A 56575-nucleotide genomic window follows, 5' to 3' on the forward strand; every position below is an offset into this window, starting at 1 on the left:
CCCTCTGCGCGGGGGGGTGGGGCCCCAGGGCGGGGGCGGCGGGGGGCTCGCTCTACGGCGCGCTCACGGACCGGGGGGGGCCCCCGGGGGCCGCCCTCGCCGCCGCCGGGGCCGTTGCCGCCGCGTGCGTGAGCCTCCTGCTGGGCCAGACCGCGCCCGAAGCACCGTCCGCGCCGGACTCCGAGCCACGAGCCGGGGCCCTCGCCCCGGGTGGCCTTGCTCCGGGTGGCCCTGTCTCGGGCAGCCCTGCCTCGCGTGGCGTTCTCGCTCCAGGAGGCGCCCTGGCCGGGGTGCTGCTCGGCGCGCTGCTCCCGATCGCGCTGGCGGCGCCCATGGTGTACCTCGTCGGCAGGCAGCTTCCCGGATGAGCCCCGGTGGCCGGCGCGGCCTGCGCATCTTCCTGATCACAATGGTCGTGGCTCTGATCGTCGTCGGGGTGCTGGACCGGGTCGCCGCACGCGTGGTCGCCGACCAGATCGCGACCAGGGCCCAGAACGCCGAGAACCTGGCGCAACGGCCAGATGTGTCCCTCGGTGGCTTCCCCTTCCTCACCCAGGTCGTCGCCGGCCGGTATCGCGACGTCCAGCTCGAGGTCCGCGGCTACGAGCAGGACGGCGCACGGATCGATCGCGTCCACGCCGACCTGACAGGGGTGCGGCTCCCGCTCTCCGACGTCCTGCGCGGCGCGGTCGAGCGGGTGCCCGTCGACCGGGTCGACGCCGAGGTCGACCTGACCTTCAACGACCTGAACGCATACCTGGCCAGTCAGAACTCGCAGCTGAAGATCAGCCCGGCCGGGCAGGGGATCCAGATCGGCGGAACGGTCGATCTCCTCGGCACGGCCTACCCCGTCTCCGGTACGACCGATATCGGCGTCGCGCCGGACGCTGTCACCTTCACCCCGCGCGACCTGGCCCCCGACCTGGCGGCGATGATCCCGTCGGGCCTGCTCGACACCGTCCGCTCACTGCTCACGGTGCGGGTGCCGGTGACCGGGCTGCCGTTCAACATGAAGCTGCGGTCCGCGACAGTGGGCGCCGACCGGCTGACGTTCGCCGCTGGTGGGGAGAACGTGCTGCTCGACGCCACCGTCGCCCCGGCGGTCGCCCCCGCGGGCACATCCGGCCTCTGACCCGCGGCCCGGCGCGCACGCGCGCCTCGCGCCTCGCGCGGAGGTGGGAAGGTTTCGCCGTCCTGAGGCGCTGCACCCGCCATGACCGGCGTGTGGGTCCTGCTGGCGGCACTTGTAGCGGCGACCGGGGTCGGCCTGCTGACCAGGGCGCGGGACGGCCGGTTCCGGGTGTCCCGGGTGCGCGGTGGTCCCCGGGGCGCCGCCGCGCGCCGCGGTGACCAGCACGGAGGTGGTGAACGTGAGGGCCGTGGGGACGCGGGTCCGGCGGCGGTGACCGGTGTCGGTGCGGTGCCGGGCCCTGATCCGGGCGATCACCGCCCCGAGGCGCCTGGCGAGACGGCGCCTGGCGAGACGGCGCGGGGTGGGCGGGGTGGTCTGACGGCGGAGCTTGCGGCGCTGGGGCACGTGCCCGGCGAGGTCGCGACCCTGCTGCAGTTCTCGACGGCGTTCTGCGCCCCCTGCCGGGTGGCCCGGCGGGTGCTCGCCGACGTCGCCGCGATCGTGCCGGGGGTGCGCCATGTCGAGGTGGACGCCGAGTCGCACCTGGAGCTGGTGCGCAGGCTGGGTGTGCGCCGGACGCCGACGGTGCTCGTCCTCGACGCCGAGGGTGTCGAGGCGCGCAGGGCGAGCGGTGCGCCGCCGAGCCGGGACGCCGTCCTGGCGACCCTCGCGTCGCTCGTCGAGCCGGCGCCCGGAGACCATCGGAAGGGTACTGATGGTGATTCGGTGGGTCTGTCGGGTAACGCTTAACACAGACGTGACGTTCGCTGCTACCGTGACACGAACCATGTGCAGCACTGAGCTGGTCAAGCGCCGCGCGGTCGACCTGTGCCGCGTGAGCAGCTGCTTGTGTCGCATCTTCTGACAGCGCGTTGACGTACGTCCGCGCCCGTGCCGGCCGGGTGTGGCAGCCCCGCCCGGCTGCCCGAGCTCGTTTGCAGGTCAGGAGAACAGCACCATGGTGGATCCACGTGGGCCGCGGTTCGCCGCGGCCGTGACCACTGTTGTACTCGCCGTAACGATCGTTACCGGCAATCCGTGGCTCCTGCTCGCGCAGACCGTGGTCTTCCTGGTCGGCGCCGTGGCCGGGATCCGAAACGCCCCCTACGGGCTGGTGTTCCGTTACCTCGTCCGGCCGCGGCTCGGCCCGCCCGCCGACCTGGAGGACGAGACGCCCCCGCGGTTCGCCCAGGCCGTGGGCGCCGTGTTCGGCGTGGTGGGAACCGTCGGCCTGCTCGCCGGGCCTGCCGCGCTGGGCTACTCGGCGGCGGCCCTCGCCTTCGCCGCGGCCTTCCTGAACGCGGCGTTCGGATTCTGCCTCGGATGCCAGATCTATCTCGTCCTACGTTCCGCAACCGTGAAGGGAGCACGCACATGAGCCGTGAGAACGCGCTGGTCGACGCGACCTGGGTGGAAGCCCACAGCGGCGACCCCAAGGTCGTCCTCGTCGAGGTCGACGAGGACGTGTCGGCCTACGACAAGGGTCACATCCCCGGCGCAGTGCGGCTTGACTGGAAGTCCGAACTGCAGGACCCGGTGATCCGTGACTTCGTGAACAAGGAGCAGTTCGAGAAGCTCCTGTCGGAGAAGGGCATCGCCGACGACGACACCGTGGTGCTCTACGGCGGCAACAACAACTGGTTCGCCGCCTACGCCTACTGGTACTTCGTCCTCTACGGCCACGCCGAGGTCCGCCTGCTCGACGGCGGCCGCAAGAAGTGGGAGCTGGACGGCCGCGAGCTGACCATCGAGGTCACCCCGCGCGCGGCGACCAAGTACTCCGCCTCGGAGGCGCGTACCGACATCCGCGCGTTCCGCGACGAGGTCATCACCGCCATCGGTGACAAGAACCTGGTGGACGTCCGCTCGCCCGACGAGTTCAGCGGCCGCCTGCTCGCCCCGGCGCACCTGCCGCAGGAGCAGTCGCAGCGGGCCGGCCACGTGCCGACCGCGAAGAACATCCCGTGGGCGAGGACCGCCAACGAGGACGGCACCTTCAAGTCGAACGCCGACCTGGAGAAGCTGTACTCCGAGGCCGGTGTCGACCTGTCGAAGGACACCATCGCCTACTGCCGGATCGGGGAGCGCTCCGCGCACACCTGGTTCGCCCTGCACGAGCTGCTGGGCCTGGCGAACGTCAAGAACTACGACGGCTCGTGGACCGAGTACGGCTCCCTGGTGGGCGTGCCGATCGAGAAGGGTGCCTGATCATGTGTGGCGCTACCAGTGGTGGACCCTCGGTGGAAGGAATCGACGTGGCCAAGGAGACCGTGATCCAGGGCGTCGTGGTGAAGGACGGGTCGCCGGTCTCGACCGGCTACGCCCGGCTGCTCGACTCCGGCGGCGACTTCACCGCGGAGGTGCCGCTCTCGGCGACCGGCCAGTTCCGTTTCTTCGCCCGCCCGGGCGAGTGGACGGTCCGCGCGCTCGTCCCCGGCGGGAGCGGTGAGCGCAAGGTCGTCGCCCGGCAGGGCGAGCCGGTCGACACCCAGGTCGACGTCGCGGCCTGACCTCGTCTGACACTTCTGGGCATCCGGCTGGCAGCTGGGTGCCCGGTGGCGGCCGGGTTCCGAGGAATCGCCTCCCCGGGACCCGGCTGTTACGCGTGGGGCGCCATCCCGGGTGGGACGAGTGCGGCCCGGAGTGGTGGTCAGCTTGTGGCCTGGCGCGGGGCGGGAAACCTGTCGGCGGGCTCGGCGCCGTCCACGACGCCGAACGGGATGCTGGTGGGGACCGCGAAGACCATCGGGCCCACGGTGAAGTGACGCAGGTCGTTGTCGACGGCGAAGGTCGCCGCGGCGCTGCGGTCGGGGAACGGCGCGACCACGCGACGGACCGTGTGCCGGCCCGCTCCCTCGAACTGCACCACGGCGAAGAGCATCTCGGACTCCGGCATCATGCGATCATGAAAGCGCATCCCGGCGTTCCGGTGAACGCGCCGCGTCGTGTGCTGTCAGTGGTCTGCCGTGCGCGTGCAGAAGTAGCGCGCATTCTCGGTGCACACGCACCGCTCATGTGCAGGTGCGTATAACGCGAACGTCGGCCACACGCGGACGTCGGCGGAGCGGACGTCAGTAGACGAGCGCCTGGACGTCGTCGGCGAGCGCCTCGCTCACGAAGACGGCCGCCCCGGCGATGCGGACCCCGGGAATGACGTCGTCCGGGCCGATCGACCGGCGGGCGGCGCACTGCGTGCACAGGGTCACCCGGCCGGCGGCGAGAATCGCGTCGAGAAGATCGTTCAACGGCGCGGCCTCCGGCAGCGAGAACTCCGCGGCACGCCCCGGGAGCGCGAACCAGGCCGATTCGCCGGTGAGCCACAGGGAGACATCCACGCCGGACGCGACGGCCACCGAGGCTACGGTGAAAGCCTGGGAACAGCGTTCCGGGGCGTCGGCGCCGGCGGTCACCTTGACGAGCAGCGAACGGGTCACCCGTCCAGTGTGCCGTGCCGGGCCGCCGCGGACCGGCGGCTGGTAGCTGGTGGCTGGTGGCGGACACGCACCGGCCAGGTGCGGTACGGGGCAGGCGTTACGGAACGCGTCGGGGCACGGCCTAGGCTGTGGTCCGTGCTGCACTACTTCATGAGCGGCCTGCTGGTGGCCATGGCGATGCTGATCGCCTGGTTCTCCGGCTACGCCGTCTACAAGCTGTACGGAGGCCAGCGCTGAGCGGCCGGGCGAGAGGTGGCAGGGCGATGGGGGCGGACGCGACCGGCGACACGGCGGCACGCGGCGACAGAGTGGCACGCGGCGACACCGCGAGCGGCGGAGCCACCGGCGGCACGGCCGGGAACACCGCGACGGTTGACCTGCACCCGAGCCTGCTGCCGCTGGCGTTCCTCGTCGGGACCTGGCGCGGCGAAGGCGTCGGCGGCTACGAGGGCATGGAGTCGTTCCACTACGGCCAGGAGATCACCTTCGCGGCGGACGGGCGCCCCGCGCTCGGCTACGTCTCGCACACCTGGTGGGCCGACGAGCCGCGGGACGGCCGCGAGCCCGGCAGCCCGCTGGCCACCGAGACCGGCTTCTGGCGGGTCCAGCCACCGGCCATCGAGCCCGGCCCCGACGGGAAGGTGAACGGGAGCCCGGTCGTCGAGGTGATGCTCGCCCACCCCTTCGGCATCGCCGAGATCTACGTCGGGACGGTCACCGGAACCAGGATCGATCTCGACTCGAACGTCCTGATCAGGACGGCCACCGCCCGGGAGGTCACCCGGTCGGTCCGGCTGTACGGCCTGGTCGAGGGCGGCGACCTGGCGTACGCGATCGACATGGAGGCCGGCGGCAAGCCGCTGCAGTCCCACCTCTCCGCCCGCCTGCACCGCTCACCGTCCTGATCCGGCACCGGCCGGGTTGCCGGCCGGTCGGGGCTGTCGGCCGGCGGCTGGGGCGTCAGGTGGGGCGGGGGGCGGTGCCGGCGTCGGCGGCCAGCCTGGCGCGCCAGGCGCGTTCGCGCTCGATGGCGCCGGCGAAGCCGAGCGCGATGGCCGGGTCGAAGTTGTCGTCGGCGTAGGAGCCGACGCAGCCGAGGAGGCGGTCGACCTCCTCGGCGGTGACCGCGGTCAGCGAGACCTGGCCGGTCAGGAAGATGTCGCCGACGCGGTCGATCGAGAAGTGCACGCCGTAGGTGCGGGCGTTCCGGCTGAGCAGGAAGCCGTAGGTACCGGCGGCGTTCTCGGCGGGCGCGCGCATGAAGAACGCCTCGACGAGCAGCGTGTGGTCCTGGACCACGAGCCAGGTCATGGTGCGCAGCTTGTGCTCGCCTTCGAGCGTGACCAGGAAGGCGCCGGTGTCGGGGTGCTCGTAGGCCACACCGAGGTCGTCCAGGGCGGTACTGATCAGCTTGTCGAGCCGTTCGCGTTCCGCGCCGTCGATGGGTGCCGTCATGCGCAGGGACCTCCCCGTTCGTGGTGCCGGTCAAGCCGGGCGGGCGCGGTGACGCCGAGCCCGGCCGAACCCGCCGTCGGCGACGCTAGCCGACTCGGCGACGGAGGGTACGCCCGAGTGGCCGGTCCGCCGAGCGGGTCGGCGGTGACCGGCTCGCCGGGGCGGGTCAGACGGCGACGGCCGCTGGTGAGATCGCCGCCTGGTAGCTCGCGAGGACGCCTTTCGCGGTCGCCGTCCAGCCGAAGCTCGCGGCGCGCAGGCGGGCGCCTGTCGACAGGTGCCGGCGCCAGCGTTCCTCGGTGAGGATGCGTTCCAGGGCGTCGGCGTAGTCGGCGGGCTCCCAGCCGTGGACGAGGACTCCGGACGTCCCGTGGGCGACGGCGGTGCGCAGGCCGCCGACGGAGGCGGCCACCACGGGGGTGCCGCAGGCCTGGGCCTCGACCGCGACCAGGCCGAAGCTCTCGCTGTGGCTGGGGACGACGACCGCTGTCGCCGCGCGGTACCAGTGGGCGAGCTGCTCCTGGGGTACCGGCGGCTGGAAACGGACGATGTCGGTGATGCCGAGTTCGGCGGCGAGCTTGACCAGAGAGTCCGGGCGTTCGAGCCCGGAGCCGCTCGGGCCGCCGACGACGACGACCGCCAGCTGTCCGCGGCGGTCGGGGTCGCGGTGGATGAGTTCGGCCGCGGCGGCGAGCAGGACGTCCGGTGCCTTGAGCGGCTGGATGCGCCCGACGAAGAGGAGGAGCTGGGTGTCGGGGTCGAGGCCGACCCGCTCGCGGGCGGCCCGGGGGTCGCCGGGGCGGAAGACGTCGAGGTCGACGCCGGGGGCGACCACGTCCACCTTGCCCGGCGCCGCGCCGTAGAGCTGGGTGAGGTGGCGGCGCTCGGTGTCGGTCGACGCGATGAGCCGCGTCGCCGCCTTGATGATCTCCTGCTCGCCCTGGACGCGCGGTTCCGGCTCGGGGCGGTCGCCGTCGGCGAGGGAGGCGTTCTTGACCCGCGCCAGGGTGTGGGCCGTGTGCACCAGAGGCACGCCCCACCGGCGGGCGGCCGACAGCCCGACCTGCCCGGACAGCCAGTAGTGCGAGTGGACGACGTCGAACCAGCCCGCCGCGTGGCCGGCCTCGGTGCGCAGGACGTCCGCCGTGAAGGCGCACAGCCAGGCGGGCAGCTCCTCGCGGCCGATGTCCTCGAACGGGCCGGCGGGCACATGCCGGACGATGACCCCGGGGGCGATCTCCAGGGCGGGTGGGAGCCGGCTGCTCACGGCCCGGGTGAAGACCTCCACCTCGGTGCCGAGCACGGCCAGCTGCCGGGCGAGCTCGATGACGTAGACGTTCATCCCGCCCGCGTCGCCGGTGCCGGGCTGCTCCAGGGGCGACGTGTGCATCGACAGCATCGCGACCCGCGAGGCTGGCTTCGGCCGGGCTGGTTCGGGATGTTCCGGCGGCGCGCCTCCGACCAGATGCACCAACCACCTCCACAGGCAGATCTACCCGACGACCGGCGCCAAAGCGGTTCAACACCGGGCGGTGGCCGTCCTATGCCCGCCCGGCACACTCGGTACGAGCTTGTATGTGCCCGGACCAGGTCGTCGCCATCCGACCGACGCTGCACCACAGCGACGCTGTGCCAGTGCGACGCTGCACCACAGCGACGCTGTGCCAGTGCGACCCGGCATGACGGCGACCGTGTACAACAGCGTGCTTCGTGGTCGAGTTCTCCGATGGGGGGTGTGAGGGGTGTGACAGTCGCGCGGCGGCCGCCGAGGCTGGCGGCGGGGCGGGCGCGGGCGCTCGGACTGCCCACCCGGGGCACGACGGCGCCGAACCGGCTGCGCCGCGTCGACCGGTGGCTGACCTCGGCGGCCTGGTCGGCGTTGCGCGCCGCCGAGGACCCGCTCGTGGTCGACCTCGGGTTCGGGTCGTCGCCGGTCACCACCGTCGAGATGTACGACCGGCTGCGGCCGGTGCGGCCCCACCTGCGGGTGGTCGGGCTCGAGCTGGACCAGGAGCGGGTGGTCGCGGCGGCGTCGGCGGCCCGTCCGCCGGGGCTGGCGTTCGCGCGCGGCGGCTTCGAGCTCGCGGGCCTGCGTCCGGTGGTGGTGCGGGCGATGAACGTGCTGCGCCAGTACGACGAGGAGGCGGTCGGCGCGGCGTGGGCGGCGATGGCCGGTCGGCTGCAGGCCGGCGGGCTGCTGGTCGAGGGGACCTGCGACGAGGTCGGCCGGCGGGCGTGCTGGTTCGCGGTCCCGCCCGGCGGGGTTCCCCGGACGCTGACCCTGTCGGCGCACCTGCCGAGCCTGGCCCGCCCGTCCGATCTGGCACCTCGGCTGCCGAAGGCGCTGATCGCGCGCAACGTGCCCGGTGAGGACGTCCACGACCTGCTCGCGGCGTTCGACCTGGCCTGGGAGCGGGCGGCTCCGCGTGGTCCGTTCGGGCCACGTCAGCGCTGGATCGGCGCCGTCGAGCTGCTGCGGCGGGACGGCTGGTCGGTGCTGGACGGCCCGCGCCGGTGGCGCCTCGGCGAGCTCACCGTCGCCTGGCCACCCCGCCCGCCGCGGACGTCCTGAGGCGTTTCAGCCGGTCGTGGCGTTCTCGAGGGCTTCGGTGAAGATCCGCAGCATGGCCTGGTCGAACAGGACGAAACGGGCCTCGGTGACCGAGCTGGGGGTGGTGAGCACGGTGGTCACGGCGATGTCGGCGGCGTCGCGGGCCGGCCAGCCGTAGGCCCCCGCGCTCACCGCGGGCAGAGCGAGGGTCCGGGCCCCGATCTCGTCCGCGACGGCCAGGGAGCGTGCGTAGCACGACCGGAGCAGGTGGGACCGGTCCTCGTGGGGGGTGTGGACCGGCCCGACGGTGTGGATGACGTGCTTCGCGGCGAGCCGGCCGGCGGTGGTCGCGACGGCCTCGCCGACGGGTAGCCCGCCGGGCAGGGCGCCGGCCCGAAGACGGCGGCAGGCGGCCAGGATGGCGGGTCCGCCGGCGGCGTGGATCGCCCCGTCGACGCCGCCGCCGCCGAGCAGCGACGATTTGGCGGCGTTGACGATCGCGTCCACGGCCTGGGCGGCGATGTCGCCCTGAACTAGCCTCACCGTGACCATGCGGACACAGTACCGAGACCAGAGCGGGCCCCTCCCGGAAATGTCCGTTTGCCAGACGTCAACGGCCTGCGATGCGATGGAGGCGTGGCGGAGTTGGTCGTACTCGGGTTCGACAGCAGGCGCCAGGCCGAGCAGGTCTGGGAGCTGGGTCGGCGGCTGTCCCGACAGGGACTGGTCGACCTGGCGGACCGGGCGGTCGCGTGGCGCGAGGACAGCGGTGCGGTGCACGTGCGGCACGGGGCACGGCGGATCAGATCGGCGGCGGTGGGCGGCGCGGCGTGCGGGGCCACCGTCGGTGCCGTCTTCCTGGCCCCGGTCGTGGGCCTGGCGATCGGCGCCGGCGGTGGGGCGCTCGCCGGCCGGCTCCTGATGGCCCAGGCGATGGACACTGGCATGATCCGGCGCATCGCCGGCCATCTGCAGCCTGGCCGTGCGGCGGTGTTCGTGCTGGTCCGCGAGTCCCGGCCGGCGGCGATCGCGGCGCTGCGCGAGCACCATCCGATGGTGATCAAAACCTCGCTGCCCCGGGAACGGGAGGAGGCCCTGGCCCGCGCCCTGCGCTTTCAGCCGAGCCCGGCCTGAGGCGCCAGGGCGCGCCCCGAGCCCGGCTGAGGAGTCAGGCTCCCGATCCGGGCCGCCGAGCGGCCGAGGTGTCAGGCCCCCGGGCGGCGGGTGGGAGCGATCTTGTCGAGGACGGCGAGGTCGTCCGCTCGGGGCTGCCACTGGCCGGCCGCGGCGTTCGCCCGGACCTGCGCCGCGCTCGTCGCACCGGCGATCACGGAGGCGACCGCGGGCTGGGCGGCGAGGCCGCCGATCGCCACGTCCAGCAGCGACCGGTCCCGCTCCCTGGCGAAGGTCTCCAGGGTCTCCACCCGGTCGAACAGGTCGTCGGTGAGCTCGTCCTGGCGGCCCGCCATCCGGGTGCCGGTCGGCGGCGCCTCGTCGCGCAGGTACTTGCCGCTCAGGATGCCGTTCTCCAACGGGAAGTAGGGGATGACCCCGATCCCGTACTTGAGGGCGGCCGGCACCAGTTCGGCCTCGACGTCCCGGACAAGCAGGTTGTAGTGGTTCTGGGCCGAGATGAACCGGGTGGTGCCGGACGCCCGTGCCGTCCACTCGGCGTCGGACACCTGCCAGGCGTCCAGGTTGCACGACCCGACGTAGCGGACCTTGCCCTCCTGGACGAGCTCGCCGAGCGCCTCCAGCGTCTCCTCGACGGGGGTGAAGGCGTCCAGGTTGTGGAGCTGGTACAGGTCGATGTAGTCGGTCTGCAGCCGGCTCAGCGACCCCTCGACCGCCTTGCGGATGTAGCGGCGGGAGGCGCGTGCGTTGAAGTCCTGGCCGTACATGCCGCCCATGTCGTTGCCGACCTTGGTGGCGAGGACGACGTCGTCGCGCCGGCCCCGGAGCACGTGCCCCAGCAGGGTCTCCGAGCCGCCCTTGTTCCCGTAGGTGTCGGCGGTGTCGAAGAAGTTGATCCCGGAGTCGAGGGCGGCCTCGACGACGGCACGCGTACCGGTCAGGTCGACCCTGGACCCGAAGTTGTTGCATCCCAGCCCGACGACGGAGACCATCAGGCCCGAAGATCCCAGGGGGCGATAACGCATGCCCTTAATACAACACGCGCACCACGAACCGCCAGCAATCAGGGTCCGGGGTTCGTGGTGCGCGCAGCTGTGGTGTTGATTTTTTGTTCTGCTGTTTTCAGTTCGGTGTCGCGGCGTCGCTGACGGCGCGGCCCGTGGCGGTGGCCGCCCGGCGGGTGGAGGTGCGCGCGGCCCGCGTCTGGCTGACGGCCGTCTTCGTCTGCTTCACCGCCTCCTCCGTCGCGGGGCTGCGCCGGATGCCGGCGACGCGCTTCTCGCCCCGGCTGGCGAAGGAGTTGTAGAGCTGGGTCGCCCGACCCTGCAGGTCGGAAATCTGCGAGCCGACGGTCACCGGAAGCGAGAGGACGGCCGAGCCGACCTGGACGGGCACCCTGGCCGCCTGGGCCGGGATCTGGCTGACCCGGTCCGAGATGCGCCGGACCTCTGTCCCGTAGGCCGTGGGAAGCGTCCGGAGCTTCTCGACCGCGAGATCGGCGGCGCCGACCGACGCGTACAGGGGCTTGCGAACATCGGAGCTTGCCGTGGGTGTGTCGCTCTTCGTCTTCGTGCCGGTGCGGGCGGTAGCCATGCGATCTCCTAGCGATCTCCGCTGGTTGTGATGGTGTTGGGTCAGGTGTTTGACGGCCCCGCGGGCGGGGTCCGGGTCGTGGTGGCCTCGCCGGCACCGTCCTCCGGTGCCACCGGGGCGCTTTTCGTACTGCTGCTACGTGGGCCGCGCCGGCCGTCCCCCGCCTTGCGGGTCGCCGCGTGCCGCGTCGTGGACGTCGGCTCGCCCGCCGTGGCGGCGGTCTTGCGCCGGGTCGTCGCGGGCCTGGTCCGCCCGGCGGGCCCCGGCCCGGCCTCGCCCGGGGCTTTCCCGCCCGGGGTGGTCGCGCCATGCTCGGCGGCCGAGGCCGCGCGGTCCGTGCCCGACGGGGATGCCGCCGAGCCCGAGGCGGATGCCGCCGAGCGCGGCGCGGGTGCCGCGGAGTCGGGCTCGATGTCGATGTCGGTCAGAGCGTCGGTCGCGGTGCCGGCCTCGACGTCGGCTTCGGTGTCGCCGGACCCGGCCGCGGCCGGACCCCGCGCGCCGGGGGTCAGCCCGGCGAGCGCGTTCTCCCGGCGGAACGCGTCGTAGATGTCGACGATGACCTGCTTCTGGCGTTCGGTCAGCGTCTCGTCGGCGTGGACGGCGGCCAGCAGGTCCTCGCCGCCCTCGCGTTCCTCGAGGATGCCGGCCTGCACGTAGAGGACCTCCGCCGAGATGCGCAGGGCCTTCGCGATCTGCTGCAGGATCTCGGCCGAGGGCCGGCGCAGGCCGCGCTCGATCTGGCTGAGGTAGGGATTGCTCACCCCCGCCTGGCGGGCGAGCTGGCGCAGTGAGATCTGCGCGCCGCGCCGCTGCTCGCGGATGAAGTCGCCGACATCCCGCACATGGATAGCCGCCACGGCCGTCGTCGACCTCCACAGGAACAACCGGTCAGGAGGAGGTCGACGATACGGGCTGATGCTAGCTGTGGCAAGCGGGCAGTTAGCACAGTTGGGCCATTCGGCGCGCCGCGGTCAGCTTCCCTTCTCGGCCTGCGCCAGCCAGGCGCGCTGGGTCGCGAGGGCGTTCTCGGTCTCGGTGATCTCGCGGGCCCGGCCGGCGGCGCGGGCGCGCTCCAGCTTCGCCTCGAGCTTCGCCACCGACTCGCGCAGCTTCGTCAGGAACGGGGACTCGGCGATGTCCCGACGGTCCCAACGGGCGTCGGAAGCATCGCGCAGCTTGTCTCCGATGGCGTTGAGCTGGCGTTCCAGGCTGCCGACCGCCTCGCGGGGCACCCGGCCGATCGCGTCCCAGCGCTCCTGGATCTCGCGGTACCGGCGCAGCGACCGCTCGACGTCGACGGGATCGAGCGCGGCGGCCTCGACGAGCAGCTCCTCCTTGCGGGCCTGGTTGGCGATCTGCTCCGCGTCGCGCTCGGCGTTCACGGCGTTGCGCCGGCTGAAGAAGCCGTCCTGCGCGGCCCGGAACCGGGCCCACAGCTCGTCGTCGACGTCCTTGGCGGCCCGGCCGGCCGCCTTCCACTCGACCATCAGCGCGCGGTACCGCGCGGTCGTCGGGCCCCAGTCCGTCGAGTCCGACAGCGCGACGGCCTCGGCGATGATCGCCTCCTTGCGCTCGCGTGAGCGCGTGCGCTGGGTGTCGAGCGCGGCGAAGTGCGAGGTGCGGCGGCGGGTGAACTCGTCGCGGGCCGCCGCGATCCGCCGCCACAGCGCCGAGTCGGTCCGCTTGTCGACACCGGTGATCGCGCGGAAATCGTCGCCGATGGTCCGGAAACGCTCGCTCGTCACCTTCCACTCGGAGCTGCGGGCGAGCTGCTCGGCCTCGGTGACCAGCTCCTCCTTGGCGGTGACCGCGGCGGCGACCCGGCGGGCCCGCTCGGCGGCGAGCTCCGTGCGGCGGGTGTCCGTGGCCGCCAGGACGGCGTCGAGCCGCGCCGCCAGGGCGTCGACGTCGCCGACGACCGAGGCCTGGGCCAGCCCCTCCCGCAGCCGGCGGGCGCTGCCGGCGATGCCGCCGGGGTCGACGCCGCTCACCGTCAGCCGCCGCTCCAGCAACACCACCTCGGCGAGGAGGTCGTCGTAGCGGCGGCGGAAGTGGGCCAGGCCCTCCTCAGGGCTACCCGCGCGCCACGAGCCGACCGCACGCTCGCCGTCGGCGGTGCGCAGGTACACGGTGCCGTCGGCATCCACCCGGCCCCAGTCGTCACCGAGTTCGTCCCGCCCGCCGGAAGGTCCGTCCCCGTCATGGTGGTGGGCGGGCCCACCAGGTCCGGTGCCGTGGCGTCCGCTGTCATCGCGGTCGCCGTCGCTGCGGTCACTCATCGCGTTCCCGAAGATCGACATCAAGATGCCTGTCATTGTTGCAGGCATCCGGCCGGAAGGGGACCGCTGGCGGCTATCGAATGAAGAAGGAGGTTCGCCGAACCTGCCCGCACCGGTGCCGCCTCCGGGCGTGTCGGTGCGCGTCGGCCGCCGGGACGCCGCCGGGACGCCATCGGGGATGTCACCGGGATACGACCAGGACGCGGCCAGGACGTCGCCGGGATACGGCCAGGATGTCGCTGTCGCGGGTGCCTGGCGGTGTGGCCGCGCGGCGCGAGCGTCGTCACCACGGCGCGGCTCTGTCCGGTGTGCCATCAGGCACTGGCCGTAAAAGACGTCGGGCGTTCATCTTTTCCCGCCCCCCGGTGTGTGCGGACCGGTCGCCGTCGGGCCAAGATGCGTAACCGTGGCGCAGGGGACCAGAGCCGGGCGGGACGGCTGGCGGGCGGCCGCGCTGTTGACGCCCGCCTTTGTCGGGCTGTGCGTGTTCGTCATCGGCCCGGCGATCGTGTCGGCCTTCGTCGCCGGCACCGACAAGAACCTCACCGGCCCGGACTTCCACTGGGTGGGGACGGCGAACCTGCGCGAGGCGCTGGCGGACCCCGATCTCGGCCAGGCCGTCCGCAACACGCTGGTCTACTGCCTGTTGACGGTCATTCCGTCCGTTCTGTTCGGCCTGTTGCTGGCGCTCGCGGCCGAACGGGTGACCCGCGGCCGGGCGGCCGTCCGATTCGCGTTGTTCCTGCCGGCGAGTGCGAACATCGTGGCGATGGCTGTGGTCTTCCAGTACATCTTCGACAGCAGCCCCGACGGGCTGGCCAACACTCTCGTCGGATTCGTCGGCATCGATCCGGTGAACTGGCTCGGTGACCGCGCCACCGCTCTCCCGGTCGTCGCGCTGGTCGGCGGCTGGCGGCTGACCAGTTTCGTCTTCGTGGTCTATCTGGCCGGCCTGACCGCGATTCCGCGCTCGGTGTACGAGGCGGCCGACGTGGACGGCGTCCGCGGGCTCGCCCGGCTGCGCCACGTCACGCTGCCGCTGCTGGCCCCGACGACGGTGTTCCTGGGGGTGTTCGTCACCGTCCTGACGTTGCAGACGTTCGAGACGGTCGCGGTGCTCACCGAGGGCGGGCCCCTGGACTCCAGCACGACGATCATCTACTACATCTACAAGGTCGGTTTCACGGGTTCGTTCCGGATCGGCTACGCATCCATGATCGCCCTGTTGCTGCTGGTCGCGGTGGTGCTCGTCGGCGCGGCGGGAGCGTTGCTGGGCCGGCGCGTCCGGATGGCCAGGCAGCTCGACGGCATGGGCGCCGAGGATCCCGTCGCCGAAGGAGGCCGGTCATGACCAGCGAGGCGGCGAGCCCGCGGCACCGCGCCGGTGCCGGCCGGGCGCCCGGTTCGAAGCGTTCGGCAGGCACCGGGCGGCGCGCCGTGCCGTTCTGGTCGTCGCTGTCGGCGGCGGGCCGGTTCGGGTTCCTCGCGGTCGGTATCACCGCCGCGCTCCTCCCGTTCGTCTGGATGCTGCGCACCGCGGTCGGCCCGCCGCAGAACGCCCTGCGGCTCTCGGCGAACCCGATCCCGTCCTCGGTGGGCTTCGGGGCGTTCGAGAACGCCTGGCAGGCGGGTGATCTGGGCCCCGCGCTGCTGACCGGGATCGGCGTGAGCCTCGCCGTCCTGGCGCTGCAACTGCTCACCGGGATCCCGGCGGCGTACGCGTTCGCCTGGGTGCCCTTCCGGGGGCGCGGGCTGCTGTTCGGCGTCGTGCTGGCCACCCTGCTCGTCCCGCCGCAGGTGACCGCCGTGCCGAACTACGTCACGATCTCGGCGCTCGGGTTCGCCGACACCCGGGTGGGCCTGGTGCTGCCGTTCATGACGCAGGCCGCCGCGATCTTCCTGCTCCGTCAGTACATGTCGACGATCCCGGTGTCGGTGCTCGAGGCCGCGCGGATGGACGGCCTGGGGACGCTGCGCACCCTGCGTACCGTCGTCGTCCCGCTGAGCATGCCCGCGATCGCCACGGTCAGTGTCTTCAGCTTCCTGCTCTCGTTCAACGAGTACCTGTGGCCGCTGCTCGTCGCCCGCTCGCCCGACATCGCGACACCCCCGCTCGCGCTCGCCGGACTCGCCACCAGAACTTCCGCGTTCCCCGACTTCACCCAGCTCGCCGCGGGCTCGCTGATCATCAGTCTGCCCACCCTCGTCGTGTTCGTTGTCGCCCAGCGTCGGTTGACGGCCGGTATCACCGGAACCGGGCTCGCGGCGTGACCCGCGAGCGGCAACGGCTCCCGAACGGCAGAGGCTCCCGAGAGGAAGATCCGTGACCCGATTCCGACGCGCGGTGCCGCTCGCCGTGGTGGCGGCGCTGTTCCCGCTGGCGGCCTGTGGCGGAGGCGGCTCGACGCCGGCCAGCCCGGGGGAGGGCCTGCGCCCGACCGCGCGCACCGCGGCCGCCGGCGTGGACGACGTCGAGGGCGCGAAGGCGTCCCCGCAGTGCGCCGCCCAGGTGAAGACGCTGCGGATGTACGCCGTGGGGAACCTGAACGACGTGGCGAAGTCCGGCAAGGCGTACATGGAGAAGACGCATCCCGGCCTCACGGTCGAGATCGTCGCCACCGCGCCCAACTATGTGGCGCTGGTGCAGCAGCTCAGCGCGGACCGCTCAGCCCACCAGCAGGTCGACGTCGCGGTCGCCGGCTTCGACGTGCTGCCGGTCTTCGCCGACCAGCTCGGCGCGCAGGAACTCTCCCCGCGGCTGCTGCGGGCCTCCTACGACCAGCGGATGGTCCCGCTCGGCCAGGTCGGTGGCCGCCAGGTCGGCATCCCCCAGCAGGTCTCGACGCTGACGCTGGTCTACAACCTCGACATCCTCGAGAAGGCCGGGGTCGACCCGAAGACGCTGACCACCACGGACGGTGTGATCGCCGCGGCCGACAAGATCAAGGCGTCCGGGCAGGACGTCCAGCCGATCGACATCCCGACCGGTCAGCAGTTCGGGCAGTGGGCGCTGAACACCCTCGCCAGCTCGAAGGGCGCGCCGATCCAGGACGAGGCGGGCCGGCCGCGGCTGAACAGCCCGCAGGCGCTCGAGGCCGCCCGGTTCCTGGCGAAGGTCGGGACGTACGGGCCGCAGTCCGACGACCCGACCAACCAGGGCCTGCTGCGGTTCGGTATCCGCAAGCAGACCGCGATGACGATGGTGACGGTCGCGGCCCTCGCGGGCGGCCTGAAGTTCATCCAGGATCAGGGGGCGCAGGGCTTCCGGGCCGGCGCGGTGCCGTTCCCGACGCTGCCGGGCGGAAAGCAGGCGCCGGTCGCGGGCGGCAACGCGCTGACCGTGCTGTCCACCGACCAGTGCCAGAAGGAGATGGCGACCGAGCTGGTCGTGTCGCTGCTCGCGCCGGACGTCCTGGCGGCGAGCACCGAGGCGCTGAGCTACCTGCCCGTCGACTCCGCCGAGCTGACCCGGCTGGAGCCGTTCTACCGCCAGTACCCGCAGCTGCTGCCGTTCAACGACCTCATCCCGTCGCTGGTCGCGCCGCCGTCGTGGGGCGGCGCGCGCGGCGGGGAGCTCCCGCCGGCCCTGTCCGACCAGGTCGTGCGCATCATGACTGGGGCGGACGTCGACAAGACCCTCGCCGCGGCGCAGGCCGAGGCCGAGGCCCTGACCCGGTGACGGCGAACCCGCTGCCGGCGAGCCCGGTCACCGCCACTTCGGGGGCCCGGATCGAGGCTGTGGGCATCGGCCGGGACTTCGGCTCCGTGCACGCCCTCGCCGGGGTCGACCTGGCGATCGAGGCCGGTGAGATCGTCGCCCTGCTCGGCCCGTCCGGGTCGGGCAAGTCGACGCTGCTGCGCATCCTCGCCGGGCTGGACGCGCCGACCTCGGGTGACCTGCGTTTCGACGGCGACAGCCAGCTCGGCGTCCCGCCGCACCGGCGTGACGTCTCGATGGTCTTCCAGCACTTCGCCCTCTACCCGCACCTGTCCGCGACGGACAATCTCGTGCTGGCCCTGCGCTACGGGCGCGGGATGTCCAAGGCGGCGGCCCGGGAGCGCGCCGCCGAGACGCTGCGAATGCTCGGCATCGCCGACCTCGCCCGGCGGCGCCCCGCCCAGATGTCGGGCGGGCAGCGCCAGCGGGTGGCGATCGGGCGCGCGCTGGCCACCCGCGCCCGCGTCGTCCTGCTGGACGAGCCGATGTCCGGGCTGGACGCGAAGCTGCGGGTGGAGCTGCGAGTGGAGATCGTCGGCCTGCTGCGCCAACTGGGCACCACCGCCGTGTTCGTCACCCACGACCAGGCCGAGGCGATGGCGGTGGGCGACCGGGTGGCGGTGATGAACCGGGGCGCCGTCGAGCAGATCGGCACCCCGGACGAGATCTACGACCTGCCGGCCACCCGGTTCGTCGCGACGTTCGTCGGCAGCCCGCCGATGAACGTCTTCGAGGGCACCTGGGCGGACGGCATCCTGCGCGGACCGGGCTTCTCCGCGCCGGCACCCGCCGCCGCGGTCGCCGTCGGGGTGCGGCCCGAGCACCTGCGGCTCGGCGACTCCGCCGCGGGCGTGGGCGCGGGTGTGGGTGTGGGTGACGGGTTCCGGGTGAAGGGGCACGTCGTTGTCGCCGAGCGGCTCGGTGCGGAGCGCACCGTCTATGTGCGATCGGCGGCCGGAACGCTCGGGGTGCGGGTGGCGGCCCAGGTGCGGGTCGCGCCCGACGAGCCGGTCACGGTGACCGCGCCGGCCTCGGCACTGCTCTGTTTCGGCCCGGACGGCCGGTCGCTGCCGATCCCCCCGGCGCGCCAGCCGTCCTGACCACCACCGCTGACCTGCACCTCAGGACCTCCGGAGTGTTCCTCCGGAGGTCCTTTGTCGTTTCGCGGGTGTCCTGAGGTCCCCAAGTCCGGACCTTGGAAACTCCGGACCTTGGACCCTGGCCGGCGCCTGTCGGATGGCTGACGCTCATTCCGGGGCAAAGGCGACTGTGCTCCGGCCTGTGTCTAAGGTGGATCATCCCCGTGGCCCCGACCGGCAGCCCTCGCGTGGGTGCCGGCGGCGGGCCCGCCTCGGCCGGCCCCGGGCGCGAGTGCCCGTCCGCGAGGTGGGCGGAGCGCGGGTGGACTTGTCCGGCCCTGTGCCGCATCTGGCGCCTACGGGACGATGCGGGCATCGTCGCACGCGCTTTGGCGAGCGAACCGTGCAATCACGTCGCTGAAGTGGTCCGTGCGTTACCTCTTCGCTCACAACGCACTCTCCATCGCCCTGGGACACGAAGATGTCGCGACATAGCGTTGCTAGCTGGTCACGCAAGCGACTGTGTCAGCGACTAGAGGAGAGACGTCGATGCTGACGGACAATGCCCACGCCTGCACCCATCCCCTCGCCTTCGTCCGCGCTCAGCGTGGGTGGTCCTACCAACGCCTGGCACGCGTCGTCGCGCGTCGTGCCCGAGATCTCGGCGTCGCGAACATGGCCGCGGAGCGGCAGAAGGTCTGGCGCTGGGAGCACCGCGGGGTCGTGCCGGACCGCGTCTCCCAGCTGGCGCTCGCCGCCGAGCTCGGGGTCCCCACCGACCGGCTGGAGTCCCACCCGTGGCCGTCCTGGCTGCCGACCGGTGACGCCGTGCGCACGGAGTACCCGTGGACGGCCTCGGGCAGCGTCACCTCGCTCATGGACGTCGTCGAGGACGCGCTGACCGACCGCCGTGGCTTCCTGACCATCACCGGGCCCGGTGTCGCGTCGCTGTCGTCGGAGTGGCTCGGCCTCGAGCCGGCCCGGCTGCAGGCCGCGCTCGCCGGCGGCCAGGTGGACGAGCAGATCGTCAACCGGATCGAGCACAACATCCCCGGCCTGCGGGTGATGGACGAGCGTCTCGGCGGGGAGAGCGTGCGGCGGCTGGTGGACGCCGAACTCGGCGTGGTCGCAGACCTGCTCGCCCGCGGCTCCTACACCGAGGGGATCGGCCGGCACCTGCACCTGGTCGCGGCCGAGCTCGCCCGGTTCGCCGGCTGGGTCTCCTTCGACGCCGGCTTCCAGACCGCGGCGCAGCGGTACTGGGTGACCGCGCTGCACGCCGCGCACGCCGCGGGGGACCGGATGCTCGGCGCGAACGTCCTGAAGAACATGTCGCTGCAGTGCGTGGACTTCGCCCGGCCGCGTGAGGCGGTCGACCTGGCGGAGGCCGCGGTCGCCAGCGCGCGGCGGGCGACCGGCCGGGTCGCGGCGATGCTGCAGATGCGCCGGGCCCGCGCGCACGCCGCGCTGGGCGAGGCCAGCGCCTGCGCCCAGGCGCTGGCCTGCGCCGAGGCGGCGTTCGTCGAGGCACGCGCGGAGGACCCGGCCTGGTCGGCCTACTTCGACGACGCCGAGTACCAGGCGCAGGTCGGCAGCTGCTACATCGACCTCGGCCACCTCGTGCACGCCGATCGCTGGCTCGAGGGCTCGCTGGCCATCCACCCGCACGAGCGCACCCGGGACCGCGCGACCTACCTGTTGCGGCGGGCCGCGGTCCAGATCGACCTGGGCAACCTCGACAGCGGGTGCTCGCTGGCGAAGGAGGCCCTGCCGATGCTGGAGGCGACCCGGTCGAAGCGGAACAGCCGGCGTGCCGACGAGGTCCGGCGGCGGCTGCGCCGGCACTCGGCGGACCCGGCCGCGCGTGAGCTCGACCAGGTACTGGCTCGCACGGCCTGAGTGACCGGCGGCCCGCCGGTCATCCCGGCGGCCGCCGGACAGGCGGGCGGTGGCCGCCGGTCAGCCTCCGCCGCCGGTCAGCCTCCGGTGTGCGGGTGCAGCAGGCGCCCCGCGGGACGGGTCGGCTGCTCCGGGCCGGCCTCGGGGTCGATCGTCGCCGCCACCTGGGCGCCGTCGGGGTCGGTGACGACGAGCACTGCGTCCGCCGGAAGCGAGCGCTTCACCACGGCCAGCGCGATCGGGCCCAGCTCGTGATGCATCTCGGACGCCCCGACGAAGCCGACCGCACGACCGCCCGCGGTGACCGGGGTACCCGGAGCCGCGACGGCGCCGTCCAGGTGCAGCAGCACCATGCGCCGAGGCGGGCGACCCAGGTTGTGTACCCGGGCGACGGTCTCCTGGCCGCGGTAGCACCCCTTGTCCAGGTGCACGGCGGCCGGCAGCCACCCCACCTCGTGCGGGATGGTGCGGTGGTCGGTCTCCCGGCCCAGGCGCGGCCGGCGCGCGGCGATCCGCAGCGCCTCGAACGCGCTCAGGCCGGCCGGGGTGGCTCCGGCGCCCACCAGCTGGTCGGCGATCGTGGCGAGATCCGCGCGTGCGACCAGCAGGTCCAGCCCGTAGGGCATCCGGCGGATCAGGGGGGCCGGGCCGCCCACGGCCGCGCCGGTGGCGGCCGGGTCGGTGGCGGTCGGGTCGGTCGTGGCCGCCGCGCGGGTGACCGGGTACGGGCCGGTGGTCACGGCACCGGCCGCGGTGGGGGAGCCCGCGGCGGCAGTGCCCGCGGCAGGACCGCCGCCTGCCTCGCCGGGGACGGCGGACGGCCCGAACACGGCCCGGGCGACGTCGGCCGCGCCCGGGCCGAGCAGCGACAGGACGGCCGTCTCGGCCGTGGCGTCACCCGGCTCGACCCGGAGCATGAACCGCATCGACTCCAGGAAGGACAGCAGCCGCGGCGCGCTCCCGGGCTCGACGTCGATCCAGGTGGCGGTGCCGTCGTCGGCGAGCACCAGATGGTGCTCGATGTGGCCGTGCGGGGAGAGCACCAGTGCCTCGGTGCCTCGCCCCGGGGCCAGCTGCGACAGGTGCTGCGAGGTCAGACTGTGCAGCCAGGTGAGCCGCTCCGGACCGGTGACGCGCAGCACGCCGCGGTTGGAGCGGTCGACCAGCACCGCGGTGGTGACCGCCCGGCGCTGCTCGCGCAGCGGATCGCCGTAGTGGGCCGCGACCGTCGCGTCCGGCTCGGGGGCCGCGACCGCTCCGGGCCGCGCGAGCAGCGGAGACGGGGCCGGGGCCGGCCGGAGGGTCTGCGTGTCGGTGCTCATGCCAGGTCTAACGCCTTCCGGCCGCTGTGCACTCCGCGCACCGGCCCGCCAGTGTGAGGTGCTCCATGTCGACGGTGAAGCCCAGCTCCGCGCGCAGCTCGCCGACGATGCCCGCGAGCCGCTCGGGCGAGATCTCCAGGATGGCCCCACAGGCGCCGCAGACCAGGTGCACGTGCGGGTCGACCCCGGTGACGTGGTAGGTCGGCGCGCCGTGTGAGAGGTGCGCGTGCGAGACGAGGTCGAGCTCCTCGAGCAGGTCGAGGGTGCGGTACACGGTGGAGATGTTCACCCCGCTGGCCGTCTGCCGCACCTCGTGGACGATCGCCTCCGGGGTGGCGTGGCCCAGCCGGGCGACGGCCTCCAGCACCAGTTGGCGCTGCGGCGTCAGGCGATACCCGCGCGCCCGGAGCCGTGTGTGCCAGTCGTCGACCTTGGCCGCCATGGAGAAAGTCTAGGCCCCGCCGGGCGGATCCAGGAGGGGCGGACCACGCCGTGCTCCTCGCGGAGCGCCCGCGGGAAGCCCGCGGAAAAAACCGTTTGCGACGGCGGCCGGCCCGCGCGTAGCGTTCCCGGTACACGAGAAGGGAGGTGGTCCAGGCTTTGTATGCACATAGGACTCGTGAGGTGACTGTCCGCTAGCCGGTCTCGTGGTCCTCACCCCCTGCCGGGTGGCCCTCGGGCACCGGCACCGGCGAGTACCAGGCAGACACCCGACCCCCGGGTGCCGTCGTTAGTCCCGACGGCCCGTCCCGCCCTATGCGGGGCGGAGCACCCGGGGGTCGCTGCATTTCCGGCAACACCGTGTTTCCAGCGCCGCCACGCTCCCCAGGTCGCCACCCTCCCCAGGGCGCCGCGTTCCCGGCGGTGCGCGGGGACCAGCGGAGGACACTGGCCGAGTACCGGGCCGAGCGGGCAGGATTCACCTATGCCGACGCTCGTCCTGCTCCGCCACGGCGAGAGCACGTGGAACCGTGAGAACCTGTTCACCGGCTGGGTGGACGTCGATCTGTCCGAGAAGGGCCTCAAGGAGGCCACGCGCGGCGGGGAGCTGCTCCAGGAGGCCGGGGTCCTGCCCGATGTGGTGCACACGTCCCTGCTGACCAGGGCCATCCGCACCGCGTGGCTCGCCCTGGACGCGGCCGGCCGCACCTGGGTGCCGGTGCGCCGCAGCTGGCGCCTCAACGAGCGGCACTACGGCGGCCTGCAGGGGCTGAACAAGGCTGAGACCCTGGCGAAGTTCGGCGAGGAGCAGTTCCAGCTCTGGCGCCGTTCCTACGACACGCCACCGCCACCCATCGAGCCGGGCCAGCCGAGCGGGGTGGACGAGCGGTACGCCGGTCTTGCCTCCGATGTGATCCCGCTGACCGAGTGCCTGCAGGACGTCGTGGTCCGCATGCTGCCCTACTGGTACGACTCGATCGTCCCGGACCTGCGCGCCGGCGGGACGGTGCTCGTCACGGCGCACGGGAACTCGCTGCGGGCGCTGGTCAAGCACCTTGACGGGATCTCCGACACCGACATCGCGAACCTGAACATCCCGACCGGCATCCCGCTGCGCTACGAGCTGGACGACGATCTCAAGGTGCTGGACTCGGGCTATCTCGACCCGGCCGCGGCGGAGACCGCCGCCGCGGCCGTCGCGGCTCAGGGCAAGAAGAAGTAGTCGCCAGGCGGCGGCACAGGCAGCGGCGCGCGACGGTCGCGCGGCGCGTGGGCGGGTGGCCGCGGGCGGAGTGCGGGTGGCCGTGGGCGGAGGGCTGGCGGCCGAGCGCGGGGGCCGAGCGCGAGGGCGGGTCGTCGAAGGCGCGGGGCGGGCGGCGAGAAGCCGGGGCGGGCGGGTCGTCAGCCCGCCTTCTCGCCGGTGACCAGGTAGATCACCCGGCGGGCGACCGACACGGCGTGGTCGGCATAGCGCTCGTAGTAGCGGCCGCACAGGGTGATGTCGATGGCGGCCTCCATGCCGTGGGTCCACGGCTTCTCGATCAGCACGTGGAACAGGGCGCGGTGCAGCCCGTCCATCGCGTCGTCGTCGGCCTCCAGCTCCTTGGCGAGCTCGGCGTCCCGGCTGGCGATCACCGAGCCGGCCTTGGCGACGATGCGCTGCGCGACCTGGCCCATCTGCAACATCGTGGCGTGCAGTTCGGGCGGGACCGCCCGCCCGGGGTAGCGGCGCCGGGCGACCTTGGCCACGTGCAGGGCGAGGTCGCCCATCCGCTCCAGGTCGGCGACGATACGCAGCGTGGTCACCATCATCCGCAGGTCGGTCGCGACCGGGGCCTGCCGGGCCATCACATCGAAGGCCCGCTCCTCGATCTCGTTGCGGAGCAGGTCGACGGTCTCGTCCGCACTGATCACGTTCTCGGCGAGCTGAAGATCGGCGTCCAGGAGCGAGGTGGTGGCCCGTGCCATCGCCGAGGCGACCATGCTGGTCATCTCGATCAGCGATTGGTTGATGCTTTCCAGTTCTTCCTGGAAGACGTCCCGCACAGACGGCTCCTTACAGCTAGGCGAGGTTCGGAGCACCATTCGATCACAGTCGTTCGGTGGTCCTCGGGGGTTGACGTCAGACGATGATGCGCAGCCGTCGCCGTCGGGTGAACATCGACGATAGGCCGGATGAACACCTGGCGACCATCGGCCGTGAACCATTGCGAGCCAAGGCGCGGACGACCTGGTGGCGCCTAACATTCGGCACGTGGGGGACAGGTCGGACGATGACATGACAACCGGTCACGTCGCGTTTCGTCGGGGTTGGCCCTGCAGGGCCGGTACGGGTGCCCTCGACGGTCGGGTCGCGGCATCGTGGAGGGGACGCGGCGATGGCACGGCGGCCTGACTCGGCTGATCGGGGCGGTGCGACGGACGCCGGCCCCCGCGGCGCGGCGGCGGCCGCCACCGGCCCGCACACGCTGCCCGCCCACCTCGTCCGACAGGTGATCGCCGGCCTGCCCTCCGGGCTGGTGGTGGTGAACGCCGAGGACGTGGTCGTGCTGGTCAACTCCGCCGCCCGCCGGATGGGTGTCGTCGACGGTGACGAGCTCAGCGTGGGCGAGGTGGCGGATCTGGTGAAGGCCTGCCGGTCCGCCGCGGCCGAGCGCAACCGTCAGTTGGACCTGCCGCCGGTGCCCGAGCCACCGCTGACCAGGGCCCGTCCGGACCAGACCGCGCTGGCCGTCTGGGCATACGCACGCCCGCTCGGTGACAGCGGGTACGTCTCGGTCCTGCTCGACGACATCACCGACTCGCGGCGGGTCGAGGCCGTCCGGCGCGATTTCGTCGCCAACGTCAGCCACGAGCTCAAGACGCCCGTCGGGGCGCTGCACGTGCTCGCGGAGGCGGTCAGCGAGGCCAGCGAGGACCCGGTGGCCGTGCGCCGTTTCGCGTCGCGGATGACGCACGAGTCCACCCGGCTGGCCCGGCTGGTCCAGGAGATCATCGACCTCTCCCGGCTGCAGGGCGCCGAGCCGATGCCCGACCTGGCCCCGGTGCCGGTCTCGGTGGTGCTCGCGGAGGCCGTCGACCGGAACCGGTTCAGCGCGCAGGCGCAGGAGATCTCGGTCGCCGTCATCGGCGCCGGCGGGCTGCGGGTCCGCGGCGACGAGAACCAGCTGGTCACCGCCGTGGCGAACCTGCTGGACAACGCCATCAGCTACTCGCCGCGCGGCACACGGGTCGTGCTGGGAGTCCGCCAGGTCGGCGGAACAATAGAGATATCAGTCGCGGACGAGGGAATCGGCATCGCCGAGAAGGACCTGGAACGGGTCTTCGAGCGTTTCTACCGCGCCGACCCGGCGCGTTCCCGGGCGACCGGGGGAACTGGTCTCGGCCTGGCTATCGTGAAGCACATCGCGACCAACCACGGCGGTTCGGTGAGCGTATGGAGCGCGGAGGGCCGGGGCTCGACGTTCACGCTGCGCCTACCCTCCGGTACCGACGATCCCAAGGCGACCGGGTTCGGAGCGGGCCGCTCCGAAACAGGCCGTGCGGGGAAGTCCGGCGGGGCGGCGAAAGCCGGCCCCGCGGCGAGATCCGGTGGCACGGTCGAGCCCGGTGGCGCGGTCGAGCCTGGTGGCACGGCGCCGTCGCGGCCGAGCGGTGTCGTTCCGTTGCGGCCGCCAGTCGACGCACCCGATCTCGCCGATTCCGCGTCGCGGGGCCCGGTCCTGGCGGAAACTGTGCACGAATCAGCTGGTCGCACCCGGCCGGCGGCGGCCGCTCCGGTCGCGTCCGAGAATTCCTCCGGAACCGGCCACGGCGGCCCCGGAGCATGATCCGGAGCCGGTATTCCAACCGGCTTTTCAGCGGTGGCCCCTGTTCCCGGCACCGGCCGTAAAACGGTGTGACACCGCGCGGTGAAACATTTCGTCCCCGGAGATCCCGGCGGACGCCGGAGTACAGGGAGCGTGACGGTGACCAGGCTGCTCGTGGTCGAGGACGAGGAGTCCTTCTCCGATGCGTTGTCGTTCATGTTGGAGCGTGAGGGGTTCGAGGTCGCCGTCGTCGGTGACGGGCCCAGCGCGCTGGCCGAGTTCGACCGGCACGGTGCCGACCTGATCCTGCTCGACCTCATGCTCCCCGGCCTGTCCGGGACGGAGGTCTGCCGCACGCTGCGCGCCCGCTCGACCGTGCCTGTGATCATGCTCACCGCCCGGGACAGCGAGATCGACAAGGTGGTCGGCCTCGAGCTGGGCGCCGACGACTACGTGACGAAGCCGTTCTCGGCCCGCGAGCTCGTCGCCCGGATCCGCGCCGTCCTGCGCCGCCGGGTGGAGACCGAGGAGGTGTCCGACGCCACCCTGGAGGTCGGCCGGGTGCGGATGGACGTCGAGCGGCATGTCGTCACCGTCGACGGCAGCCAGGTCGCGCTGCCGCTCAAGGAGTTCGAGCTGCTGGAGATGTTCCTGCGCAACGCGGGCCGGGTGCTCACCCGCGGCCAGCTGATCGACCGGGTCTGGGGGTCGGACTACGTCGGCGACACCAAGACGCTCGACGTCCACGTGAAGCGCCTGCGCACCAAGATCGAGGCCGAGCCGGGGGCGCCGCGGCACCTGGTGACGGTGCGTGGCCTGGGTTACAAGTTCGAGCCCTGACCGGCTCCCGCCCCCCACTGGCCGGCTGACGTGGTCGGAAGCGGCACTAGGTTGGATGGGCGCCCGGGACGGACGGATTCCGGGGCGGGTCACGCGCGGCCTCCCGGTCACGGGGCGTCGGCGGTGGCATACACAGGGGGGTGACCAGTCCGGTGACGAGCGGTCGTAGGACGGGCCGTCGCGGGGCCATCGGTCGGATGGCGATCCGGGCGGGTGACCGGCGGTGCGGTTGAGACCGGCGCTGGCGCGCCGGGGACCGGGTGGAGGTGTCCCGGTTAACAGGGCCGGCGCCGACCAGCCCGGCGCCGACCAGCCCGGCGCCGACCAGTCCGGCGCTGTTGAGTCCGGCGCTGGTGAGCTCGGCGCTGGTGAGACCAGTGCTGTCGAGACCAGTGCTGTCGAGCCCGGGGCGGACGCGACCGGCGTGAACGAAGCAGCCGCGGACATCATCGGCCCGGGCGCGGCTGGTGCCGACTCGGCTGGTGCTGACACCGCCGGCGCCGGCACCGGCGGCCAGGCTCCGCGGAGCGGCGACGATGGTGCGCTGCGTGAGCTGGAGCGTGGCCTGCGGCCCACCGCCCCGGCCGCGGACAACCGGGTCGCGGCGCCTCCCGGTCATCCGCACGGCCCGATGCGCCTCGGTGTGATCGACATCGGGTCGAACACCGTCCACCTGCTGGTGGTGGACGCGCACCGGGGTGGCCAGCCGCAGCCGGCCGCGAGCGTGCGGGTGCCGTTGCGTCTGGTCGAACTGCTCGACGACGACGGGCGGCTGGCCGAGCGTGGTGAGCAGGCGCTGACCGACTGCATCCAGCAGCTGCGGGCGCACGCCCAGGACCTGCACGTGGTCGACCTGGTCGCCTTCGCCACGTCAGCCGTGCGGGAGGCCCCGGACGGGGACGAGGTGCTGACGCGGGTACGCGCCGACACCGGGCTGGAGGTCGCCGTCCTGCCGGGTGAGGCCGAGGCGCGGCTCACCTTCCTGGCGGTGCGCCGGTGGTTCGGCTGGAGCGCGGGACGGTTGCTCGCGCTCGACATCGGCGGCGGCTCGCTGGAGATCGGCGCGGGCATGCACGAGGACCCCGAGGTCGTCGCCTCCCTCCCGCTCGGCGCGAGCCGGCTGACCAGGGACTGGCTCAGCGAGAACGACCCGCCCAAGCGTTCGGAGCTCAACGCGCTGCGCCGCTATGTCCGGGCGCAGATCGCGCCGGTCGTCGGGTCGCTGTACCACGTGGGCGAGCCGACCCGGGCGGTGGCGACGTCCAAGACCTTCCGCTCGCTGGCCCGTGTCTCCGGCGCCGCGCCCTACGGCCGCGGGCCGTACGTGCGGCGGGTCCTGCGCCGGGAGGACCTCGTGGAGGTGGCCGCGCGGGTGTGCCGGATGTCGGCCGCCGAGCGCGCGGCGCTGGCGGGTGTCTCCGCGTCGCGGGCCAGCCAGCTGATCGCGGGCGCCGTTGTGGCGGCTGAGGCGCTGGATCTGTTCAACCTCGAGGAGGTGGAGATCTGCCCCTGGGCGCTGCGCGAGGGGGTGATCCTGCGCCGGCTCGACCTGCTGACCTCGGGACTGGACGGCCCGCGTTCACTTCCACCGGCGCGGTAGCGATGACTTGCGTCACTGTGTGGTCTCGTCGTCGGCGATTCTGAACGCGGGAGCGCCGTGGGCGCGGGGCCGGTCATCCGTCGGACACCCGCACCGCACCGCTGGTCCTGCCGTCGCGCCGCTGGTCCGGTTACCGGGCCCGGGCCTGCGGGCGGCACCGTCGGGCCTGTCCGGCGATGCGTTCCGCCTCCTGGCGGAGCAAAGGCCCGGGAGGCGGCGCGCCGGGTATGGCCTAGCCTGGATGACGGGGCCGGTTCCTCGCCGGTCCGGGACGGGTCCGGTCAAAACAGGCGTCCGGCCGTTCGGCCGCCGAGATCCTGATACGGGAGCCGAAGTGCAGCAACGCGGTGCCAGGAGGCGGCCGGTGGCGCCGGCGCCGCCGTCGGCGGGGTCCTCGCCGGCGACGCCTCCGCCAACGCCATCTCCGTCAGTGGGCGCTTCACCGGCAGCATCTTCGCCGGCGGTGCCTCCGGCGGCGGCGTCGTCGGCCGGCATGGTCGTCACCCCGCGGCTCGGGGCGCCGGCCGGCCCACCCGCCGCCGGGTCCCAGCCGGTGGGCGGTGGGCTGGTGGCACTCTCCACGGCCTCCACCTACCCGGAGTCGACGGCGACCGCCTTCGAGATGGCGGCGCGGCTCGGCTACGACGGCGTCGAGATCATGGTCTGGACGGACCCGGTCAGCCAGGACCCGCAGGCACTGCGCCGGCTCCGTGACTACCACGGCATCCCCATCCTGGCCGTGCACGCGCCGTGCCTGCTGCTGACGCAGCGGGTGTGGGGGACGGACCCGTGGGCGAAACTCGAGCGCGCGCGGGCGGTGGCGGAGACCCTCGAGGCGCCCACGGTCGTCGTTCATCCACCGTTCCGGTGGCAGCGCGACTACGCCCGCGAGTTCGTCGCCGGCATCCACCGGATGGCCGGCGAGACGGACGTCCGCTTCGCGGTGGAGAACATGTTCCCGCTGCGCGCCCGGGGCCGGGAGGTCTCGGCCTACGCCCCTGACTGGTCGCCGATCGACGACGGCTACCGGCACGTCACGCTGGATCTCTCCCACACCAGCGTCTCCCGGTCGGATGCGCTGCTGATGGCGGACGAGCTCGGTGACCGGCTCGCGCACATCCACATGGCGGACGGCACGGGGCTGGCGAAGGACGAGCACCTGGTGCCCGGCCGCGGCACGCAGCCCTGCGCCGAGCTGCTGGAGCGCCTCGCGGCGAACGGGTTCGACGGCACGGTCGTCGTCGAGATCAACACCAGGCGCGCGGAGTCGCGCGACCAGCGTGAGGCCGACCTCGCCGAGGCGCTGGCCTTCACCCGGCTCAACCTCGCCGCTCCGGCCGGAGTCGTCCCGGTTCCCTGACGAGGGCCTTACCGTCCGGTGGGGTAAGCCACTGTCAGTGGCGGAGTTGCCGCGTAGGGGCCACTATCGGGGCGTGTCCCCTGGATCACTCTTCGACCCGTTGGCCGACGCGTACGACCAGGCCCGGCCGGGCTACCCGGACCAGCTTTTCGCCGATCTGGAACTGCTCGCCGACCAGCCCGTCGCCGGCGCCGGCGTGGTCGACGTGGGCGCGGGCACGGGGATCGCCACCAGGGCCATGATCTTCCGGGGTGCCTCCGTCCTGCCTGTCGAGCTGGGCCCGGTGATGCTCGACCGGCTGCGGCGGCGGACCCCGGACCTGCCCGTCGTGCGGGGCGACGGGGAGGCGCTGCCGCTCCGGAGCGCGTCGGCGGACCTGGTCACCTACGCCCAGGCCTGGCACTGGGTGCGGGTGCCGGTGGCCGCGGCGGAGGCGGCCCGGGTGCTTCGCCCCGGCGGAGCGCTCGCCGCGTGGTGGAACGACGTCGACGCCGACGACTTCCACTGGTATCAGCGCCAGCAGGACCGCCTCGAGGCGATGAGCCCCGGCTACACCAGGGAGTACCGCAACCGGCCGTTCGCCGACGAGCTGCGTTGGACGGGGCTGTTCGCCGAGGTGGCGACGGTGACCTGCCGGTGGCACCGGGAGCTGGACATCGATCTCTACGAGACGTGGCTGCGCTCGAAGTCGTACGTCGCCGCGATCGGTGACCGGCTCGAGGACTTCCTCGCGGCCGAGCGCCGCTCTCTGCTGCGCTCGTTCCCCGACGGTCGGATCATCGAGCCGTTCCGGACGATGCTGGTCGTCGCGCGCGTCCCCTGAACCGCCAACCGATCGTGATGCCGGCGCGGATCCGCCGGTGATGTTCGCGAGGTGTCTTCGCACAGGTAGCGGCGTCGTGATGCTCCCTTGACGCCGGGCGGTCGGGCCGTTGGTGGATACCTCTCGTAATCGTCCAACTCCTTTCGGATCCTTTAGAAACGTGTCAGGAGTATGCGACTGGAAGTCTGATAAGGGGCTTCCGCTATTGTCGTGCGCGTTCGTGGGGTTCTGACCGACTCGCCCGTGTCGTCGCATGGCCGGGTGCGCCGGTCTTGATCCCGGTCGGCGGGGGTCGGGCACGGCGGGACGGCCCGCGGCCGGACGGCGGTCCAGGGGTCTGCCGGGTGCTCGCACCCGGTCGCCACGTGCGTCCCTGGCTGAAGGAGGGGACGCACGATCGTGAGAGCCGGTTCGCTTCCGATGACCGACGGCCCGCCGGGGGCGGCCAGGCGGGCGAAGCCCACCCCGCGCCCGCCGGCCGGGCCAGCCGAGACCCGGCAGCCCACCGACGCGGAGGCGACGGCGGCGGCGAAGTTCGCCTACAACCCGGCGCTCGACGGTCTGCGTGTGATCTGCATCTACATCATCCTCGCCGGCCACATGGGCGCCGTCCACGCCAGCAACGTGGCCGTCGACATGTTCTGCGTGCTCAGCGGGTTCCTGATCACGACTCTGCTGCTCGCCGAGCAGGCCCGCACGGGCACCGTCTCGATCGGGCGCTTCCTCGTCCGGCGCGCGTACAAGCTGATGCCGGTGATGTGGGTCTACCTTCTGGTCGGCCTGGCCATCACGGTCGCCTTCAAGTGGGATGACATCCCATACCGCGACGACTACATCAAGAGCGCCCTCTCGACGTTCCTCAACGTCAACAACTGGTACAAGGTCGAGAACCCGCTGGGCGGCGGGCGCTGGCTGGCCCACGTCTGGTCGTTGTCGATGGAGGAGCAGTTCTACCTGGTCTGGCCGTGGGTCTTCCTGCTCTTCGTCCGCTCCGCGCGGCTGCGCCCGTACCTGTTGACGTTTCTGATCGCCTCGATCGGCCTGATCATGGGCTGGACGTACATGATGGCCGCCAACGGGGCCCCGCGCAGCCGGGTCTACCTCGCGCCCGACACCCACATCGCCCCGCTGCTCATAGGCTGCCTCGTCGCGGTCTGGCGGGACAACCGGCTGCGCGCGCTGGCGACCCCGGTGGCCCGCGGCAGGAAGGACGGCGGCAGGAAGGGCGACGGTAAGGACGGTAAGAAGGCCGCGACCGGAGCTCACTCCGCGGCGACCGCCGCCGCCGTCGAGCGCTGGACGAGCGGACGACGACTGGCCGCCCTCGGCCTTCCCGCCGGCATCGTGCTGTTCCTGCTGGCCTTCCTCGGGCCGAACAAGGATCTCCCGGAACCGAACTGGATCGACTACGGGGCCTACGTGCCGAGCGCGGCCCTGGGCGCGCTGCTGATCATCGGTGCCGACGTCAACCGGGACGCCCGGTGGGTGCGGCTGCTCGGCTCGCCGAAGATGGCCTGGACAGGAAAGATCACCTACAGCATCTACCTGTGGCACTACCCGTTCATCTCGGCCGCCGCCGGCCAGCTCGTGCCGCGGATCGGGCTCTGGCCGTCGGTGGTCGTCGCCGCAGTCTGCACCACGATCACGGCCTACTTCTCGAACCGCTTCATCGAGAAGCCCGTCATCGCGCGCCGGCCGAAGTGGGCGGACACCCCGCGTGGCCCGGCCCGCCCCGCGGCCGGCGCGGGCCCGGCGGGCGCCCCCGCCCAGGCGCCGGCCAAGGCCGGCCCGCGGGAGCCGCGGGAGCGGGACCTGTCCGAGTTGCCGGAGCTGCCCGAGCTGGAGCCGGTGCTCGCCGGTGTCGGCACGAGCGCCGCCGACGCCGGGCGGGCGGACGGGCGCGGTGGCCGGGCCGGCGCCCCGCCCCGGCCGGGAGACTGGTCGGACGGCGACGTCGACTGGGTGGACGAGGGTTACCCGGGCCGCGGCGGCCCGGCCGGGCACGGGCACGGGCCCGGGCCGGCCCGGTCCGGCTACTCCCACGATCCGGATTCGCAGCCGATGCCGGCCGTTCCGCGCCCGAGCGGGCCCCGGGCCGGCGACGTGGTCTACGACCGCGTCGACGGGCCACCCGTGTACGAACACGGGCCGGCGGTGGGCGCTACGCACGCCGGCGGGTTCGAGCCGACCCCCATCCCGGACTGGGCGGCCTACCCGGCCCTCAACCGCGGCCCCGGATCGGCCGCGGACGCGGGCCCGGCCATGGGCGCTCCCCGGCAGGGGCCGGCGGCGTCGATGGGCGGCGACACCATGAACCTCCACCTCCCCTCGACGTTCGACCCCGGCGCGCCCCCTGCCCACGGGACCGGCCCGCGGGCCGGGCGCGACCGCCCCGGCCGCCCGGCCGATCCCGCCGATCCCGGCCGCCTGCCCGGGGTCGCCCATCCGGCCGGCCACCGGCCCGGCCCGGCACCCGGCCACGCGCCCGCGTACGGCCACAGCCCCGCCCACGGCCAGGCCCTGGGTCACGTGCCGGGCCACGGTCACGTGCCGGGGCCCAGTCATGCGCCGGCGTATGGCCCCGGCCCGGGGAACGGCCACGGCCCTGCCCACGGCCACGGCCCGGCATACGGGCGGGGGCCCGGGGAGAGCAGGGGTCCCGGGCGTGACCAGGGCCTCGACCGTCTCGACGGAGCCGGGCACGGCCCCGCCGACCACGCCGGGGACCACGTGCTCGAGCCCGTCCGGGATCCGCGCGCCGGGCGCGAGCCCGCCGAGCCCGACCCGCTTTTCGGCCCGGTCCCGGGCGCGGGGCGCGACTGGTGAGAGCGATGGGACGTCCCGAGCAGCCCGGGTCATAACCTTCATCGGCGTGGTCGCCGTCGGATGCGGTGGGCACCGGAGCGAAGGGAAGTGTTCGGTGGTGGGTTCGAGCGTTGTCGCGATCGTCGGGGCCGGCCGGCTCGGCGGCGCCCTGATGTCCGGGCTGCTGCGGGCGGGGCGGACGCCGTCCGAGGTCGTCGCGGCCGAGCGCGACCCGGGCCGGGCCGCCGAGATCACCCGGCGGTACGGCGTCGAGGTGGTGGATCCCGCCACCGCGGCGGCGAAGGCCGGTGTCGTCGTCCTGGCGACCAAGCCGCAGGACATGGGCACGGTCCTCGCCCAGCTCGCTCCGCACGTCGCGCCCGGGGCGCTGGTCGTCTCAGTGGCGGCCGGGATCACCTCGGCGTTCGTCGCCGAGCGGCTGGCACCGGGCACCCCCGTCGTGCGGGTGATGACGAACACGCCGCTGCTCGTCGGCGAGGCGATGTCCGCGGTGTGCGCCGGGCCCGGCGCCGGCGACGAGCACGTCGCCGCGGTCGAGGAGATGCTCCGCCCGGTCGGTCGCGTCGTCCGGGTGACGGAGGCCCAGCTTGACGCGGTCACGGCCCTGTCGGGCAGCGGCCCGGCCTATTTCTTCTACCTGATCGAGGCGATGATCGAGGGCGGTGTGCTGCTGGGCCTGCCGCGCGCGCTGGCGGCCGAGCTCGTCGTGCAGACCGCCGCCGGATCCGCGCGCATGCTGCGCGATCCCGGCACCGGCGACCCGGGCGACCCGGGCGACCCGGGCGACTCGGATGGCGCGGGTGGGGCCGCGGGCGAGCACCCGTCGCTGCTGCGGGAGGCGGTCACCTCGCCCGGCGGGACGACCGTGGCCGCGCTGCGGCAGCTCGACCGCGGCGGGGTACGGGCGGCCGTCCTCGACGCGGTCGAGGCGGCGTGGGCGCGTTCCCGGGAACTCGGCGCGTCCTAGCGCCGTCCCGGCACCGGCCGGGATCCGCACCGGTCGTCTTGCCGGGGGGTTCCGGCGGGTAGGCTCGCTCGGAAAAACCTCGTCAACAGATCGGTCGGGTACGTGGGTTCCGTAATCAAGAAGCGTCGCAAGCGTATGGCCAAGAAGAAGCACCGCAAGCTGCTCAAGCGGACGCGAGTCCAGCGCCGTAACAAGAAGTAGCGGCGGCGGGCCGGCGGACGCCGGGGCGGCACGGATCAAGGGGCGCGGATCCCGGACGTGCCGCCGCGTCGTCGGCGGGTCCCTTCCGGCTGCCACGGTTCCCACCGTCAGGCCACGGTTCCCGCGGTCAGGCCCACTCACGTCGGCCCGCTGCGGCCGCTGTCCCGGCCCGGACAGCCGAGTAACAGACCCGTTTCACGCTGTGTGCTCATCCATGCGGTTCTGGTGACCGTATGGCAGGCTGGTTGCACGGCCGGCAACGACGCCGTCCGGGCACAGGGGGTCACATGGGCAGCGCGTGGATCACATTCATGTCCGACTACGGAGTTGACGGCGCCTACGTCGGCGTCTGTCACGGGATCATCGCCCGGCACGCGCCGGACGCCCGGGTCCTCGACCTGTGCCACTCGATCGCGCCGCAGGACATCGGCCAGGCGGCCGTGACGCTGGTCGGCGCGGTCGGCTACCTGCCGACGGGAATCCACCTCGTGGTCGTCGAGCAGCTCGACGCCAGCGGCTACACCCGCGGTGTCGTCGCCCGCGCCGCGGACGGATCGACGTTCGTCGCCCCGGACAACGGCGTCGCCTCGCTGGGCTGGGAGGCCCTGGGTGGCGTCGAGGAGGCCTACGAGATCTCCAATCCGGACCTCTGGCTCCCGCTGCCCACCGCCGTCTTCCGCGGCCGTGACGTCTACGCGCCGGTCGTGGCGCGGCTCGCGACGGGCCTGCCTCCGGCTGACGTCGGCCCCAGGATCGACCCGGGGGAGCTGGTCGTCGTGGAGCCACGGGTGTGCCACGTGGACGACGACCACGTCCACGGCGAGGTGGTCTCGGTGGACCACTTCGGGAACCTCTCGTTGAACATGACCAGGGCCGAGCTCGAGGCCGCCGGCATCCTGCTCGGGGACAGGGTGGAGGTGCGCGCCGACGGTCGGCTGCTCACCATGCCCTTCGCGCACACCTACGGCGAGGTCCCGCCCGGCGAGATCGCGCTCTGCGAGGACGCGCTGCGCCAGGTCATGATCGCGGTGAACTGCGGGCGGGCGGCCGAGGTGCTGCGCCTGCGGCGCGGCGACGCCGTCGTCGTCGCCCAGGTCCCCCGGGACGGCGCCCGGATCCCGGTGAGCGCGGTGCGTGGGCTCGCCTGACGCCGGAGCGTGGTGCGCGAGCGGGTCTGACACGACTGGCATCCCGTGTCGTGCGTCGCCCGACCACAGTCTTGCTACTTTCCGTAGTTGTTCATGCGCTTTGATGTGACGCTACGCAGCGATGAGGGTGGTGCGCGGCGTACGATGACCCCGCGAGGCCGGCCGCTGGCCGAGTCGGTAGGTCATGCCGGGGAGGCGACCATGAGGCCACGTCGCGTGCTTGTGACAGGGGTGTCGCGTCCGCTGGGCGCCGAGGTCGCGGCCGCACTCGCCGCTGACCCCGAGATCGTCGACGTGGTCGGGGTCGACACCATCGCCCCGACGGCGGATCTCGGCCGGACCCAGTTCGTTCGGGTGGACATCCGAAACCCGCTGATCGCGAAGGTCATCTCCACCGCCGCCATCGACACCGTCCTGCATCTGAGTGTGCTCGCCACGCCGCTCGGCGCCGGCGGGCGCACGGCGATGAAGGAGATCAACGTCATCGGGACGATGCAGCTCCTCGCCGCCTGCCAGAAGACCCCCGGGGTGAAGAAACTGGTGGTGAAGTCGACGACGTCGATCTACGGCTCGTCGCCGCGCGACCCCGCGCTGTTCACCGAGGAGATGGAACCGCGCGGCCTTCCCGGCGGCGGTTACGCCAAGGATGCCGTCGAGGTCGAGGGGTACGTCCGAGGCTTCGGCCGGAGGCGCCCCGACATCGCGGTGACGGTGCTGCGCCTGGCGAACGTGCTCGGCCCGCGAGTGGACAGCCCGCTCGCGCGGTACCTCGACCTCCCGCTGGTCCCGACGGTCCTCGGCTTCGACCCGCGGATTCAGCTGCTGCACTCCGACGACGCGATGGCGGTACTCCTGAAGGCCACCCGGGAGACCCACGCCGGCACCTTCAACGTGGCCGGGGACGGCGTGCTCCTGCTCTCGCAGGCGATCCGGCGGGCCGGGCGGCCGGCGCTGCCGGTGCCCTTCCCCGCGATCGGGTCGTTGGGCAACATCGCCCGCCGGCTGCGGCTCGTCGACTTCTCCTCCGAGCAGCTCGGGTTCCTCGCGCACGGGCGCGCGGTGGACACCACCAAGCTCAAAGAGGTGTTCGGATACGTTCCTCAGTACACGACCGTCGCGACGTTCGACAGTTTCGTCCAGGACCGCGGACTGCGGTTCACCATCGACCACGAGCTGGTCTCGCGGGTGGAGCACGGCCTTCAGGGCGTGCTCGCCCGACGTCGGCTGCTCGGCACGTCCTGATGGGCGAGCGGGACACCAGCTCGCGGAGAGGGGCCGACGTGCCGATGCCACCGGATGGACGCGCCGGTCCCCCGGGGGCGGCCGGTCCGCCGCCGCCGCGACCCGAGGGGACCAGGCGCTCGCCCAACGGGACGAGCGCGCGCGCGACCGGCGCCGCGAGTCGGACGGTCCGGCCTGGTTCCGGACGATCCGGTTCCAGCCGGGCCGGCACCGGCAGCCAGCGCGAGCCCGGAACGCGGGCGGGCCTCGACGGCCTCGATGACCTGGCCGCCCTCCCCGGCCGGGAAGGTGCCGGTGCTCTGAACGGCTCGAGCGGCCCGAACGGCGCCGACCGTCCAGGCGGTGCTGACGCCGCCGGCCGTTCTCGCGGTGCCGACGGTGCCGACCGTTCACGTGATGCGGGCGGTCCGGGCGGCCCGGCCGGTGCCGGCACCGGCACCGGCACCGGCCCTGGCGGCAAGGCGGGCCCTGGTAGCGGCGCGGATCCTGGTGGCGAGGCGGTCGGGCCACCGGCCGAGCCGGCCGCGGACGCCGGTGAGCTGGAGCGGGTGCTCGCCGAGCTGCTCGCCTTCCTGCGGCGCCGCATCACCGGGGACTACACGGTGGACGAGCACGGCTTCGACCCCGACCTGACCGAGCACATCGTGGCGCCGCTGCTGCGCCCGATCTACCGGAGCTACTTCCGGGTCGAGACCCGGGGCCTGGAGAACATCCCGGACAAGGGCGGGGCGCTCGTCGTCTCGAACCACTCGGGGACGGTACCCCTCGACGCGCTGATGACCGCCCTGGCGATTCTCGACCACCACCCGGCCCACCGTCACCTGCGGATGCTGGCCGCGGACCTGGTGTTCGCCCTGCCGTTCCTCGCGCCGTTGGCCCGCAAGACCGGCAACACCCTCGCCTGCCAGGCGGACGCCGAGCGTCTGCTGGGAGCGGGGCATCTGGTCGGGGTGTGGCCGGAGGGCTTCAAGGGCATCGGCAAGCCGTTCAGCGACCGCTACAAGCTCCAGCGGTTCGGCCGCGGCGGGTTCGTCTCCGCGGCGCTGCGTACCGGGGTGCCGATCGTCCCGTGCACGGTCGTGGGCGCCGAGGAGATCTACCCGATGGTCGGCAACGCCAGGACACTGGCGCGGCTGCTGGGGCTGCCCTACCTCCCGATCACGCCGACCTTCCCCTGGCTGGGGCTGCTGGGGCTCGTCCCGCTGCCGAGCAAGTGGATCATCGAGTTCGGTGAGCCGGTGGACACCACCGAGTACACGCAGGCCGCGGCCGAGGACCCGATGCTCGTCTTCGAGCTCACCGACCGCATCCGCGAGACGATCCAGCACACGCTGTACGGCCTGCTGATGCAGCGCCGCTCGGTGTTCTTCTGATCGCCGCGGCCCGACGGCCTCCGCCGGGCCCGCGTCATCCTGACCGTCAGGTTCCGCCGTAGCGGCGGCGCAGCGCCATGCCGGCAGCGACGCCGCCGCCGAGGGCACCGATCCCGGCGGCCGTCGGGATGCCGATCTTGGCCGCCTTGCGGGCCGTCCGGAAGTCCTTGATCAGCCAGCCGCGCTCCTTGGCGACGGCGCGCAGGTCCGGGTCCGGGTTGATGGCCACGGGATGGCCGACGAGGGAGAGCATCGGCAGGTCGTTCACCGAGTCGGAGTAGGCCCAGCAGCGGGACAGGTCGAGGCCCTCCCGTTCGGCCAGCGCCTGCACGGCCGCGCCCTTGGCCGGCCCGTGCAGCGGCTCCCCGACGAGGTGCCCGGTGTACTTGCCGTCCGCCACCTCGCTGACGGTGCCCAGCGCGCCGGTGAGGCTCAGCCGCCGGGCGATGATCGAGGCCAGCTCCACCGGGGTGGCGGTGACCAGCCAGACCCGCTGCCCGGCGTCGAGGTGCTGCTGGGCCAGGGCGTGGGTGCCCGAGTAGATCTGCTGGGCCATCCGCTCGTCGTAGATCTCCTCGCCGTACCGGACGATGTCCGTCACGCTGCGTCCGGCGACGAACGCCAGGGCCGCCTCCCGGGCGTCCCGCATCCCGTTCGGGTCCTCCAGGCCGCGCAGCCGGTAGCTGACGTGCTGCCAGCCGAACTTCAGCAGGTCACGGGAGTCGAAGAAGTCGCGGGCGGCCAGCCCGCGGGCGAAGTAGAAGATGGACGCGCCGGCCATCATCGTGTTGTCGACGTCGAAGAAGGCGGCGGCGGACTCGTCCGGCGGGGCCTTGGCCACCTCCTCGGCGGCCACCTTCAGCGCGGCCGTCGCCGCCGCCTCCGCGGCCTCGCGGCCACCCAGGTGATCCTTGCGTCGTCGCACTCTCATGGTCATCTCCGTGCCGGTCCGGTCGCCGTCGCCGGTGGCCGACCGGCCCGGTCCTGGCCACGCCCGCCGACATCCGGAGCGAATCTGGTTGCCCGGCCGCGTCGAGTGCCGCGCCGTGTGGTCAGCCTACGACCCGCGGCGCCGCCGGGACCGCATGGTGGGCCATCCGCGGTCAGTCGGCGCGAACAGTCAGTCGGTGCGCGCCGTGGGCAGATGCCGGGCCAGCGTCCGCACGGCCCGTAGCTGCAGCGCACGCACCGCGCCCTCCTTCTTGTTCATCGCCCGCGCGGTCTCCCGGACGGACAGCCCCTCGAGGAACCGCAGCGTCACGCACTCCCGCTGCTCCGGCCCGAGTGTTCCCAGTGCCTCGAGCACCTCGCGGATGTCCAGCGCGGCCAGCACCGCGTCCTCCGGGCCGGGAACGGCGGCGCCCGCGCCCGGGCGGCCGTCCGCGGCCGCGAGCAGGTCGGCGGTCGGGAACTCCAGCCGGGCCCGGCCCGAGCGGGCGAGGTCCACGATGTGGTTGCGGGCGATGGTGACCAGCCAGGCCCCGATGTCGCGGCCCTGCCACTCGAAGGTCGAGATCCGGGTCAGCGCCCGTAGGAACGTCTCGGAGACCACGTCCTCGGCCACCGCGCGGTTGCCGCCGACGCGGTAGTAGGCGTAGCGGTAGAGGAACTCGGCGTACCGGTCGTAGATGAGGCCGAAGGCCTCCCGCTCCCCGCGGATCGCCCGACCGACGAGATCGGCGTCCCTGCGCGGGTCGGGCATGCCCAGACCGTCCGCTGGACCGTCGGTGAAGGGACGGACGTCCTTCGTGCGCGGCCCGGCCGGCTCGACCCGGATGGAGTGAGCGGTCGCCGTCCGGGCGGTGGCCATCGCGGCGCCCAGCAGCACCGGGAGCACGCCGAGCAGCCCTGCCCGGTGGGCACGGGCGATCTCCGCGCGCAGGGTGGCGACGCCGACGGCCAGCGGGTCGCCGAACTGGGACGGCGCCGCCGCGGCAGGGGCCCACCGCGCCGCGGCCGGAGTGAGGCCCCGGCGCGCCGTCGCCGGGGCGAAGGTCGACCGCGCCGCGGCCGGGGCGAGTGCCCACCGTGGCGCCGCCGGTGCCGCGGGCAGGGTGGCCGGTGCCGCGGGCAGGCGCATGCGGGCTCCCGAACATGGACGTCGCGGGCGGTCGCGATCTTCGCGGGCGAGGGGCGGGGCCGGGTCACTGCCGTGGTGCTCTGGTGACCTGCCGTCGTGTCGCGGTGACCTGGTGTGTTGGCCTGGTGGCGCGTGGTACTTCGGTGCCGGCCGAGGTGCGGAGGATGGCCGGACAACGACTCCACCATAGTCGCCGAGTAGCTGGCTGTAGCCGGTTGGCTGACGGTGGGGACTGGGAACCGTACCGTGAGCCCGGTTACCGGCGACTGTCGGGGCGGCCACGCAGGGGCAGTATCCCTGCTGTGGCGGGGGACTATCGTCGATGAGATGACCGAGGTCGCCGCCGGGACGTCCGGGCCCAACCACGAACAGGGCCCCCAAGGGGCCACATCGACCCCCGCGCATGTCGCCGGTGACCACGTCGCCGCCGACAGCCCTGCCGGTGACGGCGCCGCCGGTGGCGAGGTGCCCGGCGTCCGGATCACCCTGCTCACCCGGGTGGGCTGCCACCTGTGCGACGACGCGCGCCAGGTGATCGAGCGGGTGAGCGCCGATGTCGGGGCCGGCTGGCGGGAGCTCGACGTCGACGCCGACCCGCGCACGGCGGACACCTACGGCGACCGGGTCCCGGTGATCCTGGTCGACGGCCGGGAGCACGGCTACTGGCGGGTGGAGGAGCAGCGGCTGCGGCGTGCGCTCGCCGGTGACCGGTGGTCCTGGCTGACCGGCAGGTCCGGTGGCTCAGGCCGGTCCGGCAGGAGCCCCGCATCGGGAACTTCGTGAATCCCTTCACGAAGTCGTAGACTCGACGGGTCCGCAGATGCGGTCGTCGGCCGCGGTGACCGCCGGGTCGGGCACGCCCGTTCGGCCCGCACCGGCCTCCGGGCCGGCGTCGCGGCCGCCGCTGAGGCCGGCTGCGAGGCCGGAATCAGGACCGGCCCAGAGGTCGGCATCGGGCGGTAGTGCCGCCGGCCCGCACTGTCGAGCAACGTCGGGAGCCGCGGATGGGTCAACCTCGGCGGGGTGCCGGGCGGGTACCGGGGCGGTCGCCGGTGCCCGAGGCGACGGTGGCCAGGTTGCCCCTCTACCTCCGTGTGCTGACGGCGCTCGGCGAGCGCGGCGTGCACACGGTGTCCTCGGACACGCTCGCCGCGGCCGCCGGCGTGACGTCGGCGAAGGTACGCAAGGACCTCTCCCAGCTCGGCTCGTACGGCACGCGCGGAGTCGGGTACGACGTGGGTGTGCTCCTTGAGTGCATATCGGCCGAGCTCGGCCTGACCGAAGACCGCTCGGTTGTCCTCGTTGGCGTGGGTAACCTCGGGCATGCACTTGCCGGATACGGCGGCTTCCATGCCCGAGGGTTCCGCATCGCGGCATTGGTGGACGCTGATCCGTCCAGGGTGGGTGAGCGGGTCGGTGAGGTCGTCGTTCGCCCGGTCGACGAGCTGGAGGCGGTCATCGAGGACTGCCAGGTGACCATCGGCGTGATCTCCACGCCGGCGGCCGCGGCGCAGAGCGTCTGCGACCGCCTCGTGGCAGCGGGCGTGACCAGCATCCTGAACTTCGCCCCCACGGTGCTTTCGGTGCCCGAGGGAGTGGATGTGCGTAAGGTCGACCTTGCCCTGGAACTGCAGATTCTCTCCTTTCACGAAGCGCGTAAACGTCCGTCGCCAGGCCGGGCCCCCGGCGCGGGGGGCGTGGTGGTCGGCGATCAGCCGGGGTCGGGCGGATTCGTGGATGACGAGGCTGGTGAGGTCGTGCGGATGACCCGTCGGATGGTGCCACCGTCACCCTTGGCGCAGCCTTCACCGCTGGCGCGGCCGGTGGCGCGGCAGTCGCGGGCGGCACAGGCGGCACAGGCACCGGAGGCGGCACGGACGGCGCAGGCGCCGGAGGTGCCGATGCCGGCCGCCACTCACGGGGGTGAGGCGGAGTGAGCCTGCTCGCGGTGGGCCTGAACCACCGGACGGCCCCGACCTCGCTGCTCGAGCTCGCCGCGGTCTCCGCCGACGACGCGCCGAAGGTGCTGCACGACCTCGTCGCGGCGGATCATCTCAGCGAGGCGGTGCTGCTCTCCACCTGCAACCGCACCGAGATCTACGCCGAGGTGGAGACCTTCCACGGCGGTCTGGCCGACATCTCCGACCAGCTGAGCCGGGTGTGCGGGGTACCGCTGACCGATCTCGCCTCGCACCTGTACGTCCACCATGAGGCCCGCGCCGTCAGCCACCTCTTCTCGGTGGTCTGCGGCCTCGACTCGATGCTGGTCGGCGAGACGCAGATCCTCGGCCAGGTCCGCGCCGCGTTCCGGCTGGCCCAGTCTGCCGAGGTGACCAGCGGCACGCTCGCCAACCTGTTCCAGACCGCGCTGCGGGTCGGCAAGCGGGCTCACACCGAGACCTCCATCGACGCCGCGGGGGCCTCGATCGTCTCGGTCGGCGTCCGGATGGCCGCCTTCGACCTGCAGGCCCGCCGGCCGGACATGCTCGTCGCGCCCGTCGCGTCCCCCGGATGCGACCCGGGTGACGCGGTGGAGGCGCTGCTGCGCCCCGAGCTGACGGCCCCGGTCGAGGTGGCGGGCCCCGCCCCGCTCGCCGGGGCCCGGGTGCTGATCATCGGGGCCGGTGCGGTCGGTTCGCTGGCGGCCCAGACCGTGCGCCGGGCCGGCGCCGGTGACGTCGTCGTCGCGAACCGGACGGCGGCCCGCGCGGCCCGGGTCGCCGATCTGCACGACGCCCGCGCGGTCGGGCTGGCCGAGATCGCCCACGAGGTCGGCCGCGCGGATCTCGTGATCTCGTCGACCGGAGCCTCCGGGCTCGTCGTCGGCCACGACGCGGTGCGCGCCTCGCTGGCGGGCCGCGGCGCCCGGCCGCTGGTCTTCCTCGACCTCGCGCTGCCGCGCGACATCGACCCGGCGGTGCGCGAGCTCCCCGGGGTGACCCTGATCGACATCGAGGCCCTGCGGGTCGCCCTGGACGGGGCGCAGGTGGCCCATGACGTGGAGGCCGTCCGGGCCCTCGTGACCGCCGAGGTGGCCGGGTTCCTCGACCGGCGGCGTGCCGAGCGGGTCGCCCCGACCGTGGTGGCGCTGCGGGCCCACGCGGCGGCGGTGGTGCGCGACGAGCTGGACCGGCTGCGCACCCGCCTGCCCGACCTTGACAACCGTGAGTGGGACATGGTCTCCGGCACTGTGCGGCGGGTCGTCGACAAGCTGCTGCATGCGCCCACGGTGCGCGTCCAGCAGCTCGCCGAGGCGCCTGGTGGTGACTCCTACGCCGAGGCCCTGCGCGAGCTCTTCGACCTGCCGCGTGACGTGCCGGCCATCGTCTCCGCCCCTGATCTGGATCTGGTGGAGAGAACGTGACAGTGACCCGAGGGCCCGAGGCACGAGCGCACGCGCTCCTGGCAGGGCGGCCGCTGCGACTGGGCACCCGGCGTTCCGCGCTGGCGCGGGCTCAGTCCGAGAAAGTGGCCGAGACGCTGCGGACCCGGCTGCGCCATCCCGTCGAGCTCGTCCCCATCGTCACCGCGGGTGACCAGTCGCAGGTGGCGATCAGTCAGATCGGCGGGACGGGGGTCTTCGTCAGCGCGCTGCGTGACGCCCTGCTCGCCGGTGAGATCGACCTCGCGGTCCACTCGCTCAAGGACCTGCCGACGGCCACCCCGGACGGGCTCGTCCTGGCCGCCGTCCCGCGCCGGGCCGACACCCGGGACGTCCTCGTCTCGCCCAGCGGCCGGCGCCTGAGCGAGCTGGGTCCGGGCGCGCGGGTCGGGACGGGGTCGCCGCGGCGGGCCGCCCAGCTGCTCGCGCTCGGCCACGGCTTCGAGGTCGTCCCGATCCGCGGCAACGTCGACACCCGGATCAAGAAGGCCATCGACGGCGAGGTGGACGCGGTGGTGCTCGCGCACGCCGGCCTCGACCGCCTCGACCGCCTCGACGCGGTCACCGAGATCATCTCACCCGAGGTGATGCTGCCCGCTCCCGGGCAGGGCGCGCTGGCGATCGAGTGCGTGCGCACCCCGGCCGGCGGCGGACCAGCCCACGACCAGACCGGACCAGAAGCGGGCCAGGGCTTCGATGAGGGGCTCGCGGAGCTGCTACGGTTTGTGCTCGACGACGCAACGTCCTCCGTCGCGGTCCGAGCCGAGCGTGCCTTCCTGGCGGGCATCGAGGCCGGTTGTACCGCTCCGGTAGGTGCTCTGGCCCATGTGCTTCCGGGTACCGACGCACGCCCGGTCGCGGGCGGTGACGATGCGCCCGCCGTGGGTGAGATCCGCCTGCGGGCGGTGGTCGCCGCGCCGGATGGAGGCAGGGTCCTGCGGCGCGAGCTCACCGGTTCTGCCGTCGACCCGGAGGCGCTCGGGCAGCGCCTCGCGGACGAGCTGTTGTCCGCCGGAGCACACACGCTGATGGGAACAAGCTGAGCATGGCCACCCGACGTACCAAGAAGCCCGTGTCCCCGGTCGCGCTTGTGGGCGCCGGTCCCCGTGATCCGGGGCTGCTCACGGTCCTCGCCGTGGAGACTCTCACCGCTGCCGACGTGGTGGTCGCCGACCCGGACGTACCGTCCGAGGTGGTCGAGTCGCTGTCGGCCGAGGTGCTGCGGATCGGTGACCTCGACGCCCCGAAGCCGGTGCGGGACGCGGAGGCCGCGACCGCCGCGGTCGTCAGCCGGGCACGGGCCGGGGACAAGGTCGTCCGGCTCTACGCCTCGGACCCGTGGCTGACCCGGATCGGCGCGGCGGACGCGCAGTCGCTGGCCAAGGCCAAGATCCCCTACCGGGTGGTTCCCGGTATCTCGACCTCCGCCGCGGTCGCGACCTACGCCGGTGTCGCGCCGGGCAGCCCGGTCACCTTCGCCAGCACGTCGGGTGTCTTCTCGTCCTCGGGCTCGGTCGCCTCGGCCTCACCGTTCGGCGTCGGCGACCCGGTCGGCCCGCTCACCCCGCCCCCCTTCGGGACGTCCCGCCTCGGCGGCCGGTCGATGCCGAGCCTCGGCGGCGGCCCGCTGGGCGTGGGCGGCGGCTTCGGCGCGCCCCTCGGCCTGGGCACCCCTACCGGCTTCGGTGGTCTCGGCGTGCCCACCACACCGGGCGACGTCGACTGGGGCGCGCTCGCGCAGGCCCCCGGCACGCTGATCGTCACCGCCGGCCCCACCGAGATCGGCAAGGTGGCGACCGCGCTGGTCGAGCACGGCCGCGCCGGTGACACCCCCGTCGCGGTCACCGTCGACGGCACGACCACCGACCAGCGCACCGTCACCTCGACCCTCGACCGGATCGAGGCCGACGTCGCGCCGATGCTCAACGCCACCGCGAACCCGCCGAACGAGGTCATCATCTCCGTCGGCCCGGTCGTCGCGACCCGGGCGAAGCTGTCCTGGTGGGAGACCCGCGCCCTGTTCGGCTGGACGGTGCTGGTGCCCCGGACGAAGGAGCAGGCGGCGATCCTCTCCGACTCGCTGCGCGCCCACGGGGCGAGTCCGCTGGAGGTGCCGACGATCGCCGTCGAGCCGCCGCGGACGGCCGCGCCGATGGAGCGCGCCATCACCGGGCTGGTCTCCGGCCGCTACCAGTGGGTCGCCTTCACCTCGGTGAACGCCGTCAAGGCCGTGCAGGAGAAGGTCGAGGAGCGCAGCCTGGACGCCCGCGCCTTCGCCGGCGTCAAGGTCGCCGCGATCGGCGAGGCCACCGCGGACGCGCTGCGCGCCTTCGGTATCCGCCCCGACCTGGTGCCCGCCGGCCAGCAGTCCAGCGAGGGCCTGCTCGAGGACTGGCCCGAGTTCGACGAGTCGCTCGACCTGCTCGACCGGGTTCTCCTGCCGCGCGCCGACATCGCCACCGACACCCTCGTCGCCGGCGTCAAGGACCGCGGCTGGCAGGTGGACGACGTCACCGCCTACCGGACGGTGCGCGCCGCGCCGCCGCCCGCGCCGATCCGCGAGGCCCTCAAGGGCGGCCGGGTCGACGCGGTGGTCTTCACCTCCTCCTCCACGGTGCGCAACCTGGTCGGAATCGCCGGCAAGCCGCACGAGACCACCGTTATCGCGGTGATCGGCCCGGCGACGGCCGCGACCGCCCAGGAGCTCGGCCTGCGGGTGGACGTCCAGGCGACCGAGGCGTCGATCCCGTCGCTCGTCGCGTCGCTGGCGGAGTTCGCCGCCGAGCACCGCGAGGAGCTCGGCAAGGTCGGCCCGCTCGCCGCCAGGCTGCCCAAGCCGCGCCGGGGTTCCCGGCGGTGATCGCGGGGCCCGGGCGGTCGGCCGTCGGTTTCCCCGTGGCGCGCCCGCGGCGGCTGCGCCGCGGGGCCGCGCTGCGGCGGATGGTGGCCGACGTCCGGCTGCACCCCGCCGACCTCATCCTGCCGATGTTCGTCCGGGAGGGTGTGACCGAGCCGGTCCCGATCTCCTCGATGCCCGGCGTCGTGCAGCACACCCGTTCCTCGCTGCGCAAGGCGGCGGCTGAGGCGGCCGCGGCCGGTGTCGGCGGCATCATCCTGTTCGGCGTGCCCGAGCACAAGGACGCCCGCGGCTCGTCCGCCGACGACCCGGCCGGCATCGTCCAGCTCGCCATCGCCGACCTCGTGTCCGAGGTCGGCGGCGACACGGTGATCATGGCTGACCTCTGCCTGGACGAGTACACCGACCACGGTCACTGCGGCCTGCTCACGGCCACGGGCGAGGTCGACAACGACGCGACCCTCGTCCGCTACGGCGAGATCGCGCTGGCCCAGGCCGCCGCCGGCGTCGAGATGATCGCCCCCAGCGGCATGATGGACGGCCAGGTCGCGGCGATCCGCACCGCCCTGGACGGCGGTGGCCACACCGACATCCCGATCATGGCCTACTCGGCGAAGTACGCCTCGGCCTTCTACGGCCCGTTCCGGGAGGCCGCCCTGTGCGCCCCCCAGTTCGGCGACCGGGCCGGCTACCAGCAGGATCCAGCCCGTTCGGCCGGTGAGGCGCTGCGCGAGGTGGCGCTGGACCTGGCCGAGGGCGCGGACGCCGTGATGGTCAAGCCCGCCCTGGCCTACCTGGACGTCCTGCGCGCGGTCGCCGACTCCGTGGACGTCCCGGTCGCCGCCTACCAGGTCTCCGGCGAGTACGCGATGGTCGAGGCCGCCGCGGCCAACGGGTGGCTCGACCGCGACCGGGTCATCATGGAGACGCTTACCGCCATCCACCGGGCGGGAGCCGACATCATCCTCACCTACTGGGCGGCCGAGGTCGCGGAGCGGCTGACCTCCCGCCGCTAGCCGCCAGCCACCAGCCAGCCTCCGGCCGCCGCCAGGTTCGGGCCGCGGCCGGAGGCGTTGGTCAGAGGCGGCCGGTCAGGGTGTAGCCGGCCTCCTCGACGGCGGCCTGGACGGCCGCGTCGTCCAGCTCGCCGGTGCTCGTCACGGCCACCCGGCCACTGGGAGCGTCGGCGTCCACGGACGTCACCACAGGCAGCCGCGAGATCTCCTCGCTGACCGCCGCGGCGCAGTGCCCGCAGGTCATCCCGGTGACGCTGTAAGTGGTCACGATGCTGGTGACGGACATGGCGACGCCTCCTCGCGATGCTTTCGTCCGAACGGTTCCCAATACCCACCGAACCCTACGCCCATACCCTCCCCCCGTAGGGTTCTCCGTCGCGTCACACGGGCCACAAGGAAAAACGGCAAGCGCCATCCCGCCACACATCGGGCCGCCCGGCCTGACCGGAGGCCGGTTTGGTCAGAGGGAGCGTTGGTAGGCGCGGAAGGCCTGGGTGGCCAGGGCGGTGGCGGTGAGGGCGGCGGCGGCCAGGGCGGCCACCCGCCAGCCGGCCAGTGCCCAGTTCGGGTCGGCGGCGATGGTCTCGCGCGCCGCCGAGACAGCCCAGTCCAGCGGGTTCGCGAGCGCGATCGGCCGGATCCAGCCGGGCAGCAGGTCGCGGGACATCATCGCCGTCGAGAGGAAGGTCAGCGGCAGCGCGAGGAAGTTGGTCGCCGCGACCAGTGACTCCTCACGGCGGACGAGCAGCGCCAGCGCCATGGACAGCGCGGCGACCACGGTGCCGAGCGCGATCGCGACCAGGACCAGCACGAGCAGTCCGACGGCACCGCCCCCGTAGTCGGTTCCCAGCGCCCAGCCGAGCAGCAGGATGATCACGGTCTGGACGGTCGTCATCAGCGCCTGGTAGGCAAGGCAGCCACCGATGATCGCCCAGCGGCTCGCCGGGGCGGCGAGGATCCGGTCCATGACCCCGCGCTCCATGTCCGTGATGAAGCCCATCCCGGCCCAGCCGGCGCTGAAGAACGCCGACATCATCACAACGCCCGGTGTCAGGTAGTCGAAGTAGGAGTCGTCGCCGAATCCGGGTATGTCCGCGACTCCGCGGAACAGCGACCCGAAGAGCGGCAGCCACACCACGGCCTGGACCAGGCTGATCGACAGGTAGGCCGGCTGGCGCAGCAGCGCGCGCACGTTGCGCACGAAGAACGCGGCGAGCTGCCCGCCCCCGGACACGCGGGCCGGCCTGGCGCTCCCCGCCGCCGGTCCCGTCAGCACGGAGCTGCTCATCGGACGTCCCCCTGTCCGGTGCCCGAGCCGTGCTCGCCTGCCGTGCCCGACTGGCCTGCCGTGCCCGGCGTGACCGGCGTGCGTGGGGTGTCCGGCGTGCGTGGGGTGTCCGGCATAGGTGGGGTGTCCGGAGGGCTCGCGGCGGCGTCCGGGTCCCCGGAACGGGCTTCGGGCCGCATGCGGCGCCCCACGTGGCGCAGGTAGACGTCGTCCAGGGAGGGCCTGGCGATCGTCGCCGACGCCACCGCCAGCCCGGCGCCGTCCAGCGCCGCGATGACCGCCGGCAGGGTCGCGGCGCCGCCGGACACCCGGCTGCGTACCTGTCGGCCCTCGACGGCCACGTCCAGCACTCCGGGGACGGCGGCGAGGAGCTCGCGAACCCGGGCCGCCTGCTCGGCGCCCTCGTGCGTCCGGTCGCCCTCCGGGTGGGCGGCGAGCTCGAGGTTCACCGAGTCACCGCGCAGCTCGCTGCGCAACGTGTCGGGACTGCCCTCGACGACCACGCGCCCACCCTCGACGATCGCGACCCTGGCGGCGAGGCGGTCGGCCTCCTCGAGGTAATGCGTGGTCAGCAGGATGGTCAGCCCGTCGGCGGTGAGGTCGGCGATCTCCCGCCACATGGCCGACCGGGCCTGCGGGTCCAGGCCCGTCGTCGGTTCGTCGAGGAACAGCACGGACGGACGGTGGACGAGGCCGACGGCGACGTCCAGCCGGCGCAGCATCCCCCCGGAGTAGGTGCGGGCGAGCCGGTCGGCAGCGGCGCCGAGGTCGAAACGGTCGAGGAGCTCGTCGACCCGGCGGGTCAGCCGGGAGCCGCCCAGCCCGTAAAGGCGGCCCTGTAGCCAGAGGTTCTCCCGGCCGGTGGCGTCCAGATCCGTGCCGGATTTCTGGGTGACCAGGCCGATCGACCGGCGTACCAGGCCGGGATCGCGGCGGACGTCGTAGCCGGCGACGCTGGCCGTGCCCGAGTCCGCGCGGGACAACGTGCTCAGGATTTTGACGGTGGTCGACTTGCCGGCCCCGTTCGGCCCGAGCAGGCCGAACACCGTTCCCGCCGGAACCGTGAAGCCGATGCCGGCCAGGGCCGGGACGGGCCGGGCCCCGCGTCCTCGGCCGGGGTACGACTTGTGCAGGTCGGCGACGGTTATCGCCGCGGTCGGGCCGGGCGGGCTCGCGGCCCCCCGGGGCGTCGCGCCCGCCGCGGGTGCGGCGGACGCCTTGGACGGTGCTGCCATGGGATGTCCCTGGTTGGTGATACCGCCCGCTCGGGCGGTGCAGGCCCAGGCCGCACCGGGTGATCCCGGCGCGGCCGCTGTCAGGGCGCACGCCGACCGCGTCCGGCCCGTGCCCGGGGCCGGACGCCGTGGCGGCGCCGTCCGGGGCGAGCGGAGCCGGCCTTGCCGCGTACCAGGGACGGTTATCGTCGACCTGGGAAGGTGTCCGGTACGCGCGGTGGGAACACCGCGAGGTCGGGCGCTCGCCGGGCGGGTCCCCGGCGCCGGTGTTGCCGCACCGGTGCGGGGGACCCGTCGTCGTCACGTCGTCATCGCGGCCCCCCGCCGGTGGTGTCGCCGCCGCCCTCGATCGCCGCGGGCCTGCCGGAGAGCGTCTCCATCTCGGCGAGCAGCGCCGGTGTCAGCTCGCCCCACCGGCCTCCGGCGATCTTCTCCTTCACCGCGGTGACCAGCGCGTGCATCTCCTCCGGCCGGGCGGCGTCGGCGTGGAAGACGTCCCAGAGCTCGATGCCGTCCAGCTCGCGGGTGGCGATCGAGGTGATGAGGGCGTCCACGAAGCGCAGCTCGGCGTCCCGCAGGGCGTCGACGTACTCGCCCTCCAGGCGGAAGATCCGGGGCAGGTTCTCGACCGTGGCCAGCCGCGCGGTGGCCTTCGCCGCCTCGGACTCCTCGAGCAGCCGCTGCCGCCGCTCGCTCAGCATGCGGACGGCGTCGTCCGGTGGCAGCACGGGGAGCAGTGAGAGGGCCGCCTCGAAGCGGGTGTACTCCTTCACCGGCGTGCTGACGAGCTCCGCCATCCAGTCGTCCAGCTCGACCCGTCCGGCGTCGGTGATCGCGTAGATCTTCCGCTCCGGGCGGCGGCCCTCGCGCACGGTCCGGGTCGCGACGATGCAGCCGGCGCGTTCCAGGCTCTCGACGACCGTGTAGAGCGAGCCGAAGTTGAGCTTGATGCTGTCGGCCTTGCGCCGCTCACGCAGCGTCGTCGAGATCTCGTAAGGGTGCATCGGACGCTCGTTCAGCAGCGCCAGGACGGCCAGGGCGAGCGGATTCGACATCCTGCGCCGTGCCATGAGTTCTCCGTCCTCCGTCCGCGGCTCGCGTGCCGCCCGGTGCCCCTGCCGCCCGTGCCTGGGCTGCTGGCCCGCGTCCCGTGTTTCTGTGCTGCTTGGCGCCGATTACTCGCCGCCGAGTATCAGGGTTCGGATGGCTGAAGGTCAACCGCCGTTCCTGGGCTGGCGGGCCTGGGTTGGCGGGGGAGTCGGGCCGGTGGCCCGTGTGGGGAAGGTCGCCTAGGACAACCGCGCCTATCGATCATCGGTGCGGGCGGAGGCGCCCCGGGCCCGGTTCCGGCATTATCAGGACATCCACCGGGCCCGCAAGGTCCGCCGGGCGCCCGTCGAGTTCGCGGCGGGGCATACCATCGTCACTGGCGGCCAAGCAAGACCCGGGTAGATGAAGGATTAGGGTCTGGTTCGTCCCCGGCGCGCAGGTGCCGGGTCGGGACGAAAGTTGGTAACCGGGAGCCGCCGCCGGTGGGCGGCCGGGGCAGACCCCCGTCCGCCGGCGGCCTCGGTCGGTGCCGACCGCTCCGGCCCCGCTCCCGGCGCCGGATCCGCGGCAGCACCCGCGCCGGGCGCGGGCTCGCGGCGAGACCTGCGAGGATCGGGGGCATGGTGGTTCCGTCTACCGCACCCGCATCCGATGATCTCTTCCGGCGGGCCCAGCGGGTCGTCCCCGGCGGGGTGAACTCGCCGGTGCGTGCCTTCCGCGCCGTCGGGGGCACTCCCCGCTTCATGACCTCCGGGTCCGGCCCGCGGCTCGTCGACGCCGACGGCCGCACCTACGTAGACCTTGTGTGCTCCTGGGGTCCGATGATCCTGGGCCACGCCCATCCCGACGTGGTCCAGGCGATCACGGCGGCCGCGGCCCGGGGCACCAGCTTCGGTACGCCCACCCCCGGCGAGGTGGAGCTCGCGGAGCTCATCGTCGAGCGGGTGGCCCCGGTCGAACAGGTGCGCCTGGTGAACTCCGGCACCGAGGCGACGATGAGCGCGATCCGGCTGGCCCGGGGGTTCACCGGACGTCCCACGATCGTCAAGTTCGCGGGCTGCTACCACGGGCACGTCGACGCGCTGCTCGCGGCGGCCGGCTCCGGGGTGGCGACCCTCGGCCTGCCTGACACCCCGGGCGTCACCGGCGCGGCGACCGCCGACACGATCGTCCTGCCCTACAACGATCTCGCCCTGGTCGAGGCGACCTTCGCCGAGCGCGGCGACACGATCGCGGCGGTCATCACCGAGTCCGTCGCGGCGAACATGGGGGTCGTCCCGCCGCTGCCCGGTTTCAACGCCGGCCTGCGGCGCCTGTGCGACGCCCACGGCGCCCTGCTGGTGTTCGACGAGGTGATGACGGGGTTCCGCGTCTCCCGCACCGGCTGGTGGGGCCTGGAGGGCGCCGTGGAGGGCTGGGTGCCCGACCTGTTCACCTTCGGCAAGGTGATGGGCGGCGGCCTGCCGGCCGCGGCCTTCGGCGGCCGGGCGGACGTGATGGCCCGACTGGCCCCCGCCGGCCCCGTCTACCAGGCCGGGACGCTCTCCGGGAACCCGCTCGCGGTGGCCGCCGGGCTCGCCACGCTGCGCGCCTGCACCGACGAGGTCTACGCGACGGTCGACGCGCGCGCCGCCGACGTCGCCGGCATCGTCTCCACCGCCCTGAACGAGCAGGGCGTCCCGCACCTGCTCAACAGCGCTGGGTCGCTGTTCAGCGTGTTCTTCACCGACGCGACGGCGGTCATCGACTACGCCGGCGCGAAGCGGCAGGCCAGCGAGCGTTACGCCGCCTTCTTCCACTCCATGCTCGACGCGGGGGTCTACCTGCCGCCGTCGGCCTTCGAGGCGTGGTTCGTCTCGGCGGCACACGACGACGAGGCGGTCGAGCGGATCGCCGCGGCGGCCCCGGCGGCCGCCCGGGCCGCCGCGGCGGTGGGCGCGCCGGTCGCGGTCGGCGGGGGGGCCGTGTGAGCGGGCCGGAGGTCACGACCGTGCACCTCGTCCGGCACGGCGAGGTGTTCAACCCGAGCAAGGTGCTCTACGGTCGGCTGCCCGGCTACCGGCTCTCCGAGACCGGCGAGCGGCAGGCCAAGATCACCGCCGAGTACCTGGCCGGCTTCGATGTCGCCGCGGTGGTGGCGAGCCCGCTGGACCGGGCGCAGCAGACGGCCACCCCGATCGCGGCGGCGCACGGCGTGCCGCTGCAGGTCGACCCGCGGCTGATCGAGAGCCGCAACGCGTTCGAGGGCAGGACCTTCGAGGCGGGCCCCGCGGTGTTCCGCTATCCGGCGATGTGGAAGCTGCTGCGCAACCCGCTGACACCGTCCTGGGGCGAGCCGTACACGGAGATCGCCGGGCGCATGCTCGGCAGCGTCGCCGAGTGGCGGGACGCCCATCGGGGCCGGCACGTCGTCCTGGTCAGCCACCAGCTTCCGGTGTGGATCGCCCGGCGCGCGCTGGAGGAGCAGCACCTGTGGCACCGCCCGGACCGGCGGCAGTGCGCGTTGGCGAGCGTCACCTCGGCCGTCTACGTGTCCGGGGAGCTCCTCCGGGTGGAGTACAGCGAGCCCAACGGGCCCACCGCCAACGCGCCCGGCTCCGTCGGCGCGTGAGGGCCGGCCCCCACCGCGTCGGATGATCCATCCAGCCCTGCGCCTCCTGCGGTGCCCCGTCTGCGCGGCGCCCCTGGCCGACCCGGCGGGTGCCGTGCGGTGCGCCGCGGGGCACTCCTTCGACGTCGAACGGTCCGGCTACCTGAACCTGCGTACGGGCCGGGCCCGCCGGGTGTCCGGGGACACCGCCGAGATGGTCCAGGCCCGGGTCGACTTCCTCGGGGGTGGCCACTACGCGCCGCTCACCGCCCGTTTGGTCCAACTTGCCGCGGCCCGGACGGGGGGCGGGCGGGCACCGGCCGAGGCTCCGCCAGCCGATCACCCGGCGGCAGGTGATCCGGCGGCCGGTGCTCCCGAGCTCGTGCTGGAGATCGGCGCCGGCACCGCCCACCACCTCGCGGCCGTCGTGGACGCGGGGCCGCGGCGGCTCGGGATCGCCGTCGACGTGTCGAAGTACGCGCTGCGCCGCGCGGCACGGGTCCATCCGCGAATCGGTGCCGTGGCCTTCGACGTGGCCGACCGCTGGCCGCTGCCCGACGCGTCCGTCGACGTCCTATTGGACGTCTTCGCGCCGCGCAACCTCGCGGAGATGCGCCGGCTGCTGTGTCCGGGGGGCATGCTGCTTCTGGTCACCCCCGGCGAGGGTCACCTGGCGGAGCTGCGGGAGCCACTCGGGCTCGTCGGCGTCCAGCCGGGTAAGCGGGAACGGCTGGCGGACGAGCTGTCCGGCCGGTTCGACCGGCTCTCGTCCGAAACGCTGACCCGTACCCTCCAGCTCGGCGTGGACGAGGTCGTCGACGTGGCTCTCATGGGCCCCACCGGGCATCACACGGGCGCGCCCGAGCTGCGCCGGCGCCTGGCCGCGGTGTGGCCCCCCGGCCGGGCCGCGATGGACGTCACCGCCTCCTTCGTCATCGACCGCGCGCAGGCGCCCGAGGCCTGACCTGTGGCGGGCCGGCGGCGCCGGAACCGGCGGCGCCGGCACAGCCGGCCCGGTGGGCGGTCCCGGTGGGCGGTCCAGGTGGGCGGTCCAGGTGGGCGGTCCCGGTGTGCCGGCCGGGCCGGAGCGCCTGGATCGCGTCAGTGCCACGGGGCCGAGTCGAAGGTCCTGGGACGGATGTCCGGGGCCTGTGCGGCCAAGCCCTGACGCGTGCGGCTCACGGGGCACCTACTCTGGAGGGCATAGTTCTACGCTTGGTCGTAGAAGGTCGGCGATGCTGGACGATGCCGAAAGGAGCGGGCTCATCCTGGGCTGGGAGCGGGACACTGGGCGGAAACGCCGCGTGATGGCCGTGGTCGCCGCCGTGCTGCTGGTCGGCGGCGGGCTCGCGGCCTGCTCGGCGAACGCGAGCAAGGTCGACGCCACGGGTGGCGGGGGCTATGGATTCGTTCAACAGGCACCCGGGCAGGACTTCGTGCCCGCCGCGGACCGCCGTGAACCGCCGGGGATGTCCGGCGCGACGCTCGACGGGAGCCAGCTCGACCTCGCCTCGCTGCGCGGCAAGCCCGTCGTGGTGAACTTCTGGGCCTCTTGGTGTGCCCCGTGCCGGGCGGAGACCCCCGGTCTCGTCACACTCTCCGGCAGGAATTCGGACGTCGCCTTCGTCGGGGTGAACGAGAAGGACAACGCCTCCAGCGCGAAGGCGTTCACCCGCGACTTCAAGGTCGGGTACCCGAGCATCGTCGACCGGCTCGGCACGCTCGCCGCCGGTTGGCCGGTCGCCCCGGGCCTGCCGTCGACGTTCGTCCTCGACGCGGACGGCCGCATCGCCGCCCGCTTCACCGGTGGCGTGCTGCCGGCGGAGCTGACCACCGTGCTCGAGCGGCTCCGGACGGAGGTCTAGTTCCGGATGGGTGTCGTGGACGTCGTCACGGACGGCCCGCTGCTGCTGGCGGCGCCCGTCGCGGCCGCGGCGGGGCTGCTGTCCTTCCTGTCGCCGTGCGTGCTGCCGCTGGTCCCCGGCTACCTGTCCTTCATCACCGGGTTGTCCGGCGAGGATCTCCAGCGCCGTCCGGCGCAGACAGCCTCCGCCGGGTCCGCGGCGTTCGCCGCGCCGATGGCTGCCGCCGGAGCGCCCGCGGCTGTCGGAGCGCCCGCCGCCGCAGGCGTGTCGGGCGTGTCCGACGCGGGTGGCCCCGCGCGGGGGTCCGGTGCGTTGCCGGCCGTCGGCGTACCGCCGTCCGGTGGTGCTGCGGCGGCCGCCGGCGGGCAGCCGTCCGCGCTGGTCCGGCGGCTGGGGGAGCTGCGCAGGGTCGGCCGGGTGACCGCTGGGACCGGGCTGTTCGTGCTCGGTTTCAGCGTCGTGTTCGTGACGTACGGGGTGGCGTTCGGCGGCCTCGGCCAGTGGCTGAACCTGCACCAGGTCGGGCTCAGCCAGGTGCTCGGTGTGGTCACGATCGTGATGGGGCTCGGCTTCGCCGGAGTGTTCTCCCGGATGTCCTGGGCCAACCGGGAGTGGCGCTTCCACCGCATGCCCAATTCCGGGCTGCTCGGCGCCCCCGCGCTGGGCCTGCTGTTCGGTCTCGGCTGGACGCCGTGCATCGGCCCGACCCTGGCGGCCGTGCTGGGGCTCGCCGCGCAGAGTGCGACGGCCGGGCGCGGCGCGTTCCTCTCCGCCATGTACTGCCTGGGGCTCGGGCTGCCCTTCCTGGCCGTCGGCCTGGCCTTCCGCCGCGCCGCCGGTGCCCTGCGGGTGGTCCGCCGCCACGCCCGACTCCTCGCGCTGACCGGCGGCGCCCTGCTGGTGACGGTGGGCGTCCTGCAGCTCACCGGAGCCTGGGCCGACCTTGTCGCCGAGCTGCGCCCCTACGCGCCCGGATTCTCGGA

The 56575-nt window shown here is 73.4% G+C and carries 55 protein-coding genes and 1 pseudogene (1 of these 56 only partly in view); 38 read left to right on the top strand and 18 right to left on the bottom strand.

Going from position 1 to position 56575, the window contains the following annotated elements; all coding sequences use genetic code 11:
• From MXD62_RS00310 to MXD62_RS00335, 7 genes and pseudogenes are all read left to right on the top strand, one after another.
• Positions 1-368, top strand: a pseudogene (locus MXD62_RS00310) (hypothetical protein); the annotation flags it as partial.
• Complete coding sequence (locus MXD62_RS00315; protein ID WP_248827482.1) at positions 365-1132, top strand: DUF2993 domain-containing protein; 768 nt, start codon at positions 365-367, stop codon at positions 1130-1132. The pseudogene MXD62_RS00310 and the gene MXD62_RS00315, both read left to right, overlap by 4 nt.
• Before the next feature lie 81 nt (positions 1133-1213).
• Positions 1214-1882 (top strand): thioredoxin family protein, encoded by a 669-nt coding sequence (locus tag MXD62_RS00320; protein WP_248827483.1) that lies wholly within the window; start codon positions 1214-1216, stop codon positions 1880-1882.
• A gap of 37 nt (positions 1883-1919) precedes the next feature.
• Complete coding sequence (locus tag MXD62_RS40000) at positions 1920-1997, top strand: putative leader peptide (RefSeq protein ID WP_368672084.1); 78 nt, start codon at positions 1920-1922, stop codon at positions 1995-1997.
• A gap of 93 nt (positions 1998-2090) precedes the next feature.
• Positions 2091-2510, top strand: coding sequence for a DUF4395 domain-containing protein (locus MXD62_RS00325; RefSeq protein ID WP_248827484.1), 420 nt, complete (start codon positions 2091-2093; stop codon positions 2508-2510).
• Positions 2507-3340, top strand: a complete 834-nt coding sequence (locus tag MXD62_RS00330; protein ID WP_071066507.1) for a sulfurtransferase — start codon at positions 2507-2509, stop codon at positions 3338-3340. The genes MXD62_RS00325 and MXD62_RS00330 overlap by 4 nt, the downstream gene beginning before the upstream one ends.
• Before the next feature lie 2 nt (positions 3341-3342).
• Positions 3343-3642: a DUF1416 domain-containing protein gene (locus MXD62_RS00335; protein WP_020463590.1), complete on the top strand. Its 300-nt coding sequence runs from the start codon at positions 3343-3345 to the stop codon at positions 3640-3642.
• Positions 3643-3782: 140 nt separating this feature from the next.
• Here MXD62_RS00335 and MXD62_RS00340 read toward each other — a convergent pair whose 3' ends face one another.
• Positions 3783-4031, bottom strand: a complete 249-nt coding sequence (locus tag MXD62_RS00340; protein WP_248827485.1) for a hypothetical protein — start codon at positions 4029-4031, stop codon at positions 3783-3785.
• Positions 4032-4203: 172 nt separating this feature from the next.
• Positions 4204-4566: a DsrE family protein gene (locus MXD62_RS00345; RefSeq protein ID WP_041254942.1), complete on the bottom strand. Its 363-nt coding sequence runs from the start codon at positions 4564-4566 to the stop codon at positions 4204-4206.
• A gap of 263 nt (positions 4567-4829) precedes the next feature.
• On the opposite strand from MXD62_RS00345, the gene MXD62_RS00350 reads away from it, so the two are divergent.
• Positions 4830-5471 (top strand): FABP family protein, encoded by a 642-nt coding sequence (locus MXD62_RS00350; protein ID WP_248827486.1) that lies wholly within the window; start codon positions 4830-4832, stop codon positions 5469-5471.
• 55 nt (positions 5472-5526) lie between these two features.
• Here MXD62_RS00350 and MXD62_RS00355 read toward each other — a convergent pair whose 3' ends face one another.
• Both MXD62_RS00355 and mshA read right to left on the bottom strand, forming a co-directional pair.
• Complete coding sequence (locus MXD62_RS00355; protein ID WP_248827487.1) at positions 5527-6021, bottom strand: YbjN domain-containing protein; 495 nt, start codon at positions 6019-6021, stop codon at positions 5527-5529.
• Between the two features lie 166 nt (positions 6022-6187).
• A complete protein-coding gene (gene mshA / locus MXD62_RS00360; RefSeq protein WP_071066503.1) occupies positions 6188-7492 on the bottom strand; it encodes a D-inositol-3-phosphate glycosyltransferase in 1305 nt (434 codons plus the stop codon).
• 273 nt (positions 7493-7765) lie between these two features.
• Between mshA and MXD62_RS00365 the strand changes: the two genes are divergently transcribed.
• Entirely contained in the window at positions 7766-8593 is an 828-nt protein-coding gene (locus MXD62_RS00365) for a class I SAM-dependent methyltransferase (RefSeq protein WP_248827488.1), read from the top strand.
• Between the two features lie 6 nt (positions 8594-8599).
• On the opposite strand, the gene MXD62_RS00370 is transcribed toward MXD62_RS00365, so the two are convergent.
• Positions 8600-9124 (bottom strand): O-acetyl-ADP-ribose deacetylase, encoded by a 525-nt coding sequence (locus tag MXD62_RS00370; protein WP_248827489.1) that lies wholly within the window; start codon positions 9122-9124, stop codon positions 8600-8602.
• A gap of 84 nt (positions 9125-9208) precedes the next feature.
• Here MXD62_RS00370 and MXD62_RS00375 point away from each other — a divergent pair, with 84 nt between their 5' ends.
• Positions 9209-9706, top strand: coding sequence for a DUF1269 domain-containing protein (locus MXD62_RS00375; RefSeq protein ID WP_248827490.1), 498 nt, complete (start codon positions 9209-9211; stop codon positions 9704-9706).
• Between the two features lie 71 nt (positions 9707-9777).
• Here the strand turns inward: MXD62_RS00375 and MXD62_RS00380 are convergent, their stop codons facing one another.
• The 4 genes from MXD62_RS00380 to MXD62_RS00395 all read right to left on the bottom strand — a co-directional run bounded on the left by MXD62_RS00380 (position 9778) and on the right by MXD62_RS00395 (position 13617).
• The gene (locus MXD62_RS00380; protein WP_248827491.1) at positions 9778-10731 is read right to left on the bottom strand and encodes an aldo/keto reductase; all 954 of its coding nucleotides are present in this window, start codon (positions 10729-10731) and stop codon (positions 9778-9780) included.
• 97 nt (positions 10732-10828) lie between these two features.
• Positions 10829-11299: a hypothetical protein gene (locus tag MXD62_RS00385; protein WP_248827492.1), complete on the bottom strand. Its 471-nt coding sequence runs from the start codon at positions 11297-11299 to the stop codon at positions 10829-10831.
• 41 nt (positions 11300-11340) lie between these two features.
• Positions 11341-12159, bottom strand: a complete 819-nt coding sequence (locus MXD62_RS00390; RefSeq protein WP_248827493.1) for a helix-turn-helix domain-containing protein — start codon at positions 12157-12159, stop codon at positions 11341-11343.
• Between the two features lie 114 nt (positions 12160-12273).
• Positions 12274-13617 (bottom strand): DUF349 domain-containing protein, encoded by a 1344-nt coding sequence (locus MXD62_RS00395; protein WP_235014142.1) that lies wholly within the window; start codon positions 13615-13617, stop codon positions 12274-12276.
• 370 nt (positions 13618-13987) lie between these two features.
• Between MXD62_RS00395 and MXD62_RS00400 the strand changes: the two genes are divergently transcribed.
• The 5 genes from MXD62_RS00400 to MXD62_RS00420 all read left to right on the top strand — a co-directional run bounded on the left by MXD62_RS00400 (position 13988) and on the right by MXD62_RS00420 (position 20277).
• A complete protein-coding gene (locus MXD62_RS00400) occupies positions 13988-14932 on the top strand; it encodes a carbohydrate ABC transporter permease (protein WP_131625077.1) in 945 nt (314 codons plus the stop codon).
• Positions 14929-15852, top strand: coding sequence for a carbohydrate ABC transporter permease (locus tag MXD62_RS00405; protein ID WP_248827494.1), 924 nt, complete (start codon positions 14929-14931; stop codon positions 15850-15852). The genes MXD62_RS00400 and MXD62_RS00405 overlap by 4 nt, the downstream gene beginning before the upstream one ends.
• Before the next feature lie 52 nt (positions 15853-15904).
• Complete coding sequence (locus tag MXD62_RS00410) at positions 15905-17260, top strand: extracellular solute-binding protein (protein WP_248827495.1); 1356 nt, start codon at positions 15905-15907, stop codon at positions 17258-17260.
• Positions 17261-17271: 11 nt separating this feature from the next.
• Positions 17272-18399 carry an ABC transporter ATP-binding protein gene (locus tag MXD62_RS00415; protein ID WP_248827591.1) on the top strand — a complete coding sequence of 376 codons (1128 nt, stop codon included), beginning with the start codon at positions 17272-17274 and terminating at the stop codon, positions 18397-18399.
• 528 nt (positions 18400-18927) lie between these two features.
• The gene (locus MXD62_RS00420; RefSeq protein WP_248827496.1) at positions 18928-20277 is read left to right on the top strand and encodes a transcriptional regulator; all 1350 of its coding nucleotides are present in this window, start codon (positions 18928-18930) and stop codon (positions 20275-20277) included.
• A 77-nt stretch (positions 20278-20354) separates the two neighbouring features.
• Here the strand turns inward: MXD62_RS00420 and MXD62_RS00425 are convergent, their stop codons facing one another.
• Positions 20355-21599 carry a folate-binding protein YgfZ gene (locus MXD62_RS00425; protein ID WP_248827497.1) on the bottom strand — a complete coding sequence of 415 codons (1245 nt, stop codon included), beginning with the start codon at positions 21597-21599 and terminating at the stop codon, positions 20355-20357.
• Between the two features lie 7 nt (positions 21600-21606).
• Positions 21607-22041 (bottom strand): Fur family transcriptional regulator, encoded by a 435-nt coding sequence (locus MXD62_RS00430; protein WP_248827498.1) that lies wholly within the window; start codon positions 22039-22041, stop codon positions 21607-21609.
• Positions 22042-22524: 483 nt separating this feature from the next.
• Here MXD62_RS00430 and MXD62_RS00435 point away from each other — a divergent pair, with 483 nt between their 5' ends.
• Complete coding sequence (locus MXD62_RS00435; protein WP_248827499.1) at positions 22525-23262, top strand: phosphoglyceromutase; 738 nt, start codon at positions 22525-22527, stop codon at positions 23260-23262.
• Between the two features lie 179 nt (positions 23263-23441).
• Here the strand turns inward: MXD62_RS00435 and phoU are convergent, their stop codons facing one another.
• Positions 23442-24086: a phosphate signaling complex protein PhoU gene (gene phoU / locus MXD62_RS00440; protein ID WP_020463569.1), complete on the bottom strand. Its 645-nt coding sequence runs from the start codon at positions 24084-24086 to the stop codon at positions 23442-23444.
• 332 nt (positions 24087-24418) lie between these two features.
• Between phoU and MXD62_RS00445 the strand changes: the two genes are divergently transcribed.
• From MXD62_RS00445 to MXD62_RS00495, 11 genes are all read left to right on the top strand, one after another.
• Complete coding sequence (locus tag MXD62_RS00445) at positions 24419-25870, top strand: cell wall metabolism sensor histidine kinase WalK (protein ID WP_248827500.1); 1452 nt, start codon at positions 24419-24421, stop codon at positions 25868-25870.
• A 138-nt stretch (positions 25871-26008) separates the two neighbouring features.
• Positions 26009-26689, top strand: a complete 681-nt coding sequence (locus MXD62_RS00450) for a response regulator transcription factor (protein WP_026240240.1) — start codon at positions 26009-26011, stop codon at positions 26687-26689.
• 223 nt (positions 26690-26912) lie between these two features.
• The gene (locus MXD62_RS00455; protein ID WP_248827501.1) at positions 26913-28289 is read left to right on the top strand and encodes a Ppx/GppA phosphatase family protein; all 1377 of its coding nucleotides are present in this window, start codon (positions 26913-26915) and stop codon (positions 28287-28289) included.
• A gap of 493 nt (positions 28290-28782) precedes the next feature.
• A complete protein-coding gene (locus tag MXD62_RS00460; protein WP_248827502.1) occupies positions 28783-29649 on the top strand; it encodes a sugar phosphate isomerase/epimerase in 867 nt (288 codons plus the stop codon).
• A gap of 73 nt (positions 29650-29722) precedes the next feature.
• Entirely contained in the window at positions 29723-30472 is a 750-nt protein-coding gene (locus MXD62_RS00465) for a class I SAM-dependent methyltransferase (protein ID WP_248827503.1), read from the top strand.
• A gap of 399 nt (positions 30473-30871) precedes the next feature.
• Entirely contained in the window at positions 30872-33298 is a 2427-nt protein-coding gene (locus MXD62_RS00470; protein WP_248827504.1) for an acyltransferase family protein, read from the top strand.
• Positions 33299-33392: 94 nt separating this feature from the next.
• Positions 33393-34265 (top strand): pyrroline-5-carboxylate reductase, encoded by an 873-nt coding sequence (proC, locus tag MXD62_RS00475; RefSeq protein ID WP_248827505.1) that lies wholly within the window; start codon positions 33393-33395, stop codon positions 34263-34265.
• Between the two features lie 102 nt (positions 34266-34367).
• Positions 34368-34466 (top strand): AURKAIP1/COX24 domain-containing protein, encoded by a 99-nt coding sequence (locus MXD62_RS00480; RefSeq protein WP_003948845.1) that lies wholly within the window; start codon positions 34368-34370, stop codon positions 34464-34466.
• Between the two features lie 311 nt (positions 34467-34777).
• Positions 34778-35614 (top strand): S-adenosyl-l-methionine hydroxide adenosyltransferase family protein, encoded by an 837-nt coding sequence (locus tag MXD62_RS00485; RefSeq protein WP_248827506.1) that lies wholly within the window; start codon positions 34778-34780, stop codon positions 35612-35614.
• 201 nt (positions 35615-35815) lie between these two features.
• The gene (locus MXD62_RS00490) at positions 35816-36856 is read left to right on the top strand and encodes an NAD-dependent epimerase/dehydratase family protein (protein WP_248827507.1); all 1041 of its coding nucleotides are present in this window, start codon (positions 35816-35818) and stop codon (positions 36854-36856) included.
• Positions 36857-36894: 38 nt separating this feature from the next.
• Entirely contained in the window at positions 36895-38229 is a 1335-nt protein-coding gene (locus MXD62_RS00495) for a lysophospholipid acyltransferase family protein (protein WP_368862291.1), read from the top strand.
• Between the two features lie 46 nt (positions 38230-38275).
• Here the strand turns inward: MXD62_RS00495 and MXD62_RS00500 are convergent, their stop codons facing one another.
• Together MXD62_RS00500 and MXD62_RS00505 are read right to left on the bottom strand one after the other, a co-directional pair.
• Complete coding sequence (locus tag MXD62_RS00500; RefSeq protein WP_020463559.1) at positions 38276-39160, bottom strand: HAD family phosphatase; 885 nt, start codon at positions 39158-39160, stop codon at positions 38276-38278.
• 189 nt (positions 39161-39349) lie between these two features.
• A complete protein-coding gene (locus tag MXD62_RS00505) occupies positions 39350-40309 on the bottom strand; it encodes a sigma-70 family RNA polymerase sigma factor (RefSeq protein WP_248827508.1) in 960 nt (319 codons plus the stop codon).
• A gap of 327 nt (positions 40310-40636) precedes the next feature.
• Between MXD62_RS00505 and MXD62_RS00510 the strand changes: the two genes are divergently transcribed.
• From MXD62_RS00510 to hemB, 6 genes are all read left to right on the top strand, one after another.
• On the top strand, positions 40637-41092 hold the full coding sequence (locus MXD62_RS00510; protein WP_248827509.1) for a glutaredoxin family protein: 456 nt from the start codon (positions 40637-40639) through the stop codon (positions 41090-41092).
• Between the two features lie 221 nt (positions 41093-41313).
• Positions 41314-42246: a redox-sensing transcriptional repressor Rex gene (locus MXD62_RS00515; RefSeq protein WP_248827510.1), complete on the top strand. Its 933-nt coding sequence runs from the start codon at positions 41314-41316 to the stop codon at positions 42244-42246.
• Positions 42243-43673, top strand: a complete 1431-nt coding sequence (locus tag MXD62_RS00520) for a glutamyl-tRNA reductase (protein WP_248827511.1) — start codon at positions 42243-42245, stop codon at positions 43671-43673. Before MXD62_RS00515 ends, MXD62_RS00520 begins: the two co-directional genes overlap by 4 nt.
• A complete protein-coding gene (hemC, locus tag MXD62_RS00525; RefSeq protein WP_248827512.1) occupies positions 43670-44734 on the top strand; it encodes a hydroxymethylbilane synthase in 1065 nt (354 codons plus the stop codon). Before MXD62_RS00520 ends, hemC begins: the two co-directional genes overlap by 4 nt.
• A gap of 2 nt (positions 44735-44736) precedes the next feature.
• On the top strand, positions 44737-46551 hold the full coding sequence (locus MXD62_RS00530) for a uroporphyrinogen-III synthase (RefSeq protein ID WP_020463553.1): 1815 nt from the start codon (positions 44737-44739) through the stop codon (positions 46549-46551).
• Between the two features lie 35 nt (positions 46552-46586).
• Positions 46587-47564, top strand: a complete 978-nt coding sequence (gene hemB, locus MXD62_RS00535) for a porphobilinogen synthase (protein ID WP_248827513.1) — start codon at positions 46587-46589, stop codon at positions 47562-47564.
• 61 nt (positions 47565-47625) lie between these two features.
• Here the strand turns inward: hemB and MXD62_RS00540 are convergent, their stop codons facing one another.
• The 4 genes from MXD62_RS00540 to MXD62_RS00555 all read right to left on the bottom strand — a co-directional run bounded on the left by MXD62_RS00540 (position 47626) and on the right by MXD62_RS00555 (position 51157).
• Entirely contained in the window at positions 47626-47850 is a 225-nt protein-coding gene (locus MXD62_RS00540; RefSeq protein WP_020463551.1) for a heavy-metal-associated domain-containing protein, read from the bottom strand.
• Between the two features lie 174 nt (positions 47851-48024).
• The gene (locus MXD62_RS00545) at positions 48025-48852 is read right to left on the bottom strand and encodes an ABC transporter permease (protein ID WP_285223913.1); all 828 of its coding nucleotides are present in this window, start codon (positions 48850-48852) and stop codon (positions 48025-48027) included.
• Positions 48849-50087, bottom strand: a complete 1239-nt coding sequence (locus MXD62_RS00550; RefSeq protein WP_248827514.1) for an ATP-binding cassette domain-containing protein — start codon at positions 50085-50087, stop codon at positions 48849-48851. The genes MXD62_RS00545 and MXD62_RS00550 overlap by 4 nt, the downstream gene beginning before the upstream one ends.
• A gap of 308 nt (positions 50088-50395) precedes the next feature.
• Entirely contained in the window at positions 50396-51157 is a 762-nt protein-coding gene (locus MXD62_RS00555; protein WP_248827515.1) for a PadR family transcriptional regulator, read from the bottom strand.
• A 600-nt stretch (positions 51158-51757) separates the two neighbouring features.
• Between MXD62_RS00555 and hemL the strand changes: the two genes are divergently transcribed.
• From hemL to MXD62_RS00580, 5 genes are all read left to right on the top strand, one after another.
• Positions 51758-53107, top strand: a complete 1350-nt coding sequence (gene hemL / locus MXD62_RS00560; RefSeq protein ID WP_248827516.1) for a glutamate-1-semialdehyde 2,1-aminomutase — start codon at positions 51758-51760, stop codon at positions 53105-53107.
• Positions 53104-53748 (top strand): histidine phosphatase family protein, encoded by a 645-nt coding sequence (locus MXD62_RS00565; protein WP_020463546.1) that lies wholly within the window; start codon positions 53104-53106, stop codon positions 53746-53748. The genes hemL and MXD62_RS00565 overlap by 4 nt, the downstream gene beginning before the upstream one ends.
• Positions 53749-53770: 22 nt before the next feature.
• Positions 53771-54691, top strand: coding sequence for a putative RNA methyltransferase (locus MXD62_RS00570; protein WP_248827517.1), 921 nt, complete (start codon positions 53771-53773; stop codon positions 54689-54691).
• A gap of 271 nt (positions 54692-54962) precedes the next feature.
• Entirely contained in the window at positions 54963-55592 is a 630-nt protein-coding gene (locus tag MXD62_RS00575; RefSeq protein ID WP_308301177.1) for a TlpA disulfide reductase family protein, read from the top strand.
• A gap of 6 nt (positions 55593-55598) precedes the next feature.
• Positions 55599-56575, top strand: the 5' portion of a protein-coding gene (locus MXD62_RS00580) for a cytochrome c biogenesis CcdA family protein (RefSeq protein WP_248827518.1). The gene runs 13 nt beyond the window's last position; the window shows 977 of its 990 coding nt (coding positions 1-977); it begins with the start codon at positions 55599-55601; its stop codon lies beyond the right edge, outside the window.

It is taken from the genome of Frankia sp. Mgl5 (assembly GCF_023242985.1).
Taxonomy (GTDB): domain Bacteria; phylum Actinomycetota; class Actinomycetes; order Frankiales; family Frankiaceae; genus Parafrankia; species Parafrankia soli.

Coding starts and splice junctions, on each gene's coding strand:
- MXD62_RS00405 (WP_248827494.1), top strand. CDS start 14,929: ATGACCAGCGAGGCGGCGAGCCCGCGGCACCGCGCCGGTGCCGGCCGG.
- MXD62_RS00500 (WP_020463559.1), bottom strand. CDS start 39,160: ATGAGAGTGCGACGACGCAAGGATCACCTGGGTGGCCGCGAGGCCGCG.
- MXD62_RS00435 (WP_248827499.1), top strand. CDS start 22,525: ATGCCGACGCTCGTCCTGCTCCGCCACGGCGAGAGCACGTGGAACCGT.
- MXD62_RS00325 (WP_248827484.1), top strand. CDS start 2,091: ATGGTGGATCCACGTGGGCCGCGGTTCGCCGCGGCCGTGACCACTGTT.
- MXD62_RS00485 (WP_248827506.1), top strand. CDS start 34,778: ATGTCCGACTACGGAGTTGACGGCGCCTACGTCGGCGTCTGTCACGGG.
- MXD62_RS00370 (WP_248827489.1), bottom strand. CDS start 9,124: ATGGTCACGGTGAGGCTAGTTCAGGGCGACATCGCCGCCCAGGCCGTG.
- MXD62_RS00505 (WP_248827508.1), bottom strand. CDS start 40,309: ATGCGCCTGCCCGCGGCACCGGCCACCCTGCCCGCGGCACCGGCGGCG.
- MXD62_RS00490 (WP_248827507.1), top strand. CDS start 35,816: ATGAGGCCACGTCGCGTGCTTGTGACAGGGGTGTCGCGTCCGCTGGGC.
- MXD62_RS00550 (WP_248827514.1), bottom strand. CDS start 50,087: ATGGCAGCACCGTCCAAGGCGTCCGCCGCACCCGCGGCGGGCGCGACG.
- hemL (WP_248827516.1), top strand. CDS start 51,758: ATGGTGGTTCCGTCTACCGCACCCGCATCCGATGATCTCTTCCGGCGG.
- MXD62_RS00530 (WP_020463553.1), top strand. CDS start 44,737: ATGGCCACCCGACGTACCAAGAAGCCCGTGTCCCCGGTCGCGCTTGTG.
- MXD62_RS40000 (WP_368672084.1), top strand. CDS start 1,920: ATGTGCAGCACTGAGCTGGTCAAGCGCCGCGCGGTCGACCTGTGCCGC.
- MXD62_RS00510 (WP_248827509.1), top strand. CDS start 40,637: ATGACCGAGGTCGCCGCCGGGACGTCCGGGCCCAACCACGAACAGGGC.
- MXD62_RS00570 (WP_248827517.1), top strand. CDS start 53,771: ATGATCCATCCAGCCCTGCGCCTCCTGCGGTGCCCCGTCTGCGCGGCG.
- MXD62_RS00320 (WP_248827483.1), top strand. CDS start 1,214: ATGACCGGCGTGTGGGTCCTGCTGGCGGCACTTGTAGCGGCGACCGGG.
- MXD62_RS00430 (WP_248827498.1), bottom strand. CDS start 22,041: ATGGCGGCCAAGGTCGACGACTGGCACACACGGCTCCGGGCGCGCGGG.
- MXD62_RS00420 (WP_248827496.1), top strand. CDS start 18,928: ATGCTGACGGACAATGCCCACGCCTGCACCCATCCCCTCGCCTTCGTC.
- MXD62_RS00395 (WP_235014142.1), bottom strand. CDS start 13,617: ATGACAGGCATCTTGATGTCGATCTTCGGGAACGCGATGAGTGACCGC.
- MXD62_RS00575 (WP_308301177.1), top strand. CDS start 54,963: ATGCTGGACGATGCCGAAAGGAGCGGGCTCATCCTGGGCTGGGAGCGG.
- MXD62_RS00460 (WP_248827502.1), top strand. CDS start 28,783: ATGGTCGTCACCCCGCGGCTCGGGGCGCCGGCCGGCCCACCCGCCGCC.
- MXD62_RS00445 (WP_248827500.1), top strand. CDS start 24,419: ATGGCACGGCGGCCTGACTCGGCTGATCGGGGCGGTGCGACGGACGCC.
- MXD62_RS00380 (WP_248827491.1), bottom strand. CDS start 10,731: ATGCGTTATCGCCCCCTGGGATCTTCGGGCCTGATGGTCTCCGTCGTC.
- MXD62_RS00335 (WP_020463590.1), top strand. CDS start 3,343: ATGTGTGGCGCTACCAGTGGTGGACCCTCGGTGGAAGGAATCGACGTG.
- MXD62_RS00545 (WP_285223913.1), bottom strand. CDS start 48,852: ATGAGCAGCTCCGTGCTGACGGGACCGGCGGCGGGGAGCGCCAGGCCG.
- MXD62_RS00515 (WP_248827510.1), top strand. CDS start 41,314: ATGGGTCAACCTCGGCGGGGTGCCGGGCGGGTACCGGGGCGGTCGCCG.
- MXD62_RS00340 (WP_248827485.1), bottom strand. CDS start 4,031: ATGATGCCGGAGTCCGAGATGCTCTTCGCCGTGGTGCAGTTCGAGGGA.
- MXD62_RS00350 (WP_248827486.1), top strand. CDS start 4,830: ATGGGGGCGGACGCGACCGGCGACACGGCGGCACGCGGCGACAGAGTG.
- MXD62_RS00315 (WP_248827482.1), top strand. CDS start 365: ATGAGCCCCGGTGGCCGGCGCGGCCTGCGCATCTTCCTGATCACAATG.
- MXD62_RS00555 (WP_248827515.1), bottom strand. CDS start 51,157: ATGGCACGGCGCAGGATGTCGAATCCGCTCGCCCTGGCCGTCCTGGCG.
- MXD62_RS00540 (WP_020463551.1), bottom strand. CDS start 47,850: ATGTCCGTCACCAGCATCGTGACCACTTACAGCGTCACCGGGATGACC.
- MXD62_RS00330 (WP_071066507.1), top strand. CDS start 2,507: ATGAGCCGTGAGAACGCGCTGGTCGACGCGACCTGGGTGGAAGCCCAC.
- MXD62_RS00355 (WP_248827487.1), bottom strand. CDS start 6,021: ATGACGGCACCCATCGACGGCGCGGAACGCGAACGGCTCGACAAGCTG.
- MXD62_RS00385 (WP_248827492.1), bottom strand. CDS start 11,299: ATGGCTACCGCCCGCACCGGCACGAAGACGAAGAGCGACACACCCACG.
- MXD62_RS00425 (WP_248827497.1), bottom strand. CDS start 21,599: ATGAGCACCGACACGCAGACCCTCCGGCCGGCCCCGGCCCCGTCTCCG.